The organism is Streptomyces sp. XY006 (assembly GCF_002237655.1).
In the GTDB taxonomy this organism is placed as follows: domain Bacteria; phylum Actinomycetota; class Actinomycetes; order Streptomycetales; family Streptomycetaceae; genus Streptomyces; species Streptomyces levis.
In genome coordinates, this window is the sequence record NZ_NOKT01000013.1 from 110786 (window position 1) to 168456 (window position 57671).

The following is a 57671-nucleotide window of genomic DNA, read 5'->3' on the forward strand; positions in this document are numbered from 1 at the left end:
CCACGCTCGCCGAGATCGCCCGCGAGGCCGGCGTGTCGGCCCCGACTGTTTCGAAGGTCCTCAACGGCCGGGCCGACGTCGCCCCCGCCACCCGGGCCCGCGTCGAGGACCTGCTGCGCGCCCACGGCTACCGGCGCCGCCGGGCCGAGGCGACCCGTTCGCCCCTGATCGACCTGGTCTTCCACGAGCTGGAGAGCGCCTGGGCGATGGAGGTCATCCGGGGTGTGGAGAACGTGGCCCGGGACGCGGGGCTGAGTGTGGTGCTCTCCGAGAGCGCGGGGCGGCTCACCCCCGGGCGGAGCTGGGCCGACCAGGTCGCGGCCCGCCGGCCGCACGGCGTGGTGCTCGTGCTGTCCGGGCTCGACGAGTCGCAGCGGGCGCTGCTCACCAGCCGTTCCATCCCGTTCGTGGTGATGGACCCGGCCGGCGACCCCGGCGCCGACGTGCCCTCGATCGGCGCGACCAACTGGCAGGGCGGGCTCGCGGCCACCCGGCACCTGGTCGAGCTGGGGCACCGCCGTATCGGCGCGATCAGCGGGCCGTCGCAGATGATGTGCAGCCGGGCCCGAGTGGACGGGTACCGGGCCGCGCTGGAGACCGCGGGGCTGCCGGTGGACACCTCGCTGATCGCGGACGGCGACTTCCACCACGAGGCCGGCTACCGGCGGGGCCTGGAACTGCTGCGCCGCCCGGACCGGCCCACCGCCGTCTTCGCCGGCAACGACCTCCAGGCGCTCGGGCTGTACGAGGCCGCGCGGGAGCTGGGGCTGCGCATCCCCGAGGACCTGAGCGTGGTCGGCTTCGACGATCTGCCGGTGGCCCCGCTGGTCGGGCCGCCGCTGACGACCGTGCGGCAGCCGCTGACGGAGATGGCCGAGGCGGCGGCGAAGCTGGTCCTCGACCTCGGCCGGGACCGGGACACCCCGGCGGCGACCCGGGTGGAACTGGCCACCAGCCTGGTGGTGCGCAGCAGCACGGCGCCGCCCGCGTGAGGCGCCGAAGCCAATCGGTTACACAGCCGAAACTTTCGAGCGCTCGCTGCGGGCCCCAACGCCCGTGCCCCCAGGTGCCCTTGAGGACACCGAGGTGAGTCCAGGCCCCGAAGTCTGAGAATTTCCGAAGAAAACGCGTCCTGATTCCCCTGCCCGTAATAATTCGGACTTATGTTCCTGTCTGTGACGGGAGACGACGCGAACGGGGACGAGGGCACGAGGACGGGCCGGCGGTCGATCGCTCTGCGGACCGCCGGCCTCACTCTGGCGGGACTGCTGGTGCTCGCCGCCGGTGCCGCGGGCTGGGCCTACTGGCACCTCAACGACAACATCACCAGTGTCGACATCGACAACGCGCTGGGCGACAACCGCCCGCCGAAGCCGGTGACCACGCCCTCGCCCGAGGCGGCGGCCCCGCCCGGCGAGGCGCTCAACATCCTGGTGCTGGGCTCGGACTCGCGCAGCGGCGAGGAGAACCGCAGGCTCGGCGGCGGCGACAGCGGCGGCGCCCGCTCCGACACGGCGATGGTCGTCCACCTCGACGCCGGGCGGACCAGCGCGACGGTGGTGAGCATCCCGCGCGACACCCTGGTCACCCGCCCGTCCTGCCCGCGCTCCGACGGCGGTGCGACGGCGGTCTCCCGGTACGCGATGTTCAACAGCGCCTACGCGGTCGGCGGCCCGGTCTGCGCGGTGAAGACGGTCGAGTCGATGACCGGCGTCCGCATGGACCACTACATCGAGATCGACTTCTCCGGCTTCGCGCGGCTCGTCGACGCGCTCGGCGGGGTCACCGTCACCACGGACGAGGACATAGCCGACGACGACAGCCATCTGCACCTGAAGGCCGGCACCCACCACCTGGACGGCACCCAGGCCCTGGGCCTGGCCCGCACCCGGCACGGCATCGGCGACGGCAGCGACCTCGGCCGCATCGGTCTGCAGCAGAAACTGGTCAAGGCCCTGCTGGACCGCATCGCCGCCCAGGATCTGCTCACCGACCCGGCCGAGCTGTACCGGGTCGCGGACGCGGTGACCGCCGGCCTCACCACCGACACCGGCCTGGACTCGCTGAGCGAGCTCACCCGCCTCGGCCAGAGCCTGCAGCACCTGTCGTCGAGCCGGGTCCGGACGGTGATGATGCCGGTGGTGCGGGCGCCGTCCGACCCGAACCGGGTGGTGGCCGACGAGCCCGAGGCCCGCGAGCTGTGGGAGTCGCTGCGCTGACCTGTGCTGACCTGCGCTGACCTGCGCGGACACGGCCCGGAGGAAATTTCTCGGAGAAATCCGGTGAGGGTGTCGATCCGGCGGTCCCCCGTTCGACGCAGGGGTGAGAGCGGGGAGAGGCCCCGCCCGACGCACCGAGGAGTCACCGTGCCGCGCTTTCTCACCCTGATCCGCATCGACGAGAAGAACGCCCCCGCCGAGGGCCCGAGCCCCGAGCTGCAGGAGCGGATGGGCAAACTCCTGGAGGAGATCACCAAGGCCGGGGTCATGCTCGACACCGCCGGGCTCACCCCGACCTCCGACGGCACCCGGGTGACCTGGGAGGGCGGACGGCTGTCCGTCACCGACGGGCCGTTCACCGAGACCAAGGAGGTCATCGGGGGCTGCTCGATCAGCCAGTGCAAGGACAAGGCCGAGGCCATCGAGTGGACCAAGCGGTTCCTGTCGCTGCACGAGGAGTACTGGACGATCACCGCGGAGGTCCGGCAGATCGCCGAGGGCTGACCGGCCCTGCTTGGCGGGGAGGTGCCCGGGGTGTCTGATGGTGGGTTGTGACACCGCAGCCCACCGCCGGGCCCGGCACCTCCCGGACCGCCCAGGCGATCGAGACCGTCTTCCGCATGGAGTCGCCCCGGGTCATCGCCGGCGTCACCCGGGTCGTCCGGGACGTCGGCATCGCCGAGGAGCTCGCGCAGGACGCTCCCCCACTACCGAACGTGTGGGGGTGCCCCCTGTCGCCGCCCTGGAGCAGTGGCCGCGCGACGGCGTGCCCGACAACCCCGGCGCCTGGCTCATGGCCACCGCCCGGCACCGCGCCGTCGACCTGGTCCGCCGCCGGGAGAACTACGCGCGCAAGCTCGCGGAGATCGGCCGCGACCTGTCGGCCACCCCGCCCCCGGTGGAGCCCGCCGACCCCGACGACATCGACGACGACCTGCTCCGCCTGGTCTTCACCGCCTGCCACCCGGTGCTGTCCACCGAGGCGCGCACCGCCCTCACCCTGCGTCTGCTGGGCGGCCTGACCACGGCCGAGATCGCCCGCGCCTTCCTCGTCCCGGAGGCGACGGTGGCGCAGCGCATCGTCCGCGCCAAACGCACCCTGGCGACGCGGAACATCGCCTTCGAGGTGCCCTACGGCCCCGACCGCGAGGCCCGTCTCGGCTCGGTCCTCGACGTCATCTACCTGATCTTCAACGAGGGGTACGCGGCCACGGCCGGCGACGACTGGCTCCGCCCGGGCCTGTGCGAGGACGCCCTGCGTCTGGCCCGGGTGCTCGGCGCGCTCATGCCGAAGGAGCCCGAGGTGCACGGCCTGGCCGCGCTCCTGGAGTTCCAGGCGTCCCGTACGGCGGCCCGGACGGGGCCCTCCGGCGAGCCGGTCCTCCTCAAGGACCAGAACCGCTCCCGCTGGAACCGCATGCTCATCGCCCGGGGCATCGACGCGCTGGGCCGGGCCGAGGCGGCCTCCACCGGCGGCCCGGGGCCGTACACCCTCCAGGCCGCCATCGCCGCCTGCCACGCGCTCGCCCACACCTACGCGGAGACGGACTGGTCCCGGATCGCCACCCTCTACGGACTGCTGGCCGCCCGCTCCCCGTCACCGGTCGTGGAGCTGAACCGCGCGGTGGCCGTCTCGATGGCCGCGGGCCCGGAGGCGGCCCTGCCCCTCGTCGACGCCCTGGCCGGCGATCCCGCCCTGCGCGACTACCACCTGCTGCCCAGCGTGCGCGGCGACCTGCTCGCCCGCCTCGGCCGTGCCGCCGAGGCCCGGGCGGAGTTCGAGCGGGCGGCGTCCCTGACCCGCAACGAACGGGAGCGGGAGCTGCTGCTGGGCCGGGCGGCCGAGCTGCCCTGAACGTCAGGCGGGGCGCCCGATCAGCATCGCCGGCGCTCCCGCGACCCGGGTGGGGAACACCGCCGCGGCGTCGGCCTTTGCGGCTTGGGCTCAGGCCGGGTGCCCGATCAGCATGGCCGGCGCTCCCGCGACCCGGGTGGGGAACACCGCCGCGGCGTCGGCCTTTGCGGCTTGGGCTCAGGCCGGGTGCCCGATCAGCATCGCCGGTGCTCCCGCGACCCGGGTCAGGAACACCGTCGCCGCGTGCGGTCCCTGCGGTTTGACCTTCCGGCGGAGCTCCTCCGGCTCGACCGCCGAGCCCCGCTTCTTCACCGTGAGTGTGCCGACCCCGCGCTCCCGCAACAGCGCCTTGAGCTTCTTGACGTTGAAGGGCAGATGGTCGGTGATCTCGTAGGCGGTGGCGTACGGAGTCGGCCGCAGGGCGTCGGCGGTGACGTACGCGATGGTCGCGTCGAGCAGGCCGCCGCCGACCTGGTCGGCGACCTCCGCGACCAGGTGCGCGCGGATGACGGCGCCGTCGGGCTCGTAGAGGTACCGGCCGGGCGGGCGGACGCCGGGGTCGGGCAGCCCGCGGGAGAGCAGCGTGCGCGGGCCCGGCAGCAGGGTGGCCCGGACGGCGCCCGGCTCGGTGCCGAACCACAGCACCGCCTCCTTCACATCGCCGCCGTCGGAGATCCACTCGGCCTCGGCCTGCTCGGGAACCGCCTCGTGCGGGATGCCCGGGGCGATCTTCAGCGCGGCGCGCGGGGCCCGCAGGGCGGCCGACACGGCCCAGGACAGCGGCGGCGAATACGCCTCGGGGTCGAAGATCCGGCCCCGGCCGCCACGCCGCGCGGGGTCCACGAAGACGGCGTCGAAGCCGCCCGTGTCCACCTCCGTGACGTCCGCCTCGCGCAGCTCGATCAGGTCCGCCAGCCCCAGCGCCTCGGCATTGGCCCGGGCCGCCGCGGCCGTCAGCGGGTCCCGGTCCACGGCCAGCACCCGGATCCCGGCCCGGGCCAGCGCGATCGCGTCACCGCCGATGCCGCAGCACAGGTCGGCCACCGAGGTCACGCCCCACTCGGCCATGCGCCCGGCCCGGTGGGCCGCCACGCTCGCCCGGGTCGACTGCTCCACCCCGTTCGGCGTGAAGAACATCCGCCCGGCGTCCTCGGCGCCGAACTTCACCGCCGCCCGCTGCCGCAGCCGTGCCTGCCCCAGTGCCGCCGACACCAGCTCGGCGGGGTGCTCGCGGCGCAGCCGGGTCGCGACGGCCAGCTCCCGCGCCGGGTCGGTGTCGCGCACCTCGTCGAGGAGGGCGCGGCCTTCGGGACTGAGGAGGAGGGCGAGGTCGTTCACCCGGTCATTGTCGGCCACGGACGTCCGGGGGGAGTCGTGTGGGCCAGTCGGTGGACGCGGGCCGGCGGGCCGCTGTGTCGGGGCGGGTTCGCCGGGGCGGGCTGCGAGGATCCGGCACCATGCGAGCAGTCGTACAAAATGACAAAAGCCGGGCCTCGGGCGGTGCACGGATCGGCCTGGCCGTGCTCGCCCTCGCCGCCATCGCCTCGGGCTGTGCGCAGGGCGGCGGCAGCGACCAGGTCACCCCGGCCGGCGGACAGCAGCCCCTCGACGCGCCGCCGGCCCGCGCGCTCGACTCCTACGCCTCCAAACTGCGCGCCGCGCACGCCGCCCGGGTCGCCGCCGCCCACCGCTGGGAGCTGAAGCGGGTCCCGCTGCCCGCGCCGCCGCCCCCCGAGCGCAAGCCCAGGATCAAGACCCGCAAGGGCTTCCAGGTGGCCGGACACCGGGCGTCGGACCTGCCGCCCGTCTTCACCCGGATCCCCACCCGCGACAAGGTCGTCTTCCTCACCATCGACGACGGCGCCGAGAAGGACCGCACATTCCTGCGGATGATGAGTGACCTGGACGTCCCCTACACCGCGTTCCTCAGCGGCTATCTGGTCAAGGACGACCCCCGCTACTTCAAGAAGATGCAGGCCAGGGGCGTGGTCCTGAACAACCACACCCTGTACCACCGGTACATGCCGGGCCTGTCCTACCGCGCGCAGAAGCGCGAGATCTGCGGCATGCAGCGATACATGCAGAAGCGCTTCGGCAAGCGCCCCACCCTCTTCCGCCCGCCCTACGGCAGCTACGACCGGGCGACCCTGCGCGCCGCCAAGGCCTGCGGCATCACCCACGTGCCGCTGTGGAACGAGGAGGTCTTCGTCGACCGCTGGGAGTACCGCGAGGCGGACCGCGCGCTGCGCCCGGGCGACATCGTCCTGACCCACTTCCGGGGCCCCGAGCAGTGGAAGGGCACGATGCCGGACATGATCCGCCGCTTCCTGAACAAGGTCACGGCCGAGGGATACGCGGTGGGGCGGCTGGAGGACTACCTGTGAGGCGGCCGGCCGCCGCCGCGCTCTGCGCGCTGCTGGCCCTGCTGGCCGGCTGCGCGCAGCCGGCCGGGGAGCGGCCGGGCACCTCCGACGGACGCGCCCGGGACCAGGCCCCCACGGCCCGCCGCCTGCCGCCCGTCGTCGACCACGTCCCCACCCGCGACCCGGTCGTCTTCCTCACCTACGACGACGGCGCCGAACGCGACCCCCGCTTCGTCGCCCTCGTCCGCGAACGGCGGCTGCCGGTCAGCATGTTCCTCACCGACAGCGTCGTGGGGCCCGGCTACGGCCACTTCGCGCGGCTGCGCGCGGTCGGCGCCTCCCTGCAGAACCACACCCTCGACCACCCGGCCCTGCGCGGCCTGCCCTACGCGGGCCAGCGCGCCGAGATCTGCGGGCAGCAGCACAAGCTCCACGCCCGCTTCGGCATCCGCCCCCGCCTCTTCCGCCCGCCCTACGGCACCTACGACACCACGACCCTGCGCGCCGCCGCCGACTGCGGCATCGCGGCGGTCGTGCTGTGGCGGGCGTCCCTGGGCGCCGAAGGCGAGCTGACCTACACCCGGGGCGCGCCCGGGCTGCGCGCCGGCGACATCGTCTCGGTGCCGTCGGGGGACGCGTCCGCGACCCTGACGGAGCGGACGGTGCGATTGCTGCGCGAGATCGAGGGGAAGGGCCTGCGGGTGGGGCGGCTGGAGGACCACCTGTAGGTCTGCGCGGGCCCCGCCGGGAGAAGTCGCCTGGCCGACGCGCCGTCGGCAATTAGCAGTCCGCTTGACCGAGTGCTAATCACGGTCATAGTCTCGGCTCTGGCACTCGACACAGGAGAGTGCCAACACAGCGACGGGCAGGTCCGGCACCCGCGACGACGGATCCACCTGGTCGCCACCTCAGACAGTTAACCCCGTGAGATCTCCGAAGGGGGAGGTCGGATCGTGACGACCACCAGCTCCAAGGTTGCCATCAAGCCGCTCGAGGACCGCATCGTGGTCCAGCCGCTCGACGCCGAGCAGACCACCGCCTCTGGCCTGGTCATCCCGGACACCGCCAAGGAGAAGCCCCAGGAGGGCGTCGTCCTGGCCGTGGGCCCGGGCCGCTTCGAGGACGGCAACCGTCTTCCGCTCGACGTCTCCGTCGGCGACGTCGTGCTCTACAGCAAGTACGGCGGCACCGAGGTGAAGTACAACGGCGAGGAGTACCTCGTCCTCTCGGCCCGCGACGTGCTCGCGATCATCGAGAAGTAGTTCACCCGAAGCACCTTGCTTTGAACTGCGCCCCTGGCCCCCGCGATCGCCAATAAGCCGGGCGCCCGGGGCGCAGTTGCCGTTATCCCAGATTCCGGAAGAGGGCTCACGCTCCCATGGCGAAGATCCTGAAGTTCGACGAGGACGCCCGTCGCGCCCTCGAGCGCGGCGTCAACAAGCTTGCCGACACGGTCAAGGTGACGATCGGCCCCAAGGGCCGCAACGTCGTCATCGACAAGAAGTTCGGCGCCCCCACCATCACCAACGACGGTGTCACGATCGCCCGCGAGGTCGAGATCGAGGACCCGTACGAGAACCTCGGTGCCCAGCTGGTCAAGGAGGTGGCGACCAAGACCAACGACATCGCGGGTGACGGTACGACCACCGCGACCGTGCTCGCCCAGGCGCTCGTGCGCGAGGGCCTGAAGAACGTCGCCGCGGGTGCCTCCCCGGCCGCCCTGAAGAAGGGCATCGACGCCGCCGTCAAGGCCGTCTCGGACGACCTGCTCGCCTCGGCCCGCCCGATCGACGAGAAGTCCGACATCGCCGCCGTCGCCGCGCTGTCCGCCCAGGACCAGCAGGTCGGCGAGCTCATCGCCGAGGCGATGGACAAGGTCGGCAAGGACGGTGTCATCACCGTCGAGGAGTCCAACACCTTCGGTCTGGAGCTGGACTTCACCGAGGGCATGGCCTTCGACAAGGGCTACCTGTCGCCGTACTTCGTGACGGACCAGGAGCGCATGGAAGCCGTCCTGGACGACCCCTACATCCTCATCACGCAGGGCAAGATCTCCGCCATCGCGGACCTCCTGCCGCTGCTGGAGAAGGTCATCCAGGCCAACGCCTCCAAGCCGCTGCTGATCATCGCCGAGGACGTCGAGGGCGAGGCCCTGTCGACCCTGGTCGTGAACAAGATCCGCGGCACCTTCAACGCCGTCGCCGTGAAGGCCCCCGGCTTCGGCGACCGCCGCAAGGCGATGCTGCAGGACATGGCCGTCCTCACCGGCGCCACGGTCGTCTCCGAGGAGGTCGGCCTCAAGCTCGACCAGGTCGGCCTGGACGTCCTCGGCTCCGCCCGCCGCGTCACCGTCACCAAGGACGACACCACCATCGTCGACGGCGCCGGCAGCAAGGACGACGTGCAGGGCCGCGTCGCCCAGATCAAGGCCGAGATCGAGACCACGGACTCCGACTGGGACCGCGAGAAGCTCCAGGAGCGCCTCGCGAAGCTGGCCGGCGGCGTGTGCGTCATCCGCGTGGGTGCCGCCACCGAGGTCGAGCTGAAGGAGCGCAAGCACCGTCTGGAGGACGCCATCTCCGCGACCCGCGCCGCGGTCGAGGAGGGCATCGTCTCCGGTGGTGGCTCCGCCCTGGTCCACGCCGTCAAGGTCCTCGAGGGCAACCTCGACAAGACCGGCGACGAGGCCACCGGTGTCTCCGTGGTCCGCAAGGCCGCCGTCGAGCCGCTGCGCTGGATCGCCGAGAACGCCGGCCTGGAGGGCTACGTCATCGTCTCCAAGGTGGCCGAGCTCGACAAGGGCAGCGGCTACAACGCCGCCACCGGCGAGTACGGCGACCTGATCAAGGCCGGCGTCATCGACCCGGTCAAGGTCACCCGCTCCGCCCTGGAGAACGCCGCCTCCATCGCCTCCCTCCTGCTCACGACCGAGACCCTGGTCGTCGAGAAGAAGGAAGAGGAGGAGCCGGCCGCCGCGGGCCACGGCCACGGCCACGCCCACTGAGGCGGAACGGCTGAGGCATGACGGCTGAGGGCTGCATGCCGATGGCTGATGCCTGAGGACTGATGTCCGAGGGCTGACGGCGTCGATCCGCCCGAGCCCGAGCCGAGCGAAGGCCCGGCACCCCGGAACAGGGGTGCCGGGCCTTCGCCGTGCCGCCCCTCCCGGACCGGGAACCGAGCCGGGGCCGGAAACGGTCTACCAGCACAGCAGCCGGATCATCAGGGGGCAGGAATGGACCAGGCGCTGTACGGGGAACAGTCCCGCAACCCGTTCGCGCGGACCGTGCGGCTCACCGAGGACGGACTCCGCAGGGGCGGCCGCATGACCCCGCTGGACGAACTGAACCTGGCCGCCATGGCGGAAGCGTTCCTGCGGGGCCGCTGGCTCGGCGGCGGTGGCACCGAACGCCCCCTCGGGGCGCTGCCGCAGGGCCCCGGCCTCGTCCCGGTCACCCGCGTGACCGGCACCATCACCCCCCTGAGGACCCGTCACACCGCCGACTTCGCCCGGGCCCTGGGCGAACTGGCGGTACGCAGGTGCGGGGGACCTGACCACGTGGCCGCTCTCGCCGCGCGGGCGCAGTCGGAGGGCGTACCGCTCTGGATCGCGCGCCGTCACGCACCCGGGCCCGCCGGACCGGTGACCGTCGCCGTGGACCGGCGCTCGGTACGCGTGGACGTCTGGGGCCCGCACGCCCCGGCCGTGCGGCTGCGTGCCCCGTACGGTTACCGCCCCGACAGTGCCGACCGGTCGGGCGCCCTGGTCCTGTACGTCGGCGACGTCTCCGCACGGCTCGAACTGCGCAAGAGGGCGCGCAAGTCCAAGAGCAAGGTCGAGATCAGCCTGCCCGACCGGGTCTGGACCCTGCGCCGCGAGAACGCGGAGAGCTCACGGCTCCTGCGGGACGACCGGCCGGTCGCCCTGCTGACCCGCCCCTCGCGGTGGCCCGGACCGCCGCCCGGCTCGGTGCTGCTGCCGCTGGCCGAGGTGCACCACGAGAGCCCCGACCCCCTGGACGCCGTCATGGCCCACGCGGTCGCCGTGTCCTTCGGTCTCGGCGACACCACGGGCCTGGCCAGGTTCCGCGCGGTCAGGCGCCGCCGGGAGACGGACGAGGAGCTCTGGGACCGCCCCTGGTTCAGCAACCTGGGCCGCGACCGCGACGACAACGAACCCGGCGGCGGCGACGGCTGGGGCAGCGACGGCGGTGACGGGGGCGACGGCGGGGGAGGCGGCGGTGACGGTGGTGGTGGCGGGGACGGCGGCGGAGGAGGCGGAGGCGACTAGCCCCCGCCCCGCCGAAGGCCCTCGCCCCGCCGAAGGCCCCCGCCCCCTGCGCGGGGGCTGGTCCGCCGCACTCGGCCGGCCCGCCGGAGTCGGCACCCCGTGCAGGTCAGAGCTCCGTCGGCTCCAGTGCTCCCAGCTGCTGCATCAGCCCCAGCCGGTCGTACTGCCACCACCCCTCGGCGATCTTGCCGTCCGGCGTGCACCGGTGGACGGTCGTGCCGGTCATGGTGACGTCCTGGCCGGTCGGCGGGATCCCGAGGAACTCGCCCGTGTGCCGCCCGTGGAAGGTCCACCGGGTGCACACCCGGTCGCCCTGCGCCATCTGGTCCTCGATCGTGAACGAGAAGTCGAACCCGCCGCGCCACACCTCCACCTCGCGGCGCACCGCGTCCAGTCCGATGACGTCCTGCACATTGCCGGGGTCGTGGTCGTGGTAGTCCTCGACGAACACGTCGTTGAACGCCGGCGCGTCACCCTGCCCGGGCGCGAGCTCGAAGAACCTGCGTGCGGTGGCCGCGTACAGCTGTTCGTCCCGCACCACGTCCAGGTCCGTGAAGGTCGGCTCCTCGTCACAGAGCGCCACCATCTCCTGGAAGATCCGGTCGGTCTCCGGGAGCCCCGAGTTCCGCATCGCGTCCTCGTACGACGGGAACTCCACGATCTCCACGATGTGCGAGGCGTCGGACCGGTCCTTCGCCACCACACTGTGCGTCGCGGTCCGTTTCCCACGGGTCTGCTCGACCCACCGGTCCATCAGCCGGTTCATCTCGTCGAGCCGGCTGGTCCTGCATTCGATGAGCTGTACGAAGGTCATACTCGCCCCACCTCCGGCCCCCCTGGGTCCGGCTGAACAGCACCATTGTCCCCATGCGGGCCGGGTGTCGCCTCCCGGCGCTTTGGCATCATGAGGGGATGGGGTGGTGGGGGAGACGGGGGGCGCGGTCGGTGGCCGCGGGGCGGGACATCGGCGTGGCCGTCACCGGCGACCACAACCACCTCGTCCTCACCCGGCAGGTGCGCTCGGCGTACTGGGAGCAGGTCCGCAGGATCGCCCCCGCCGAACTCGTCGGCCGCGAGCGGGAACTCGCCGAGCTGACCTCCTTCTGCACGGCCGACTCCGGCCCGTCGTACGCCTGGTGGCGCGCGGAGGCGTGGGCGGGCAAGACGGCGCTGCTGTCCTGGTTCGCGCTGCACCCGCCCCGGGGCGTGCGGATCGTGCCCTTCTTCGTCACGGCCCGCCTCGGCGCCCAGAACGACGTCGGGGCCTACGTCGACGTCGTACTGGAACAGCTCGCCGAACTGGCCGGTGAGGACCTGCCCGCGCATCTGACCGAGGCGACCCGCGAAGCCCATCTCCTGCACCTGTACGGCGCGGCCGCCCGTGCCTGCGCCGGACGCGGCGAGCGCCTGGTGCTGCTGCTCGACGGCCTGGACGAGGACCGCGGCGTCACCACCGGCGCCGAGGCCCACAGCATCGCCGGCCTGCTGCCCGCCTCACCGGAGTCCGGCCTGCGCGTCCTGGTGGCGGGCCGGCTGAACCCGCCGCTGCCGGGCGACGTACCGGACCGCCACCCCCTGCGCGACCCCGCGGTCCTCCGCACGCTCGCCCCCTCCCCGCACGCCCAGACGATCCGCGCCGAGGCCGAACGCGAGCTGAAACGCCTGATCGAGGCCGGCGGCCTGGAGTACGACCTGCTGGCCCTGGTGACAACGGCGAACGGCGGCCTGACGGCCGACGACCTGTCCACCCTGACCGGCGCGGTCACGTACCGCGTACGCGACGTGTTGCGCACCCGGGCGGGGCGGACGTTCGAGGTCAGGTCGAACGTCTACCTCCTCGGGCACGAGGAGCTGCACCAGCGGGCGCTGGACATGCTCGGCACCGCCGAACTCGACCGCCACCGGGAGCGGTTGCACGCCTGGGCGGACACCTGGCGGGACCGTGGCTGGCCGGACGGGACGCCGGACTACCTGCTGTCGGGCTACTTCGCGCTCCTGCGCGAGACAAGGGACCTGCGGCGCGCGGTCGGCTGGGCCGTGGACGCGGTACGCCACGACCGGATGCTCGATGTCACCGGCGGCGACGCGGCGGCCCTCGCCGAGATACGCAACGCCGAGGAGATGGTGACCGAGGCGGGCGTACCCGACCTGAGGGACCTGGTCCGGCTCTCGCTGAGGCGTGAGGAACTGGAGCACCGCAACGACACCGTCACCCGCACCTTCCCCTGGGCCTGGGCCATGCTCGGCCGGGTGCGCCGGGCGGAGGCGCTCGCCCGCAGCATCCCGAGCCTCGACTGGAGGGCCCTGGCGCTGGCGGACATCGCGGCCGTGCGGCTCGCCGCCGGTGAACGCGCGGAGGCCGTACGGCTGCTGGAGGAGGCGGAGCAGGCCGCCGAGCGCTACCCCTTCGACTTCGACGACGAGCGGGATCACGCCCTCGCCGAGGTGAGCCGCGGCTGGGCGGACGCCGGACTGTTCGACCGAGCCGAGCGCCTGGTCACGGCTGTCGCCGATGTCGACCTCCGGGTGGACCTGCTGGCCGATCTCGTCCGGGCCCTGGTGGCCGCGGGGGCCGCCGACCGGGCCGGGGAGCTGTGCCTCCGGCAGGAACACGACCATGTACGGAGTCTCGGTCTCGCGACGGCGGCAGCGGCTCTGACGGAGGCGGGCCACCTCGACCGGGCGCAGGGGCTGGCCCGGTCCGCCGACCCCGCGGCACGGCCCCTGGTGAGGGCGCGGATCGCCGGACCCCTGCGACGGGCCGGACGGGACGGCGAGGCCGAGACGCTCCTGGCGGCGGTGGACGCCGAGGCGGCGCCGTCACCTCTGCTCGCCGAGGTCGTCGAGGCGCTCGCCGAGGCCGGCGCGTTCGACCGGGCCGAGCGTGCCGCCCTGTTGTCCGGCGGCGCCGACGAGCGCGGATGGGCACTGCGACGGGTGGTACGGGCCTTGGCAGCGACCGGGGACCGGGCTCGCGCCGGAGCACTGGTCGCGCGCATCGAGCACCCGGCTGTGCGCTCGGGCGCGAGAGTGGCGGTCGTGGAGGGGCTGGCACAAGCGGGCGACCTGGTGAAGGCGGAGACCCTGGCCCGCGGTCTCGTCGACGAGGAGGCCCGTGACACGGCCGTGCGCTTGGTCGTCAACGCGCTCATCAAGGCGGGTGAGACCGATCGGGCGGAGCGGCTGGCGGGCAAGGACACGGAAACGGAGCCCGGCGATCCGGCGCTCTGCGCGGTGATCGAGGAACGGGCCCGAGCAGGTGAGCTGGACCGGGCGACTGAGATGGCGACATCGCTCGGCTCGACCGAGGGCCACGAAGCGCTCGTACGCGGTGCCGTGAGATCCGGTCGCGACTCCGGCCGGCTGGCCGAGCTGGTCGCGCGAACGGAGGCCGGGATCAGGCGTTCCATGAGGGGCGGGAGCCTCCACCCGGCACACACCGCGATCATCCTGGCCGAGGCTGGGTTCGGCGATGCCGCACGGGCGGTGCTGGACCAGGTGGGCGTGCCCACGGTGGAGGACCCCGACGCGGTCGGCCCCGGCGAGCAGGTCCATGCGGGACAGATGGCCCAGGCGCTGGCGTACGCCGGTCGCTTCGACGCCGCCGAGGAACTGGTCCGTGGACTGGGCCACCGCCCAGGCGGTGTCTTCGCGCTCACGCCGCTGATCGAGCGGCTGTGCGCGGCGGAGGAGTTCGACCGGGCCATCGCCTTCGTGGCGGGTCTGGACGAACGCCTGCGCGATCCGTCGCGCGCCGAGATCGTCGTGGCACTGGCCGACGCCGGGGCGGTGGAACGGGCCGTCTCACTCACCCGCGAGGTCACGGACCCCGGTTCCCGCGTGCGCTGCTGGGCCAGGATCGCGGTGGCTCTCGCCGCCGCGGGCGACCGGCGGGCGGCCGAGGACGCTCTGGCGCAGGCCGAGTCCCGTGACGAGCGGAAACTGCTGGAGCTCTGGGCGATCCCCGACCTCCTGCGCGCCTGGTTCACCCTCGGCAGGAGCGAGGCGGGTGACCACCTGCTGGCCCGGCTCGACGACGACGGCCCGCCCGGCTTCGGCGGGGCGGTCGTCCATGCGCTGGTGGAGGCCGGGGAGTACGAGCGCGCCCGTGAGCTGACCCTGCGCCCGGGCTGGGAGAGCAACCAGGCGGTTCTGGTGACCTACCTGGTGGAGGCCGGCGAACACGCCCGTGCCGACGAACTGGCTCGCGCTCTCGGGCTGACCGGCGTCCGGCCCGCGGACCGACCGCCCTTCGCCGTCGTCCGCGCCTGGGTGGCCCTCGCCCCCGTCGTCGAGCCCGCCCGCGGCCGGGCGCTGGTCGCCCAGGCGCTGAGGCACGAGACCCTCCAGGAAGTACTCCCGGCCATCGTCCGCGTGGAGCCCGACGCGGTGCCGCTGATCGTCGACGCGCTGGGGCAGCAGACGCTCCAGGACCGGCCTACTGCGGCCCGTACTTCCGTCCCGTCCTAGACGACACCGCCCCCAGCACCCCCCGCGGCACCAGCTTCGCCGCACCCATCAGGGCCTTGTAGCGCGGGTCCGGGATGGACAGGGTCTTGCCGCGGGCCAGGTCGTGCAGGGCCGCCGCCACCAGCTTGTCCGCGTCGAGCCACATCCAGCCGGGGATGTTGTCCGTGCCCATGCCGGCCCGCTCGTGGAACTCGGTGCGGACGAAGCCGGGGCACAGCGCCATCAGGCGCACGCCGCTGCCGGCCAGGTCGCGGGCCGCGCCCTGGGTGAACTGCACGACCCACGCCTTGGACGCGCCGTACGTGCCGCGCGGCACGAAGGCGGCCACCGACGCGACGTTCACGACGCCGCCGCGGCCCCGGTCCCGCATCGCCTCCGTCGCCGCCGACGTCAGCCGCAGCACCGCCTCGCAGTGCACCTTCAGCATCCGCAGCTCGTCGGCCATGGGGACGTCGAGAAAGCGTCCCTTGTTGCCGAAACCGGCGTTGTTGATCAGCAGGTCGACGGGGTTCCTGCGGTCGCCCAGGCGCTCGGCCACCGCCTCGATGCCCTTGTCCCCGGCGAGGTCGGCCGTCAGCACCTCCGCCTCGATGCCGTGCCGGTCGTGCAGCTCGGTCGCCTGTTCCCGCAGCCGCTTGGTGTCGCGTGCGACCAGCACCAGGTTGTGCCCGTCGGCCGCCAGTCGCCGCGCGAACGCGGCCCCGATGCCTGCCGTCGATCCCGTAATCAGAGCCGTTGTCATGGCAGAAGGGTAGTGACCTGGACTACCTGCATCCGCTTGCCCGCGGGCCCTTCGCCGGTGAAGGGTCGGTGGAGAAGGGCCCGGTGAGCGGCTGTCAGCCGCCGTGCTTGTCGGCGTACTCCCGCGCCGCCCGCAGCGACTCCGGGTGCAGTGCCTCGCCCGCCGCCAGCAGCCGCGGCAGCAGCGTCCGCTCGGTCGTCACCGCGCGGAACTGCAGGGCCACCGTCACATCGTGGCCGGGCCGGTGCACGACCTCGATCGCGTCGCCCGCCCGGATCTCGCCCGGCTCGACCACCCGCAGATACGCCCCGGGCGCGCCCCGCTGCGTGAACCGCTTCACCCAGCCCTTCTCACCCAGATGGCCCTGGAACGTGCGGCACGGGATGCGCCCGCAGGTGACCTCCAGCACCACCTCGGGCCCGATGCGCCAGCGCTCGCCGATCCGCGCGCCGGAGACGTCGAGGCCCGCCGTCGTGAGGTTCTCGCCGAACGCGCCGTCGGCCAGCGTCCGGCCCAGCTCGCGCTCCCACGCGTCCAGGTCCTCGCGCGCCATCGCGTACACGGCCTGGTCGTCGCCGCCGTGGTGCTGCAGCTTGCACACCGCGTCCCCGGCGAGCCCGCTCCCGCCGATGCCCTTGGGCCCCGGCGCGGCCACCCGCACCGGCCCCGTCACCGGCCGCTTGTCGATCCCCGTGACCCCCTCCGGGTTGTCCGTGTACGGCACAGCCTTCGCGCGGCCCAGATTCACAGACAGAAGCTTCATGCCCGCACGCTAGGGGACCCGCCCCCAAAGCGTCGACGCATTATTCGGAGGAGATCCAAAGCCTGGCTTATCGTCGCTTATCCTCGAAGAGTGATCGAAGCTCGTCATCTCCGCGTCCTGCGCGCCGTCGCGGCCACCGGCTCCTTCTCCGCCGCCGGGCGGGAACTGGGCTGCACCCAGCCGGCCGTCAGCCAGCAGATGAAGGCCCTGGAGACGTCCGTCGGCACCCCGCTGCTGATCCGCACCGGACGGGAGATGCGCCTGACCCAGGCCGGTGAGGCCCTGGTGCGGCACGCCGCCGGGATCCTCGCCGGGCTCACCGCCGCGGAGGAGGAGGTCGCCGCCATCGCGGGGCTGCGCGCGGGCCGCGTCCGGCTCGTCTCCTTCCCCAGCGGCAGCTCCACGCTCGTCCCCACCGCCCTCGCCGCCCTGCGCGAGGCCCACCCCGGCACACGCGTCTCCCTGGAGGAGGCCGAGCCCCCCGCCTCCGTCGGCCTGCTGCGCGAGGGCGACTGCGACGTGGCCCTCGCCTTCCGCTACGAGGGCGCGGCGGGCGCCGAGGAGTGGGACGACCTCGTCGTACGGCCGCTGCTGTCGGACCGGCTCGTCGCGCTCGTGCCGGAACGCCACCGGCTCGCGGACGCGGAGTCCGTCGCCATCGGGGAACTCGCCGAGGAACCGTGGATCGCGGGCTGCCCGCGCTGCCGTGGCCAACTGGTCGAGGTGTGCGCGACGGCCGGCTTCACCCCGCGCATCGACTTTGCCACCGACGACTACCCGGCCGTGGTCGGCCTGGTCGGCGCCGGCCTCGGCGTGGCCGTGCTGCCCCAGCTGGCCGTCGAGTCCGTCCGGCCCCGGGGCGTGCGCACCGTGACGCTGGAGCCGGCGGTGCGGCGGGAGATCGTCGCGCTGACGCTGCCCGACCTCGCGCAGGTCCCCGCGGTGGCGGCCACGCTCGACCAGCTGGCCCGGGCCGCCCGCCGCTAGCCCGGCCACGCGCACGCGCGCCAAAAACCAACGGCACGCATGCGCGTGCCTCTGAGCAGAAACGTTCCTTCAGTTGTTCGAGGCGGCGTGCCCGCCGGATGTCGACGCCGACACCAGCCGGTTGCGCGCCCGCCCCATCAGCTCTTCACGCTCGTCCTCGGTCAGCCCGCCCCACACGCCGTACGGCTCACGCACCGCCAGTGCGTGTGCGGCGCACTCGGCCCGCACCGGGCACCTCATGCAGACCTCTTTGGCCGAGTTCTCACGAGCACTCCGAGCCGCACCGCGTTCGCCCTCCGGATGGAAGAAGAGCGAGCTGTCCACTCCGCGACAGGCAGCCAGCAGTTGCCAGTCCCACAGGTCCGCGTTCGGTCCGGGAAGGCGGGAGAAATCTGCCATTACGTGACCCCTTGTAGCCGTTCTTGGCGGATCCGGTGTCCACGACCGTATAACTACGATCTAAGGAGATGAAAATATGACTCATTGCGAATCTAGCTCCAGACACCGCCAAAGCGGAAGAAATGGGTCTGAATGGGGCATAGGTTGTGATGAAAGTTCGGGGGTCTGGAGCGCATATCTGCACCGTGTCCGTGCCCTCACGTAGAGTGCCGAAGATGGCAGCCGGCCCCGTAACTCTTTCGAGTGACCGTCGTTGAGAGTGCGAGGCGGTTGAAGGAACAAGCGCTCGGGCAGGCGTCCGAGACGGTCGACCGCACAGGTGACGATTTCGTACCAGCCTGGAGGCTCAAGGTGACGCGCATCAGCTGCGGAGGGCGGCCATGACTTCCGTCCTCGTCTGCGACGACTCCCCGCTTGCCCGAGAGGCGCTCCGCCGCGCGGTCGCGACCGTGCCCGGCGTCGAGCGCGTGACGACGGCGGCCAACGGCGAGGAAGTCCTCCGCCGCTGGGGGGCCGACCGCTCGGACCTGATTCTGATGGACGTACGCATGCCCGGACTGGGCGGCGTCGAGACGGTCCGGCGGCTGCTGTCCGCCGACCCCGGTGCGCGCATCATCATGCTCACCGTCGCCGAGGACCTGGACGGCGTGGCCCTCGCGGTCGCGGCCGGGGCCCGCGGCTATCTGCACAAGGACGCCTCCCGCGCGGAGCTCCGCGCGACGGTGACGCAGGCCCTGGCCGACCCGACCTGGCGGCTCGCCCCGCGCCGGCTGCGCTCGGCCGAGATGGGCGCGGCGCCCACGCTCACGGCGCGTGAGATCCAGGTGCTCGAAGGCATGAGCCACGGCCGTTCGAACGCGGAGATCGGCCGGGAGCTCTTCCTCTCCGAGGACACGGTCAAGACGCACGCCCGGCGCCTGTTCAAGAAGCTGGGCGCCTCGGACCGGGCCCACGCCGTGGCGCTCGGCTTCCGGTGGGGTCTGGTGCGCTAGGGCCTGTCGTTTGGATCGGGCCGGCTGCGACACGCGGCCTCCGGCGCGGGCCGGAGAGCGGGGGCACACGGATGCCCCCGCGCGAGCCGCACCCGCGCGAGCGGGAGCCGGTGGCCGACGGCAGCGCCGGCGGGGGCCTCTTCCCCCGGCCCGGGCGACGCCGAGAGCCCGGGCGGGCGAGGACCCGCGTCCCCGGGATGATCCGAACGGCAGGTCCCGGCAGTGGCCCCGCGGGCCGCAGCGGTGGCGGTGGCTCCGCGGGCCGCGGCGGTGGCGGTGGCTCCGCGGGCCGCAGCGGTGGCGGTGAGGACGCGGAACGCCAGGTGGACGGGGGTGGACCGGGGGTCCGCCCGAGGCCCGCTGCTGGTTTCGCCGCGGATGCCGCATCCTTGAGGGTGTGGAGTTCCTCGGGGACGAGTCGGTCGAGCGGAAGGGGAGGGCGCAGGGGATGAGTTCCGGCGCACCTGCTCATAACGCTTCGGTGCACAACAACGGGCGCGGTGCCGCGGACCCGGCGGCCGCAGGGCACCATGGACCGATGCGTGACGACGAGGCGGTCCATGCCCAAGGGGCGATCGGCGCGCTCGTCCACCGCGCCGTCGACGGAGACGAGCAGGCCACGCACGACCTGCTCGCCCACGTCCACCCCCTGGCGCTGCGCTACTGCCGCACCCGGCTGTCCCGCCTCCCGGGCGACGCCCGGCACTTCGTGGAGGACCTCGCCCAGGAGGTCTGCGTGGCCGTGCTCCTCGCGCTGCCCCGCTACCGGGACACAGGGCGCCCCTTCGAGGCGTTCGTCTTCGCCATCGCCGCCCACAAGGTCGCCGACCTGCAGCGCGCGGCGATGCGCCACCCCGGCTCGACCGCGGTCCCGTCCGACGAGATGCCCGAGCGGCCCGACGACTCCCTGGGGCCGGAGGAGCGCGCCCTGCTCAGCAGCGACGCGGAATGGGCCAAGAAGCTGCTGGCCAACCTGCCGGAGAACCAGCGGGAGCTGTTGCTGCTGCGGATCGCGGTGGGGCTGACGGCCGAGGAGACCGGCCAGATGTTGGGAATGTCACCCGGCGCCGTCCGGGTTGCACAACACAGGGCGCTGAGCCGGCTGCGGGCACTGGCCGAGCAGTAGGCCTGCGGCGGCCCTTCGTTGAACAGGCGGTGCGCCGCTTCCGTACGAACATACGAAGCCCGGTGCGGTCCGGAACCGTGGAATGAGACAGCCCTGCTTCCCGTTAGCATGGACATCCGCACCGATCAAGGCCATTTGGGGAAGGTGTCATGACTGCCAACGTCGACGGAGTGCCCGGTAAATTCGCGACACTCGGGCTGACCTACGACGACGTGCTGCTGCTGCCGGGTGCATCGGAAGTGCTCCCCAACGCGGTCGACACCTCGTCCCGCATCTCCCGCAACGTCCGGGTGAACATCCCGCTGCTGTCCGCCGCCATGGACAAGGTCACCGAGTCGCGCATGGCGATCGCGATGGCCCGCCAGGGCGGCGTCGGCGTCCTGCACCGCAACCTGTCCATCGAGGACCAGGTCAACCAGGTCGACCTGGTGAAGCGGTCCGAGTCGGGCATGGTCACCGACCCGATCACGGTGCACCCGGACGCCACGCTCGGCGAGGCCGACGCGCTGTGCGCCAAGTTCCGCATCAGCGGCGTCCCCGTCACCGACGGCAACGGCAAGCTGCTCGGCATCGTCACCAACCGCGACATGGCCTTCGAGAGCGACCGCACCCGTCAGGTGCGCGAGGTCATGACCCCCATGCCCCTGGTGACCGGCAAGGTCGGCATCTCCGGCCCCGACGCCATGGAGCTGCTGCGCCGCCACAAGATCGAGAAGCTGCCGCTGGTCGACGAGGCGGGCATCCTCAAGGGCCTGATCACGGTCAAGGACTTCGTCAAGGCCGAGCAGTACCCCAACGCGGCCAAGGACGCGGAGGGCCGGCTGATCGTCGGCGCCGCCGTGGGCGCCAGCCCCGAGGCGCTGGAGCGCGCCCAGGCGCTGGCCGCCGCCGGTGTGGACTTCCTGGTCGTCGACACCTCGCACGGCCACAACAGCAACGCCCTCAGCTGGATGTCGAAGATCAAGTCGAGCGTGAACGTCGACGTGATCGGCGGCAACGTCGCCACGCGCGACGGCGCCCAGGCGCTGATCGACGCCGGTGTCGACGGCATCAAGGTCGGCGTCGGCCCCGGCTCCATCTGCACCACGCGTGTGGTCGCCGGCATCGGCGTCCCGCAGGTCACCGCCATCTACGAGGCCTCCCTGGCGGCCCGCCCGGCCGGTATCCCGCTGATCGGCGACGGCGGCCTGCAGTACTCCGGCGACATCGGCAAGGCCCTGGCCGCCGGTGCCGACACGGTGATGCTGGGCAGCCTCCTCGCGGGCTGTGAGGAGTCGCCGGGCGAGCTGCAGTTCATCAACGGCAAGCAGTTCAAGTCGTACCGCGGCATGGGCTCGCTCGGCGCGATGCAGTCCCGCGGCCAGGGCAGGTCGTACTCCAAGGACCGCTACTTCCAGGCCGAGGTCGCCTCCGACGACAAGCTCGTGCCCGAGGGCATCGAGGGCCAGGTGCCCTACCGCGGCCCGCTGGCCAACGTGCTGCACCAGCTCGTCGGCGGTCTGCGCCAGACCATGGGCTACGTGGGCGCGGCCACCATCGAGGAGATGGAGTCCAAGGGCCGCTTCGTCCGCATCACCTCGGCGGGCCTGAAGGAGAGCCACCCGCACGACATCCAGATGACGGTCGAGGCGCCGAACTACAGCCGCAAGTAGCGGCCAGGCCTCCCGAGGGCGGCTCCGGAGCATCCGGGGCCGCCCTCGGCGTGCCCGTCGGCGATACTGGAAGACGCTGAAACGCATCAGGGAAAGGCCACCAACGTGACTGAGATCGAGATCGGGCGCGGCAAGCGCGGCCGCCGGGCGTACGCCTTCGACGACATCGCCGTCGTCCCCAGCCGCCGTACGCGGGACCCGAAGGAGGTCTCGATCGCCTGGCAGATCGACGCCTACCGCTTCGAGCTGCCCTTCCTGGCCGCTCCCATGGACTCGGTCGTCTCCCCGGCCACCGCCATCCGCATCGGCGAGCTCGGCGGCCTCGGCGTCCTCAACCTCGAAGGCCTGTGGACGCGCTACGAGGACCCGCAGCCGCTGCTGGACGAGATCACCGGTCTGGACGCGGAGACCGCGACCCGGCGCCTCCAGGAGATCTACGCGGCCCCGATCAAGGAGGAGCTGATCGGGCAGCGCATCAAGGAGGTCCGCGACTCCGGCGTCGTCACCGCCGCCGCGCTCTCCCCGCAGCGCACCGCCCAGTTCTCCAAGGCGGTCGTGGACGCGGGTGTGGACATCTTCGTCATCCGCGGTACGACGGTCTCGGCGGAGCACGTCTCCGGCTCGCACGAGCCGCTGAACCTGAAGCAGTTCATCTACGAGCTCGACGTCCCGGTGATCGTCGGCGGCTGCGCCACGTACACGGCCGCCCTGCACCTGATGCGCACCGGCGCGGCCGGTGTGCTGGTCGGCTTCGGCGGCGGCGCCGCGCACACCACGCGCAACGTGCTCGGCATCCAGGTCCCGATGGCCACGGCCGTCGCCGACGTCGCCGCGGCCCGCCGCGACTACATGGACGAGTCGGGCGGCCGGTACGTGCACGTGATCGCGGACGGCGGTGTCGGCTGGTCCGGCGACCTGCCCAAGGCGATCGCCTGCGGCGCGGACGCGGTGATGATGGGCTCCCCGCTGGCCCGCGCGACCGACGGTCCGGGCAAGGGCCACCACTGGGGCATGGAGGCGGTGAACGAGGAGCTGCCGCGCGGCAAGAAGGTCGCCCTCGGCACGGTCGGCACGCTGGAGGAGATCCTCACCGGTCCGTCCCACACGCCCGACGGTTCGATGAACCTCTTCGGCGCCCTGCGCCGCGCCATGTCCACGACCGGCTACAGCGAGCTCAAGGAGTTCCAGCGGGTCGAGGTCACGGTGGCGGACTCGCAGCACCGGCGGTAACCCGCTCGCACGCAAAGGGGCCCGGCCACTCAGAGGAGTGACCGGGCCCTTTCGCATGCCCAAGTGGCTTTGCCGGGGCGCTTGTTGGCGCAGAGGGGCGCACGGTTGCCTTCGGGCCGTTCGGGTCGGTGAGGGGCGGTGGTGAGCCGCTAATGTCCGTGATCGGCGCCCCGGTTCCTCTGGGTGCCCCCTTCCAAGGACACGGTCCGGACCCCGCCCTCGGGGCCCGGCCCGACACCGACGAGCCGTTCACCGGGCCACTGGGCGGCGTCGTGGAAGGGGGCGCCCATGGGTCGCCACCGCAAGCCCACCCGCTGGGACCGACTCCGTCTTCGGATGGTGCAGTGCCGGAGGAGGTGGATCTTGCGGATTTTCGGATGGTGAGCGGCCGCCCCCAAAAGGACTAGGGGCGGACACTCCGTGATCCATCCAGGAGCCTGCCGCAGTGCCCCCTGCGGTGGGCTCCACCCTTTTCGGATGGTGAGCGGCCACCCCCACGAGAACTAGGGGCGGACACTCCGTGATCCATCCAGGAGCCTGCCGCAGTGGCCTCTGCGGTGGGCTCCGTCTGTTTTCGTAAGGTACCCGGGCCGGGTGCCGGGTGCCAGCAGTCGCCGGGCTCCCGCACCTCGCGCGCCCCCCTTCACAACCGGTGCGCCGCCCCCGTAGGGGTCGCCCCCCGGGTGTCCAGCAGGAGCTGTGCCTTCACCGACAGGCCCTGGAGGTCGTACGTGCGGTGCTGCTGGAGCAGGATCGTCAGGTCCGCGTCGGCCGCTGCCTCGTAGAGGGAGTCCGCGCGGGGGACGGGGCGGTCCAGGACGCTCCAGGCGGGGACGTGAGGGTCGTGGTAGCTGACCGAGGCGCCCAGTTCCATCAGACGCTGGGCGATCTCCTGGGCCGGGGTGGCCTGGAGGTCGGCGAGGTCCGGCTTGTAGGTGACGCCGAGGAGGAGCACGCGCGCGCCCCGGGCCGACTTGCCGTGCTCGTTGAGGAGCGTGGCGGCGCGCTGGACGACGTAGCCGGGCATGCGGCTGTTGACCTGCTGGGCCAGCTCCACCATGCGCAGGCCGCGGCCCGCCCGGCCGGTCAGGTCCTGGGGGACCGAGTGGCCGCCGACGCCCGGGCCCGGGCGGAAGGCCTGGAAGCCGAACGGCTTGGTCTCCGCGCAGCGGATGACGTCCCACAGGTCGACGCCGAGGTCGTGGCAGAGGACCGCCATCTCGTTGACGAGGGCGATGTTCACATGCCGGTAGTTCGTCTCCAGCAGCTGCACGGTCTCCGCTTCGCGGGGTCCACGCGCGCGTACCACCTTGTCCGTCAGCCTGCCGTAGAACGCGGCGGCCGACTCGGTGCAGGCCGGGGTGAGGCCGCCGATGACCTTCGGGGTGGTGGCGGGCGTGACCTCGCGGTTGCCGGGGTCGACGCGGCTGGGGGAGTACGCCAGGTGGAAGTCGCGGCCCGCGCGCAGGCCGGAGCCCTCTTCCAGCAGCGGGCGCAGGAAGTCCTCCGTGGTCCCCGGGTGCACCGCCGACTCCAGGATCACCGTGGTGTGCGGGCGCAGGTGCGCGGCCAGGGTGCGGGCGGCGCTCTCCAGCGGGCCGAGGTCGGGCGTGCCGTCCGCGCCCGGCGGTGTCGGCGCGCAGAGCACCGCCGTGCGGACCCGGCCCAGCTCGGCCGGGTCGGTGGCCGGCCGGAAGCCCCCCGAGAGCATCCGGCGCAGCTCGGCGGGGCTGAGCGAGCCGGCTTCGGGGCCGGTCCGGTAGCCCAGGGTGGGGATGCCGGCGGCGACGGCGGCCTGGGCCAGGGGCAGGCCGTACGGGCCGAGTCCGATGACGGCGAGATCTGCGGGCATGGCGTGGCCGTCCTTCCCGATAACCGAAGTGGGACAGGTGCGCAAGCCCTGTGGACAGGACGGGCGAGCGCAATGTCAGACTAGGAGTAAATATGACCGATATGCGGCATTGGCTGGCCGAGTTTCGGTGAGTGTTCCGTGACCGTTGTCCACAGGCTGGGGGTCCGTGGTGGCTGAAGTGGGGCAACACGGTCAGAATTTGGGCAGGGGATACGGACGGGGCTGCGCCCGACGGGTGCGGTCGGCGCGACCGATGAGCGGGAGGCAGCGGTGAGGACAGCGACACTCGGACCGGCGCAGCGCGCCGAGTCACTCGCATCGATGGCCGAGCGCGAGCTGGACGTGCTGGTCGTGGGCGCAGGCGTGGTCGGCGCGGGCACCGCTCTGGACGCGGTCACCAGAGGTCTGTCCACGGGCCTGGTCGAGGCGCGGGACTGGGCGTCCGGCACCTCCAGCCGGTCCAGCAAGCTGATCCACGGCGGCCTGCGCTATCTGGAGATGCTCGACTTCGCCCTGGTCAGGGAGGCCCTGAAGGAGCGCGGTCTGCTGCTGGAGCGGCTCGCCCCGCACCTGGTGAAGCCCGTGCCGTTCCTGTACCCGCTGCAGCACAAGGGCTGGGAGCGGCTGTACGCCGGATCGGGCGTCGCCCTGTACGACGCCATGTCCATGGCGCGCGGGCACGGCCGGGGCCTGCCCATGCACCGGCACCTGACGCGCGGTCACGCCCTGCGGGTGGCGCCCTGCTTGAGGAAGGACGCGCTGGTGGGGGCGTTGCAGTACTACGACGCCCAGATGGACGACGCCCGCTACGTCGCGACCCTGGTGCGCACGGCGGTCGCCTACGGCGCGAAGGCCGCCAACCGCGCGCGGGTGACGGGCTTCCTGCGCGAGGGCGAGCGGGTCGTCGGCGCCAAGGTGCAGGACGTCGAAGGCGGCGGCGAGTACGAGATCCACGCCAAGCAGGTCGTCAACGCCACCGGCGTGTGGACGGACGACACGCAGGCCATGGTCGGTGAGCGCGGCCAGTTCCACGTCCGGGCGTCCAAGGGCATCCACCTGGTCGTGCCGCGCGACCGGATCCACTCGACGACCGGGCTCATCCTGCGCACGGAGAAGTCCGTGCTGTTCGTCATCCCCTGGGGCCGGCACTGGATCGTCGGCACCACGGACACCGAGTGGGACCTCGACAAGGCCCACCCGGCGGCCTCCAGCGCGGACATCGACTACCTGCTCGAGCATGTGAACTCGGTCCTCGCGGTGCCCCTCACCAGGGACGACGTCCAGGGCGTCTACGCGGGCCTGCGGCCCCTGCTCGCGGGCGAGTCGGACGCCACCAGCAAGCTGTCCCGCGAGCACACGGTGGCGCATCCGGTGCCGGGCCTGGTCGTCGTGGCGGGCGGCAAGTACACGACGTACCGGGTCATGGCCAAGGACGCGGTGGACGCGGCGGTGCACGGCCTGGACATGCGGGTCGCCGAGTGCGTCACCGAGGAGGTGCCGCTGCTGGGCGCCGAGGGCTACCGGGCGATGTGGAACGCGCGGGCGCGGATCGCCGCCGGGACCGGCCTCCACGTGGTGCGCGTGGAGCACCTGCTGAACCGCTACGGGGCGATGACGGAGGAACTCCTCGAACTCATCGCCGAGGACCCGTCGCTCGGGGAGCCGCTGCCGGCGGCCGACGACTACCTGCGCGCCGAGATCGTCTACGCGGCCTCGCACGAGGGGGCGCGGCATCTGGACGACGTGCTGACGCGGCGCACGCGCATCTCGATCGAGACCTTCGACCGGGGCACGCGCAGCGCCCGGGACGCCGCCGAGCTGATGGCGCCGGTCCTCGGCTGGGACAAGGACCAGATCGAGCGCGAGGTGCAGCACTACGAGAAGCGGGTGGAGGCCGAGCGGGAGTCGCAGCGGCAGCCGGACGACCTGACGGCGGACGCGGCGCGGCTGGGGGCGCCGGACATCGTGCCGTTGTAGGCGGCCCGGCCCGCTGTGCGGCCCCTCCCCCCACGCGCACACACATCACCCGAACGAGTGTCGGGGGATGGGATCTCCGTTCGGGGCCCGGTCGTTTCACATGGTGCGGGGGCAGAACTCGGCCGCGAGCACCGCGGGTTCGAGACCGGGATCGGCTATCGCGTCCGTGTTCACGCGGAGGGTGAGGACACGCCGGCCGTCGACGGTGGCCGCGCTGCGCACATAGCTGCCGGATATGTGCCCGTTGTGTCCCCACACGGTCGTGCCGCACGGCAGCTTCTCGGGGAACAGCCCCATGCCGTACGCGCCGTGTGCGGCACGGGTGTCGAGCATCTCGCGCAGCCGGCGCGGGGGCAGCAGCCGGCCGCCGAGCAGGGCCGCGTAGAAGCGGTCCAGGTCGGCCAGTGTGGTCACCATCTCGCCCGCGGCTCCGGCCGCCCGCGGGTCGAGAGCGGTGACGTCGGTTCCGTCGGCGGCGTAGGAGCGGCCGTGCGGGGAGGGCAGCGAGGAGCGTGATCCGGGGAAGGAGGTGCCCGTCAGGCCCAGCGGGGTGATGATGCGGCGCTCGGTCTCGGCGGCGTACGAGTCGCCGGTGACCTGCTCGACGACCATGCCGAGCAGGACGTAGTTGGTGTTCGAGTAGGAGAAGCGGCCGCGTTCGGCCGGGGGGTGGGTGAGAGCTATGCGCACGGCCTGATCGGGTGTGACGGGCGTGGTGCCGTCGGTGGCCGCGGTGAAGTCGTACAGACCGCTGGTGTGGGTGAGCAGGGAGCGCAGGGTCAGCGCGCGGCCGTCGTTGCCGGCGCCCCGCACCAGACCGGGCAGGTGCCGCTCCACGGTGTCGGACAGCGACAGCCGGTCCTCGGCGGCCAGTTGCAGCACGACGGTGGCGATGAACGTCTTGGTGATGCTGCCGGCGCGGAAGTGGTCCGACCGGGCGATTCCCGGCCCGGCCTGGGCATAGCGGGTGGTGGTCCCCTCCCGGGCCAGCAGGGCCGCGGCGGGTGCCCGGCCCCGGGTCACGAGCAACGGCAGCACGGCGTCCGTGGGCGGCACGGACAGGGCCGAGGAATCGGCGGGCGGCAACCCCAGCAGGACCACGACCAGGGGCAGGGCCGGCAGCGTCCGGAAGGACGGCATACGGGCACCTCCCTGGTCGGGGCGTCGGGGCGTCGGGGCGTCGGGGTGTCGGGGTGTCGTGGTGTGGGGTGTCGGGACGTCGAGGCGTCGGGTGCGTGCGGGCGTCGGGGAGTCAGGGCGTTGCAGTATCGCGGAGAGGGGGAGCGTAGGGGAGTGGGAGTGTGAGGTGTCGGGCGTCGGGCCCGGGTGTGCCTCGGGCGTGGGCGCCGGGGGCCCATCATGCAGGGCGGGGCCGGGTCCGCCGCGGGCGGGTTCCGGCGGGGCGGACCCCCGGGTGCTTGGCCAGGGGCCCCCTGGGCACTTGGCACTTGTCGGGTGAGAGACAATGGAGGCTCTGTCAGGGCGGGTTGTATGAGGGGACGCATGTCGGAGGCGGAGCGGGCGGGCACATCTCGTCAGGACACTCGTCAGGACAACAAGGAGCGTCTCCTCGCGGGGCGTTACCGGCTGGGCAACGTGCTGGGCCGCGGAGGCATGGGCACCGTCTGGCGGGCCCAGGACGAAACCCTGGGGCGGACGGTCGCCGTCAAGGAGCTGCGGTTCCCGTCGAACATCGACGAGGACGAGAAGCGGCGGCTGATCACGCGGACGCTGCGCGAGGCCAAGGCGATCGCACGGATCCGCAACAACAGCGCCGTGACGGTGTACGACGTGGTCCAAGAGGACGACCGGCCCTGGATCGTCATGGAGCTCGTCGAGGGCAAGTCGCTCGCCGAGGTCATCCGGGAGGACGGCCTCCTCGAACCGAAGCGCGCGGCGGAGGTCGGGCTCGCCGTCCTGGACGTGCTGCGGTCCGCGCACCGCGAGGGCATCCTGCACCGCGACGTGAAGCCGTCCAACGTGCTGATCGCCGAGGACGGCCGGGTCGTGCTCACCGACTTCGGCATCGCGCAGGTCGAGGGCGACCCGTCCATCACCTCGACCGGCATGCTCGTCGGCGCGCCCTCCTACATCTCCCCGGAGCGGGCGCGCGGGCACAAGCCGGGCCCGGCGGCCGACCTGTGGTCGCTCGGCGGGCTGCTGTACGCGGCGGTGGAAGGCGCGCCGCCGTACGACAAGGGGTCGGCCATAGCGACGCTGACGGCCGTGATGACCGAGCCGCTGGAGGAGCCGAAGAACGCCGGTCCGCTGACGGACGTCATCCACGGGCTGCTCACCAAGGACCCCGCCCAGCGGCTCGACGACGCGGGCGCCCGGGCGATGCTGAACGCGGTCATCCACGCACCCGCCAAGGCCGACGCGGAGCCGCTGGACGCGACGAAGGTCGTGCCGTTGCCCGCGCAGCCGGACAGGGCGTCGGGCAAGGGGAGTTCGGGCGGCAAGCGGGGCGAGGAGGCCGGGGAGCGGCTGCGCGGCGCCCTGCGCTCGGTGCGCAAGGCCGCGACGGGAGCGGCGGCCGCCGGGGCCGCGTCCGGGACCGCCGAGTCCGCTTCCGGCCCGGACGGCCGGGCGGAGCGGTCCGCGGGCGCGGGTGCAGTCGCCGGATCGTCGTCGAGTCCGGTGCCGGGCCAGGCGTCGGCCGCCGAGCCCGCCGCCGGGACCGGTGAGAAGCAGACTGGGAAGCAGACGAAGACCGGCTCCGGAGGCCGGAGTTCGGGGTGGCCCGTGATGCCGCCGCCGGACCTGCCGCCGAGGCCGGCGCCCCGGGCGCCGCTCACCGACGTGGTGCCGCGGCGCACGCTGCTGATCATCGCGGTGGTCGTGGCGCTGGCCGTGATCGGCACGGTGCTCGCCATCGTGCTCAGCGGGGACGACGACAAGGGATCGCAGGGTGCCCGCGGCGCCGGCGGCAAGACCGTCGCCACCGCGCCGAGCAGCCCCGACACCAAGGGCGACGAGAGCGACGGCACGCGCACGGACGGCGCGCAGAGCCCCAAGCCCTCCGGCCCGGCCTCCAACAGCACACCCGGCAGCGGGTCCGGCGCCTCCGACGGCAGCGGCTCCTCCGAAGGGGACGGCACGGCGGCCGAGTCGACGCACCAGGGCGGCCAGGGGTACTCGATCGGCCTGCCGAAGGGCTGGAAGTACCAGTCCACGGGTGCGGCGGGGGACCGCTTCACCGGCCCCGACGGGCAGAAGCTGCTGATCGCCTGGACGTCCACGCCCAAGGGCGACCCGGTGGCGGACTGGGAGAGCCAGGAGCGCTACATGCAGCGCGCGCAGTACCAGAAGATCCGAATAGAGAAGGTGGACTACCGGGGCTGGAACACCGCCGACTGGGAGTTCACCTACACGGACGGGGGCACCAAGTACCGGACGATCGACCGCGGTTTCGTCGTCGACGACCGGCAGGGGTACGCCCTGATGTACACGGCGAAGGCAGCCGACTGGGACGGCGAGCTGCGCAAGGAGACCTGGCGGACGCTGACCAAGACCTTCGAACCCAAGTCCTGAGCATGAGGGCCCCCGGGTTTGGGGAGGCAGATCTGGTCATCCCCACATTGCGGGTTGCCTGCGGCACGTATCGTAAATGTTTGCGGACCGTGCGCAGCCGGAACGGACTGTGGGGCGAACGGATGTGACCGACCGGGCCGACGGGGGAGGCAACGTGGACGACTATGCGGGACGGGTTCTCGCCGACCGCTACCGCCTGCCGCTGCCGCCGTCCGACGAGTACGAACTCACCGAGACCCGGGCCTTCGACACCTACAGCGGACAGGAAGTCCTGGTCCGGCAGGTGCCGTTGCCCGAGGTGGTCGAGGCGGAGGTGCTCGACGCGGAGGGGCTGCCCGACGGTTTCACGGCCCGTGACGGAGGAGTGCGGCGGCCCGGGGCGCGCCAGGGCGTGCGGCGGCCCACGGATCCGGTGGTGCGGCGCGCGGTCGCCGCCGCGCAGGCTGCGGCGGCGATCCCCGACCATCCGCGGCTCGACCAGGTCTTCGACGTGTTCGCCGAGGGCGGTTCGCTGTGGATCGTCAGTGAGCTGGTGGCCGCGCGTCCGCTGGCGGCGCTGCTCGCCGAGAAGCCGCTGACGCCCTACCGGGCGGCCGAGGTGGCCTCCGACGTGCTCATGGCGCTGCGGGTGCTGCACGCCCACGGCTGGGTGCACCGGAACATCACCGCGCGGACGGTACTCGTCTGCGACGACGGCCGGGTGATGCTGACCGGCCTCGCGGTGGGCGCGGCGGAGGAAGCGCTGTGCGGCTACGACCCGGTGCCGCCCCCGCCGTTCGAAGAGTCCTCGCAGGGACAGGCGCTGGGGCAGGGGCCGGGACAGGGGCAGGGACCGCGGGCTGTGGGCCCCGGGGCCGGAGTGGTCAACGGCGTGGGCGGCCCCGGCGGCCCCGGTGGCGGCCCCGGCGGTCAGGGCCGTGCCGGTGGGCCGGTCGGCATCGGCGGCCCGGGCGATCCCGAGGCCGCGCGGCGGGCCGCCATAGAGGCGCGGGAGGCCAGGGGACTGCCCGCGGCCGGGGCGGACTCGACCGGCGCCGGCCCGGCCGTGCCGGCGCGGCGGAGCCCGGACGACACCGACCCGCGGGCGGCGCGCGCCGGGGCCATCGCGGCCTACCGGGCGGGTGCCAGGGCGGCCGCCCGGGTCCAGGAGGCCCAGCAGAACACCCGGGCGCTGCCCGGCGCCCGGCCCGCGCAGGACAGTGGGCCGGGGTCCCACACCAACGGCGCGGCGCACGCGCCCTACGTCCCCGGGCAGGGCACGGGGCCCGACGCCTCCCCGCCGGGACGGATAGCCGACCCCTACGGCGTGGCCGGCAAGCCCCGCACCACCGCCTGGCACGGCGCCACGCCCCGCGGCGGAGCCGGTGACGCAGGCGCCGGCGTCTCCTTGCCGCAGGGCCAGGAGCAGGCGGCCCTGCCCCCGGCCCAGGACCCTTCCCAGCCCACCCGGTGGGACGACCTGGTCGCCGACACCCCGGCGCCCCGGCGCGGTCCGGCCACGGCCCTGGCCGCCGAGCGGGCGCGGCAGGCACGCATGGCGGTCGTCGGGCCCGTCACGGAACGCTGGGCGCCGGAGCAGGCCGGACCCGTGCACGAGAACTGGCAGCTGGCCGCGCCCATCGGCCCCGCCACCGATCTGTGGGCGCTGGGCGCGCTGCTCTTCCGTGCCGTGCAGGGCCATGCGCCCTACCCGGAGGAGTCGACGGCCGAACTGGTGCAGATGGTGTGCGCGGAACCGCCCGCGTACGCCGAGGAGTGCGGGCCGCTGCGCCCGGTCGTGGAGTCGCTGCTGCGGCAGGACCCCACCGAGCGCCTCGACTTCGAGGAACTGCGCGGCTGGCTGCGCTCGCTGGTGCGCTCGGCGCCCGAGCCGGAGGCCGGGCTGCACGTGGTCGCGGCGCCCCCGGCCGACGCCAGCCGGCTGCCCGTCGTACGCCGCCGGGGCGAGCTCGTGCGCAGGCGGAAGGCCGGGCTGCCCGCGCATCACGGGCGGCACAAGCGGGCCAAGGAGTCCCGTTCGCCGCACCGCCTCGGCCGCACCCTGCTCGTGCTGGTGCTGCTCGCGATGGCCGCGGCGATCGCCTACGCCATGCTCTTCATGCCCAAGTCGGACACCGGCGCGGGGCAGGGCACGGACCGCACCGGTGCCGCCGGCGAGGCCGGGCAGGCGCCCGAGCCGGACGCCAGCAGCGAGCCGAGGCCCGACCAGACCTCACCGGCTCCGGACAAGAGCCCGTCCACGTCGGCCGGTTCCTCCGAGACGCAGACCACCGGACCCGACGTCGCCGACGGCTTCACGCTGCGCAAGGACGCGGCCGGTTTCCAGGTCGCCGTCGCCAAGGGCTGGGACCGGAGCTCGGGGGGCGGCAACGGCCGGGTCGTCTACGCGAAGGGCGACTTCGAGCTCATCGTCGTACCGGGCCGCGACAAGGCGTCGGAGTACGGCAGTGATCCGATGGCCTACCAGCGGGAGCGGGAGCGCGAGTTGCAGCCCTACCGCGACTCCAGCTGGGCCACCTCGACGGGGCTGAAGACGATCGAGGTGGGCGGACGGACCATGGCCGAGGGGCAGTTCACCTGGACCGGCGACGACGGGGGCGAGCTGTACGTGCGCAACCTCGCGATGCTGGTCGACGGGCGCTACCACGTGCTCCAGGTACGCGGACCGGAGTCCGAGCGGGACGAGGTGACGCGGCTGTACGAGCAGGCGGCGGCCACCTACCGGGTGACGGGGTGAAGGGCGGGCCTGCGCCCGTACGTCCCGGTTCCCCCTCTGGTCATCTCACGTCTCCGCAGGCGACAACCGTCACAGTGCGGTCACCGTGGCACCCCGCTTGTTCCCTGGGAAGGGGCGTGTCCTTACGCTGACCCTGTCAAGACCATTGCGGGGCAACGTGAATCAGATGCAGGGCCAGCTCGTCGCGGGCCGTTACCGGCTGGCCGACGCCATCGGCAGCGGCGGGATGGGCCGGGTGTGGCGTGCGCATGACGAGGTGTTGCACCGTTCCGTGGCCATCAAGGAGTTGACGGCCGCCCTCTACGTCTCCGAGAGCGAGCAGGCGATCCTGCTGGCCCGCACCCGGGCCGAGGCCAGGGCCGCCGCGCGGATCAACCACTCAGCGGTCGTCACCGTGCACGACGTGCTGGAGCACGACGGGCGTCCGTGGATCGTGATGGAGCTGGTCGAGGGCCGCTCCCTGGCGGACGCGGTCAAGGAGGAGGGGCGCGTCGAGCCGCGTGAGGCGGCGCGCATCGGGCTGTGGGTGCTGCGGGCCCTGCGCGCCGCGCACACCGCCGGTGTCCTGCACCGCGACATCAAACCGGGCAACGTCCTGCTCGGCCGCGACGGACGGGTGCTGCTCACCGACTTCGGCATCGCCCAGATCGAGGGTGACACGACCATCACCCGGACCGGGGAGGTCGTCGGCTCGGTCGACTACCTGGCACCCGAGCGGGTCCGCGGCCACGACCCGGGTCCGTCCTCCGACCTGTGGGCGCTCGGCGCGACGCTCTACACGGCCGTCGAGGGGCGCTCGCCGTTCCGTCGCACCACGCCGCTGACCACCATGCAGGCCGTGGTCGAGGAGGAGGCCGACGAGGCCCGGTACGCCGGTCCACTCGCGCCCGTCATCACCGCGCTGCTGCGCAAGGACCCCGCCACCCGGCCCGACCCGTCCGAGGCCGAGCAGATGCTCGCTGAGGCGGCTGAGGGACGGCGGCCGAACGGGGCACAGGCGTACGTGCCGACGCAGTACGGGGGGACGCAGCCGTACCGGGAGGGCACGGGCGGCACGGGCACGGCGGGCGCGGGAACGACCGGCACGGGCGCGGCCGGCGCGGGTGCGGGCCCGAATGGCACCGGCCTGCACGGAACCAGCGGGCACGGCCCCGGTCCGAACGGCCCCGGCGGGCACGGCCCCGGCCCGAACGGCCCGGGTCCGGCCGGCTCGGGTTCGTACACCCGTACGCCGCTGCCGCCGCAGGCCGGCACCCCGGGGACCGGAACGCCGACGTCCGGTGCCGGACAGCCGCACGCCGGGACGCAGCAGGGCGGGGGACACACCTACGGCGGGGCACAGCCCTACGGCGCGCCGCAGACGTACGGCACCGGACACCACCCCACCGCCGGACACCAGTCGAGCTCGGGACACCACCCCACCGCCGGACACCAGTCGAGCTCGGGACACCAGCCCGGCGCCGGACACCACCCCAGCCACGGACGCCAGCCAGGCCCGGGGCATCAACCCGGTGTGGGGCAGGTGTCGGGGGTGGGCCGGACCGTCGGGTCGGGGCGGCGGCGTCGGCTGCGTACCCTCGCCCTCGTCATCGCACTCGCGGCGATCATCGGCGGGGGCACGGCCGTCGTGCTGCAGCAGTGGGACGACTCCCGGCGCACGCCGGGGACCGCGTCCGGGTCCGTGGGCCCCGCGGCCGAGCCGGGGAGTTCGGTCCCGGAGGGCTGGACCCGCCGTGACGACCCCGCGGGTTTCAGCCTCTACCTGCCCAAGGGCTGGAAGCGCAAGCCCTTCGGCCCGCAGGGCGAGCTCCGGCAGATCGACTACACGCCGGACGGCGGACGGCAGTTCGTCAGGATCGCCGTCGACACCTCCCCGGACTTCTCCGACCCGTACGCCCACCAGCTCGACCTGGAGGAGCAGCTGAAGGGCCTGGCCGAGTACCGCCGGCTCACGCTGGAGCGCAACGTCTACCGCGACCGGAACGGCGCGCTGTGGGAGTACACCTGGACCGCGCGGGCGAAGGACACCCCGTTCCCCGGTCCGCGCCGGGCCATCGAGGAGACGTACGTGGCCCGCGACGGCACCGAGTACGTGCTCTACATGTCGGCCCCCGCGTCCGACTGGGCCAAGGCGCGCAAGCAGTTCACCGCGCTGTTGCAGGGGTGGCAGGAGAAGACCGCCTGAGACGCTCCGGCCGCTGACCCGGGGACGTCTGTTTCGGCCACCCGCGTTTCGCCGCCCCGGAGCGGTTCCGTCCGGTGGGGCATGATGGCCGCATGGGGACCGAGGGGCACAACATGCGTGTCATCGCGGGCCGTTACCGGCTCGGGGAGAGGCTCGGGCGCGGTGGCATGGGCGTGGTCTGGCGGGCGACGGACCAGTTGCTCGGCCGGGGCGTGGCCGTCAAGGAACTCCCCTACGACGAGACGCTCTCGGCGGCGGAGGCACGCCGGCAGCGGGACCGTACGCTGCGCGAGGCCCGGGCCGTGGCCCAGTTGAGCCACCCGCACATCATCGTCGTCCACGACGTCGTCGAGGACGGTGAACGCCCCTACATCGTGATGGAGTTGATCGAGGGCGGCTCGCTCGCCGACCGCATCGCGGGCCGGGGCCCGGTCGACGCCGCCGAGGCCGCGCGCATCGGCATCGCCCTGCTCGGCGCCCTGCGCGCCGCGCACGCGGCCGGGGTCCTGCACCGCGATCTCAAGCCCGAGAACGTGCTGCTGGAGGCGGGCACCGACCGGGTCGTCCTCACCGACTTCGGCATCGCCCAGGTGCAGGGCGCCCCCACGCTCACCGAGAACGGCTCCTTCGTCGGCTCGCCCGAGTACACCGCGCCCGAGCGGATGTCCGGGGCCAGGACCGGGCCCGAGTCCGACCTGTGGTCGCTGGGCGCGCTGTTGTGCGCGGCCCTCAGCGGGGAGTCGCCGTTCCACCGCGACTCGCTGGGCGGCGTCCTGCACGCGGTCGTCGTCGGCGACATCCAGCCACCCCCGCAGGCCGGGCCGCTCCTGCCCGTCGTCCAGGGCCTGCTGGAACGGGACCCGGACCGGCGGCTGGACGCGGACCGGGCGGAGCGGATGCTGCGGGCCTTCCGTGCGACGGGCCGGACGCCGCCGGCGCCACCGCCCGGGTACGCGGCACCGCCCGGGTACGCGCCACCGACCGGGTACGCGCCACCGACCGGGTACGCGCCGGCGGTACGGGACGCGCCGCGTGGGCAGCCGCAGGACGCCACGGGCGCGTCACCGTCCCTGCCGCCGGCGGGCCAGGACCGGCCGGGGCAGCGGGAGGAGCGGGAGTTGCCCTTCATGCGGCAGCCCACCCGGCGGGTGCTCGTGGCCGCGCTGCTGGTCGCCGCCGTGGCGGGCGCCGGGGTGTCCGCCGCGGCCCTGCTGCGGGACGAGAGCAACGGCGACGGCGTCACCCCGCCCACACGTCCGGCCCCTTCGTCCCCCGGCACGCCCACGGCCCGGCCCTCCTCCCCGAGCGCGCCCGCCCCCGTCCCCACGGTCACCGCGAGTCGGCCGGAGCATCGCGAAACGTCCTGAAGCGGGCATAAGGCGCGGCTGGAAGTCACGGGTCTGTGACCGGCTCGCGTCCGTGGTGGATACGGGGGTGCCCGGCGCGATAGGGATGAACCCATGAGCAGCGACGGGGGAGCCCGATCCGGGGCCGACGAGCCGACGAGTTTTGCATTGCAACCACCCCGGCCGCAGGCGCCGGTACCGGGGAACCCGTACGCGACGCCCACCCAGGTCGTGCCGCCCCGTGCGGAAGCCGCCGCGGCGGCGACGGCCGAGGAGCCCGGTGCCGGGCGTCTCATCGCGGGGCGTTACCGGTTGATCAGCAAGCTCGGGCATGGCGGCATGGGCACCGTGTGGCGGGCGCAGGACGAGATGGTGGACCGGGAGGTCGCCGTCAAGGAGCCCCGCGTCCCCGACCATCTTCCCGAACGCGAACGGGCCAATGCCTTCGAGCGGATGCGCCGTGAGGCCCGGGCCGCGGCCCGGCTCGACCACCCGGCGGTCGTCGACGTGCACGACGTGGCCGTCGTGGACGGGCAGCCGTGGATCGTGATGGAGCTGGTCCGGGGCCGTTCGCTCGGCGACGCCCTCCAGGAGGGCACCCTGTCCGCGCGCGAGGCGGCCCGGATCGGTCTGGAGGTGCTCGGCGCGCTGGAGGCCGCACACGCGGCGGGCATCCTGCACCGCGACGTGAAACCGGACAACGTGCTGCTCGGCCGGTACGACCGGGTCGTCCTCACCGACTTCGGCATCGCCCGCATCGAGGGCGAGACCAGTCTGACCGACACCGGCGGCTTCGTCGGCTCGCCCGAGTACATCGCGCCCGAGCGCGTGCTGGGCCAGCGGCCGGGTCCCGCCAGCGACCTGTGGTCCCTGGGCGTCGTGCTGTACGCGGCGACGGAGGGCGTCTCACCGTTCCGCCGCAGCAACACCCCGGCCACCCTGCAGTCCGTCCTCAACGCCACGCCCGCGCCGCCCGCCTCCGCTCAGGGTCCGCTCGCCGAGGCCATCAACGGCCTGCTGCACAAGGACCCGGCGCGCCGCCCGGACGCCGCGCGGGTACGGGCCCTGCTGGAGTCGGCCGCGCACCCGCCCGCCGCGCAGCCCACCCAGGCCGTGCGGGCCCCGGGTGAGGGCGGCGGGAGCAGACGCGTCCGGTTCGGCCGCGGGGCCTGGGCGGGCCGCGGCGCCTGGATCGGCCTCGGCGCGGCGGTCGTGGCGGCGGCCGTGACGGCGTACCTGGTGGTCGCCGACCCGTTCGCCGGGCCGCTGCCCGACGGCTGGCAGATCCGTCAGGAGAAGGAACTCGCCGCCGCGCTGGCGGTACCGGCCCACTACGAGCGGACCGTGCCGGACCCGGAGGCCAACCGCGGGCACCGGGTCACGTACACCGACCACAGCGGCAGCATCTGGATCGTCCTGTCCCTCGACAAGAAGGCGGAGGACACCGGCCGGGCCATCGCCGGTTCCGCGGCCGCCGAGATGTACGACGACGACACCGGGTTCAAGGAGAGCGGCAGTTACGACCTGGACATGCCGGAGGGCCCGGAGACCAACCCCAAGGTGACCACCTACCGGGGCAAGAAGGCGGCGGAGAACACCCTCACGTACGAGACCGACGACAGCCAGAACCCCCGCCCGCGCGAAGTGCGCATCTTCTACTTCCAGAAGCCCGGCGGCGACCTGTACAAGCTCACCGTCGGCTACCCCGGCGAGGGCGACTTCACCGACCGCGGGCGCGAGGTGGCGCGCACGGCGATCGAGAATCTGGACATCGAGGGGACCTGAACCGGCCGCGGCCCGCCTCGCTTCGACATACCCGCGCGTCGCGGGGTACTGATGGGGCATGAGCAACGACGGGGGCGGGACGGACGCCGCCCAGGGCCGGCTGGTCGGCGGGCGGTACCGGTTGGTGGAGCGCATCGGCTCCGGCGGATCCGGCACCGTCTGGCGGGCCCACGACGAGCTCGGGCAGCGCGAAGTCGCCGTCAGACAGCCGCGGTTGCCCGGCGCCCCGGAGGACGAGGGACACCGGCGGGCGGCCCACCGGCTCCACCGCGAGGCCCGTGCCGCCGCCCGGGTCGACCATCCCGTCGCCGTCACCATCCTCGACGTCGTCGTCGAGGCCGAGCGGCCGGAGGAACGCCCGGGACCGCAGGGCCCCGACGAGCTCGACGCGACCGAGATGCTGGACGGACTCCCTTGGATCGTCATGGAGTTGGTGCCCGGCGAGTCCCTGCGCGAGACGCTCCGGCGCGGCCCGGTCGAGCCGCGTGAAGCCGCCCGGATCGGTCTCGCCCTCCTCGGTGCCCTGCGCGCCGCGCACGCCGTGGGCATCGTGCACCGGGACGTGAAGCCGTCCAACGTGCTGCTCGGCCAGGACGGCCGGGTCGTCCTCACCGACTTCGGCATCACCTCCGCCCAGGGCGAGGAGCCGCCGCCGGCCGACGAGGAGCACACCGGCCCGCCTCCGGCCCGTGGGGAGCACACCGGCCCGCCCGCGTTCGTCGCCCCCGAGCGGCGGTCGGGCCGTATCGCCGGGCCCGCGTCCGACCTGTGGTCCCTGGGCGTGCTGCTGTACGCGGCCGTGGAGGGCTCGCCTCCGTCCCGGCGGGCCACCGTCCCCGAGGACCCGTCCGCCGCGCTCCTCGCCGCCGGGCTGCCCGAGCCGCGGCGGGCCGGACCGCTCGGACCGCTGATCGGACGCCTGCTGGCCCCGGACCCCGAACTGCGGCCGGACGCCGAGGAGGTCGCGAAGGAACTGGAGGCGGTGGCGGGACCGGCCGTGGAGGCGACCTCCTCGCAGAGCGCGACGGGGCACGCGGAACCGTTCCCTCAGGGGCAGACGCCCGCGCGGCGCACAGTGCGCACGGCGGTACGGCAGGAGCCCGGAGAAGCGATACCCCCAGGGCCACCCGCCCCCGCGCTCCCCGGCCGCCACACCGCACCCCCCGACCGCCACACCGCACCCGCCGGCCGCCACACCCTCCTCCGCCCCGGCCCCCTGGCCCTGCTCGGCGCGCTGCTCGCCGGTGGTGTGGGGGCGGCCACCCAGTTCGCCCACACCAGCAGCGCCGACACCGGCACCACGGCGACCGCCGAGACCACCGCGACCGCCGAGACCACCGAACACGCCACGGAAACCGCGCAAACCGCGGAAACCGCCGACCCCCCGCCCACCACGGACGCCTGGACCCCGCACCCCGCCCCGGACATGGCGGCCGTCCTCCACCTGCCGCGGCACTTCCGTCCCCTCCACCGCACCGGCGACGGCTCCGGCGACGGCGCCGGCGACCGCACCGGCGAGCCCCGCACGGTGCTCTACGGCGACGACCGGGGCGGCACGATCCAGGTCAGCCTCCGGTATTGGGACCGGGCCCCGGCCGCCCCGATGCGGCAGGCCCGGAGGACGGCCGAGGCCGGGGGAGAGGCGCACTACACCCGCACCACCGTCCAGGGCCACGCCTCCGTCCTCGCCGACACCACCTACCGCCGGGGCGAGCACCCCAGACGTGCCCTGCGGGTCCTGGTCCGCACCGGCGACGACCGCATGTACGAGCTGCGCGTCGACATGGCCGCGGGCACGTCCGAGGAGCCCGAGGGCACCGCCCTGTTCCGGGGCGCCCGGGACCGGCTCGGGATCGTAAAAGGCTGAACCGTCCCCGCGCCACCGCACAACGCCCTGATCAGGGCGTTCGTTGCCAGTGGTCACTGGCGTCGTGTGTGCAGTCGGTGAAGCCGTATTACCGACGGGTACCCAAAGCCTCCGCCGCGGCATACCCTGCGCCTCATGACGGACGCGCAGGCCGTGGAGAAGACGGCAGAGACCGGCACGGCACAGACCGGCACGAACCCCCTCGCCCCCGCCCCGGAGGGCGCCCGCACCGCCGCCGACGTGGTGACCCCCGAGCTGGTCGCCCAGCTCACCAAGGGCGTGGCCGGCTCCGGGCGGACGGCCAACCACACGCCGTTCACCGGTGAGAAGCTGGCCGACCTCCCCGAGGCGACGCCCGAGGACGTGGCCGAGGCCTTCCAACTGGCCCGGGCCGCCCAGTCCGTGTGGGAGCGGACGCCCGTGCGGCAGCGCGCCGCCGTCCTGCTCCGCTTCCACGACCTGCTGCTGGAGCGCCAGGCCGAGGTGCTCGACCTGATCCAGCTGGAGACCGGCAAGGCCCGGCTGCACGCCCACGAGGAGGTCCAGGCCGTCGCGGTCGCCGCCCGGCACTACGGCCGCAAGGCCCCGGCCTACCTCCGTCCCAAGCGGCACACCGGTGCCGTGCCGACCCTGACGAAGGTCGTCGAACTGCGCCACGCGCGCGGTGTCGTCGGCCAGATAGCCCCATGGAACTACCCCCTCGAACTCTCCGTCGGCGACGCGCTGCCGGCCTTCGCCGCGGGCAACGCGGTCGTCATGAAGCCCGACACGGAGACCTGCCTGACCGCACTGTGGGCCCGCGACCTGCTCATCGAGGCCGGCCTGCCCGCCGACGTCTTCCAGGTCGTCCTCGGCGAGGGCCCGGTCGTCGGCCCCGAGGTCGTCCGCCACGCCGACTACGTCTCCTTCACGGGCTCCACCCGCACCGGCCGCGAGGTCGCCCAGGGCGCCGCCGCCCGGCTGGTCGGCGTCTCCCTCGAACTCGGCGGCAAGAACGCCATGCTGGTCCTGGAGGACGCCGACATCGAGAAGGCCGCGGCCGGTGCCGTCCGCGCCTGCTTCTCCTCGGCCGGCCAGCTCTGCATCTCCATCGAGCGCCTCTTCGTCCACGAGTCGGTCGCGGACGCCTTCCTGGAGCGTTTCGCCGCCCGCACGAAGGCCATGCGCCTCGGCACGTCCCTGGCGTACGGCGCCGACATGGGCTCCCTGGTGGGTGAGCGTCAGCTGGAGACGGTCACGCGGCACGTCCAGGAGGCCGTCGCCAAGGGCGCGAAGGTCGTGGCCGGCGGTGTGGCCCGCCCCGACATCGGCCCCTACTTCTTCGAGCCGACGATCCTCGACGGAGTCGGCACGGACATGTCGGTCTGCGAGGAGGAGACGTTCGGCCCGGTCGTCTCCGTCTACCGCTTCACCGACGAGGACGAGGCGATCGAACGCGCCAACGCCACGGCGTACGGCCTCAACTCCTCGGTCTGGACCCGGAACGGCCGCCGCGGCCGGGAGGTCGCCGCCCGCCTGCGCACCGGCACGGTCAACATCAACGAGGGCTACGCGCCCGCCTACGGCAGCGTCCAGTCCCCCATGGGCGGCATGAAGGACTCGGGCCTCGGCCGCCGCCACGGCTCCGAGGGCATCCTCAAGTACACGGAGGCCCAGACGGTCGCCCACCAGCGGGTGCTGCCGATGGCCCCGTCCCTGGGCATGGACGACGAGCAGTACGCCCGGTTCATGAGCCGGAGCCTGCGCCTGATGAAGGCGTTCCGCTTCCGCTGACGCACGAGCGGCGCGGGCGACCGCGCCACTCGATCACCGACGCCCCGCACGCGAGACTCAACGAGGAGAACACGTGCCTCAGGACGCATACGACTACGACGTCATCGTGGTCGGCTCCGGCTTCGGCGGCTCCGTGACCGCCCTGCGCCTCACCGAGAAGGGTTACCGCGTGGGCGTCCTGGAGGCCGGCCGCCGCTTCACCCGCGAGACCCTCCCCAAGAACTCCTGGGACCTGAAGAACTACCTCTGGGCCCCCAAGCTCGGCATGTACGGCATCCAGCGCATCCACCTGCTGGGCAACGTCATGGTCCTGGCCGGCGCGGGCGTCGGCGGCGGCTCCCTGAACTACGCCAACACCCTCTACGTCCCGCCGAAGCCGTTCTTCGAGGACCCCCAGTGGCGTCACATCACCGACTGGCAGGACGAACTCGCGCCCTACTACGACCAGGCCCGCCGCATGCTGGGCGTCCGCACCAACCCGACCATGACCCCCTCCGACGTGCACCTGAAGGCCGCGGCGGAGCGGATGGGCTGCGGTGACACCTTCCACCTCGCCCCCGTCGGCGTGTTCTTCGGCGACGGCCGGGACGCCGACGGCTCGGTGGAGGCCAAGCCGGGCCAGGAGGTGCCCGACCCCTACTTCGGCGGGGCGGGCCCGTCCCGCAAGGCCTGCGCGGAGTGCGGCGAGTGCATGACCGGCTGCCGCCACGGCGCGAAGAACACCCTCAACGAGAACTACCTGCACCTGGCCGAGCGGGCGGGCGCGGTCGTCCACCCCCTGACCACGGTCGTCTCGGTCACCGACGACTCGCGCGGCGGCTACGCGGTCGCCACCCTGCCCACCGACCGCCGCAGGGCGAAGGGCCGCACCTACACGGCCCGCCGGGTCGTCCTCGCCGCCGGCACCTACGGCACGCAGACCCTCCTGCACCGGATGAAGGCCGGCGGTCAGTTGCCGCACCTCTCGGACAGGCTGGGTGAGCTGACCCGCACCAACTCCGAGGCCCTGGTCGGCGCCCAGACCGACGACCGGCGCTACCGCAAGGCCCACGGCGCGCCCAAGGCCGACTTCACCCGCGGCGTGGCCATCACGTCCTCGATCCACCCCGACGCGAACACCCACATCGAGCCGGTCCGCTACGGCAAGGGCTCCAACTCGATGGGCAGCCTGTCCATCCTCCAGGTCCCCTACGCCGGGCAGAACTCCGGCGCCGCACGGGTCCTGGGCTTCCTCGCGAACGCGGCCCGCCACCCCGTGCTCGTACTGCGCTCCCTGTCCAACCGCCGCTGGTCGGAGCGGACCATCATCGGCCTGGTGATGCAGTCGCTGGACAACTCCCTGACGACGTACCTGAAACCGTCGGGTGTCGGCCGCGGCCTGCTCACCGCGCGCCAGGGTCACGGCGCCCCCAACCCCAAGCAGATCAAGGCGGCCACGGAGGGCGCCTCGGCCCTCGCCGCCGAGATCAACGGCTTCGCCGGCTCCAACGTCGGCGAGCTGATGGGCACCCCGCTCACCGCCCACTTCCTGGGCGGCTGCCCGATCGGCGACTCGCCCGAGACCGGCGTGATCGACCCGTACCACCGCCTCTACGGCCACCCCGGCATCTCCGTCGTGGACGGCGCGGCGGTCTCCGCCAACCTGGGCGTGAACCCCTCCCTGACGATCACCGCCCAGGCCGAACGGGCCATGTCGTTCTGGCCCAACAAGGGCGAGCCCGACCCGCGCCCGCGGCAGGGCGCCGCCTACGAGCGGCTCAAGCCGGTCGAGCCGAAGTCCCCGGCGGTCCCGGCGGAGGCCTTCGGCGCACTGCGGCTGCCGTTCCTGGGGATGCCGGCCGTACCGCCGAAGAAGTAACCGCTGACCCCGTCCGGCTGCCGCCGCACCCTCGGCAACGGAAGAGGGACCTGCGCCCCCCTCCGAGCGCAGGTCCCTCTTCTGCTGTGGTGCGACGGCCCGCGGGCCGCTGTGGCTTACGCCTCGGCGCCGGCCTTGCGGCGACGGACGACGAAGATCGCGCCGGCACCGGCGACGACCGCGGCACCGCCGACCAGGCTGATCATCGGCAGGGCGGAGCTGGAGCCGGTCTCGGCGAGGCTGCCGGTGACCTCCGGCGTGTTGCCGCTGGGCTTCTCGTCGGTGACGGGCGCCTTGCCGCCTTCCTGCGGCTTGGTGCCGTCGGTGTCCGTGCCGGCGGAGACGATCTGGAACTTGTACGACACGTCACCGAAGCCGGTGCACTCGGCGTCGTTGTCGCCGTAGATCGTCGCGCCGAGCGAGAAGCCGGCACCGACCGGGGCGGACTTGCTGACGTTCAGGCGCAGCGGGATGTTGACCTCGTACTCGGGCTGCAGCTCGTCGGTGTAACCGACGTAACCGACCGCGTAGCCGTCCTCGTTGAGGTCGACCCAGATCTTGTCCTGGGGGTCCCAGGCCTGGAGCTGGACCTGCTTGCTGGAGAACAGCTCCTCGCCGTTCTTGTCGGGGGAGGCCCCGGCGAAGAAGTCGAGGTCGTTCAGCGTCGAGTCGGAGTTGTTCAGCACGTTCAGCGAGAACTTGTGCCAGCCGCTGCCCGCCGCGATCTTGCCGGGCAGGCCGGAGATGCTGACGTCGACCTTGGTGTCCTCACAGATCGAGGGCTCGGGGTCCGGGGACTCCGACTCCTCGGGCTCCGACGTCGAGGGCGACGGGGAGGACTCGGTCGCGGACGCGCTCGGCGAGCTCGACGTCTCGGGAGCGGACTCGCTCACGGACACGCTCGGCGACGGCGACGTCTCGGGCGTCGTCTCGGTCACCGACGGCGAGGGGGACGTCTCGGGAGCGGACTCGCTCACCGACGCGCTCGGCGTGGGCGTGGTTTCGTCGGTCGCGTACGCGGCCGGTGCCGCGAGCAGTGCCACCGGGGCTATGACCGCCGTGGCGGCCGCTGCTGCCATGGCGCGGCGAAGCTTCATGAAGACCTCGGAAAGTCCGGCGTACCGCGGGCTGCGGTACGAACGTTGGGGGAGGCCTCCGCGTGTGGGGCGCGGGAGTGGCCCTTGGTTCGGCAGGTTTGATCAGTGAAACCTGTGAATGGTTGTGCCGGAGTTCACAGAATTCTTATGTGGGCTGCGTCACACCAGGAATCTCCTTGTGAAGGCGCTGACCACCCGCTTAGATCTATGGCTCGTGTCTGAAAAGCCGTCCGACGATCAGCCGTCGGCCTCGGAACTCCCCGACGACGTCTGGGAACAGTTCACCCGTGACACCGAGCGGGACATCCGTGCCTCGGCCCCGAAGGAGCCGTCCGCCCGGGCGCGCATGGTGACCGAGCGCCTGCGCCGGCAGGAGGAACGGGGCGAGCTGCCGCCCGGCTGGCGCACCGGCCCCGACCCGCTGGGCGCGAACCGGCGCGCGGGGCGGCGCCGGAAGCTGTGGGCCGTGCTCGGGGTGCCGGTCGCCGCCGCCGTCGTGCTGGTGGCCCTGAAGCCCTCGCTGCTGCCCGGCGACCCCTTCGGCCCGGACGGGCCGGGGGACACCGCCGCCTCCCCGCTGCCCGCCGAGACGGCGGCACCGACCGCGCCGCCCGGCGGGTCGACGCCGCGGACCCCCACCCTGGACGAGCCGTTCGCCGGCTCCCCGGCCCTGCGCTGGGCCGACGGCGCGGCCGGCATCGTCCCACCCGAGGCCAAGGCCGTCGGCCCGGTCTCCAAGGAGCGCGTCGCCCAGGCGCTGGAGCTGACCAAGCGGCTGCTGGTGGGCGCCAACCTCGACCCGCGGACGGTGCGCGGCGCCCGCCCCGAGGCCGCGCTCGCGGTGCTGGACCCGCGGCAGCCGAAGCTGCTCGACGACTTCGACACCGCCCTGCGCTCCCCGAGCGAGCGCAACGACCCCCTGACGATGTTCAGCCGGTTCGACCCCGACGAGATACGGCCCGTCGGTGACGTGGTCAAGACGCGCGGGCGCATGACGTTCGAGCAGGGCGCGGGTGCGGGGGTCGTGGTGCACGCCGACTACACCTTCGTCTACCCGGTCACCCGCGCCGACGGCCGGCCCGAGGTCGCCCGCACCATCGTGCGACGGGTCATCGACGTCGAACTGCCCGACCCCACGCGCTACCGGGTCACCCCGGGCCGGCTCAGCGTCAAGAAGTACGACGAGGAGATCGGCAACTCCGCCTGCGACGTCCACGACGGCTATCTGCACCCGCGGTTCCCGAGCGACGACCCGGGCCGCGAGCCCACCGGCCCGGCGGTCGACCCCTACGACCGCAGCCGCGGGATCGACGACGGCGGCCCCTGCGGGACGGTGACCCGCACCTGACCGTGCGCGGAGGCCGCCGGAACGCGGCGACAGGCCGGAGCGGAGCGAAAGACCGGGACAGGGCGAAGGCCCGGGACAGAGCGAAGGGCCCCGCGGGGTGGAGCCGCGGGGCCCTCCTTCTCGTCAGCACCGACGTCAGGGCAGCGCCGGTGCCTGGAAGCGGCGCCGGGGGGTTGCGCCGCTGGTCCGTACCTCTGGCAATGGGGCAATGCGGATGCCTGCGAGGGGACTTGGGGCTGTGTACGCATCGTGCTGGATGGACGCGGCGCCCGCAACCGTTTGACCCAGCCTTGTGCATTTTTGCAATGTCCGCCGGTCGGCCCCGGGCGTCCCCGGAGCCGACCGTTCTCTTGGGTGACCGGGCTGCTGTCCCCTGCCGTCCGGTCACTTCCCTGGAGCGAGGTCCCACGACGCACGGCACGATCCGTACGTCTCATCGCCCCAGCGAGCCACGCGTGGTTCTCTCGGGCCCGCGCCTGGCTGGCACGGACACCGGGACCAACGAGGCCGCCCGGGGGCGGTCACGCGCCGTACGGGTGAGGAGGATGCGTACGTCTGTCCCGCGAACGCGGATTCCTCGGGCGGGTCAGATCCTGCCGCGGCACAGCTCCAGCAGCGTCATCGCGAGCGTCGTGCCCGGCTTGCCCAGGGCCTCCCGGTAGTGGCCGAGGACCTCCATCTCGCGTGAGAGGTTCACGCGCCGGCCGCCGGAGGAGATCCGCGCCTCCTGGATGACGGCGGAGACGGCCGCCCGTTCCTGGATCAGCCCGATGATCCGGTCGTCGAGCGCGTCGATCCGCTCGCGGGCGCCGGTGATCACGTCGGCGGCCTCGGCGGTGCGGGCACCGGTCACGTCGGTGGCGGTCATGAGGGGCTCCTCGTCGTCAAGGGGTGCCCCGGTCCGGCAAGGCCCCGACGACGGCAGGCGCCCCGGGCCTTGTCGGCCCGGGGCGCCTGGGAAGTCGCTTGTCAGTTGCTCAAGCAGCACGACCATGGCAGCCGGCGGGCCGGGTGCCATAGGTAAAGACGAACGTCGCGTACTGCTGCATGGGGCCCAGTATGCCCCCGGCCGGAGGGGCGTCCAAACGGGTTCGCATGGTGAGACGCGGGCTCCGCGGCCCGCCCGGGCGGCGGGCGGGACGCTCCGGGCGAGCACCTCGGTAGAATCGGGTGGCACAAGACCCCCGCCCCACCGCCGGAAGGCACCCCGTGTCATCAGCGTCTCCCGCTGCCAGCGCCGCCGACACCGTCCTGGTCGTCGACTTCGGCGCGCAGTACGCCCAGCTCATCGCCCGTCGCGTCCGCGAGGCGCGGGTCTACAGCGAGATCGTGCCGAGCACCATGCCGGTCCAGGAGATCCTCGCCAAGAACCCCGCGGCGATCATCCTCTCCGGCGGCCCCTCCTCGGTCTACGAGGAAGGCGCCCCCCGACTCGACCGCGCGCTCTTCGAGGCCGGTGTCCCCGTCTTCGGCATGTGCTACGGCTTCCAGCTGATGGCGCAGACCCTCGGCGGCACCGTCGACAACACCGGCGCCCGCGAGTACGGCCGCACGGACCTGCACGTGGCGAAGTCCTCCTCCACCCTCTTCGAGGGCACCCCGGCCGAACAGGCCGTCTGGATGTCCCACGGCGACGCCTGCTCCGCCGCCCCCGAGGGCTTCTCCGTCACGGCCTCCACGGACGTCGTGCCGGTCGCCGCCTTCGAGAACGACGAGAAGAAGCTCTACGGCGTCCAGTACCACCCCGAGGTGATGCACTCCACGCACGGGCAGCAGGTGCTGGAGCACTTCCTCTACCGGGGCGCGGGCCTGACCCCGTCCTGGACCACGGGCAACGTGATCGAGGAGCAGGTCGCCGCCATCCGCGAGCAGGTCGGCGACAAGCGCGCCATCTGCGGCCTGTCCGGCGGCGTGGACTCCGCGGTCGCCGCTGCCCTCGTGCAGAAGGCCATCGGCTCCCAGCTGACCTGCGTGTACGTCGACCACGGCCTGATGCGCAAGGGCGAGACCGAGCAGGTCGAGAAGGACTTCGTCGCCGCGACCGGCGTGCAGCTGAAGGTCGTGGACGCCGAGGAGCGGTTCCTCAAGGCGCTCGCCGGGGTCTCCGACCCCGAGGAGAAGCGGAAGATCATCGGCCGCGAGTTCATCCGGGTCTTCGAGCAGGCCCAGGCCGAGATCATCGCCGACGAGGGCCCGGCCGTGGAGTTCCTGGTCCAGGGCACGCTCTACCCGGACGTCGTCGAGTCCGGCGGCGGCACCGGCACCGCCAACATCAAGTCCCACCACAACGTGGGCGGCCTGCCCGAGGACCTCGAGTTCCAGCTGATCGAGCCGCTGCGCCAGCTGTTCAAGGACGAGGTCCGCATGGTCGGCCAGGAGCTCGGCCTGCCGGAGGAGATCGTCCAGCGCCAGCCGTTCCCCGGCCCGGGCCTGGGCATCCGCATCGTCGGCGAGGTCACCAAGGAGCGCCTGGACCTGCTGCGCGAGGCCGACGCCATCGCCCGCGAGGAGCTCACGGCGGCCGGCCTCGACCGGGACATCTGGCAGTGCCCGGTGGTCCTGCTCGCGGACGTCCGCAGCGTCGGCGTCCAGGGCGACGGCCGCACCTACGGTCACCCCATCGTGCTGCGCCCCGTCTCCTCCGAGGACGCCATGACGGCCGACTGGTCGCGCCTGCCGTACGACGTCCTCGCGAAGATCTCCACCCGCATCACCAACGAGGTGCGCGACGTCAACCGCGTCGTCCTCGACGTGACCTCGAAGCCGCCGGGCACCATCGAGTGGGAGTGACCCCCCGGGTCGCCGACAGGCCCTAGGTGCGCTTGATCGTGCGCAGGGGCGCACCGGGCGTCCAGACCTGGACGACGAGATAGGTGTCGTCCTCGACGTAGGTCCGCACGACCTCCGTCAGCTCGGTGCGGAAGAGGTGGAACGGCTCCGGCGGTTCCACCTCTTCGACGTATCCGGCCTTCGTCGCGACGTCGTCGACCTCGATCGCCCGGCCGCTGACGCGGACGTCGCCGCCGCCCATGCCCGTGCCCTCCCCGGGGTTCGCCTGGAGCGCGAAGCGCGGGTCGCGGCGCAGGTCCCGCGCCTTGAGCGAGTCCGGCATCATGCCGAGCCACAGCTCGCCGCCGAGGAACCGCACCTCCAGGCCGCTCGTGCGGGGCGAGCCGTCCTTGCGGAGAGTGGCGAGGATGTGGTGGGTGTAGGCGCCGAAGCGCTTCTCGACCGTGCCGGCCAGATCCGGTTCGGCGGTGGTGAATGCCGCCCAGTTCGCTGTCATACGGAGAGTGTGGCGCCGAATTCCGACATCTTCTGTCGGCTATTCGGGGGGCGCGGGAGCCCGGGGGCATACGGGTGGGTGCAGGGTGCTCACAGGGGCGCTCGACCCATCTTTACGGAACGGTTCTGTTTTCCCGGCCTCACCGGCGGTAACTTCCGCCCCGTACGAAAGCGACGCTGGAGGACCTATGCACGGGCCCACCCCGCCCCTGCCGCTGCCCACGGACCGGCTGCGGTTCGCGATGCCGCCGATGCACGAGTCGGTCGAGGACGAGCGCCGGCACCGCAAGGAGCGCCTCGCGGGCGCCCTCAGGATCTTCGGCCGACTCGGCTACGAGGACGGGGTATCCGGGCACATCACCGCCCGCGACCCGGAGTACAGCGACTGCTTCTGGGTCAACCCCTTCGGCCTGCCCTTCCGGCACGTCACGGTGAGCGATCTGGTGCTCGCCAACCAGGACGGCCAGGTCGTCGAGGGCCAGTACCACGTCAACCAGGCGGCCTTCACCGTGCACGCCCAGGTCCACGCCGCCCGCCCCGACGTGGTCGCCGTCGCCCACTGCCACTCGGTGCACGGCCGGGCGCTCGCGGCCCTCGGCGAACTGCTGGAACCGATCACCCAGGAGAGCTGCGCCTTCTACGAGGACCACGCCCTCTACGACACCTACACCGGTGTCGCCGTCGACGCCGAGGAGGGCCGGCGCATCGCGGGCGTGCTCGGCTCCCGCAAGGCGCTCGTGCTGCGCAACCACGGACTGCTGACCGTAGGCGACTCGGTGGACGCGGCGGCCTGGTGGTTCGTGTCGATGGAGCGGTCCTGCCAGGTGCAGCTGACCGCGCAGGCGGCCGGGCGGCCGGTCCGCATCGACCACCGGATGGCCGTGGCCACCCGCGAACAGCTCGGCGGCGACCTCGTGGCGTGGATCAACTACCAGCCGATGTGGCGGGACATCAGCCGCAGCGAGCCCGACCTGCTGGACTAGGGCCTGTCGCGGCCCGCGCTCAGAAGCCGCGCAGCACCGCCGCCTTGGTCCGCGCGAACTCCTCGTCCGTCAGGACGCCGTCGCGGTGCAGCCGCCCCAACTCGCGCAGGCGGCGCAGCAGGACGTCGTGGTGGTCGGAGCCGGCCGACGGCAGCGGGCGGCTGTGCGCGGGGTGCGCGTCGAGCGCGTCGGCCGCGGCCGGCGGGTCGCCGGCGGTGGCGGGGCGGGTGGACGGATGCGGCAGCCGGGCGGTGACCGCCGTCGCGACCAGCGCCGTCAGCAGGTCGCGACGGGCGCTGCCCCACAGGTCCAGGGCGTACGGGTCCTTCTCCGGCGGCAGCTTCGAGAACACCGTCTCGCGGGTCACGAAGCGCAGGAAGCCGTCCTCGTGGCCGGTGTGGGGCAGCCACTCCACGCGCACCAGCTCGCCGAGGCCGATGATCCGCGGGCCGGTGGCCCGTTTGACCCGCTCGGAGGTGTCGGACCAGTCGATCCGCACGTGGGTGCCGTCGAAGGAGACCGTGCCGTCCGAGGAGCGCACCGAGACCGGGACCGGCGGGCCCGGCAGCAGATAGGCCCGCGCCGGTTCCTTCGGTATCCGGTCCAGCAGCAGCGCGCGGCGGATCTCCTCGGCGAGGTACTCGGCGACCCCCGTCCGGTCGGCGTCCACCGTCAGCCGGTACGGATCGGCCGCGTCCGGCAGCCGCCCGCCGGTCGCCTGGAGGAGCGGGTCGGCGCCCTCGCGCAGCCGCAACCGGAGCCGTCCGCGCTTGCGTTCGGGCTCCAGGACGACACCCGCGACGGCCTCCAGCGGGACGGCGATCTCACCGTACGTCTGCCGGAACAGCGGCACGGAGCGGTGCAGACCGGGGGTGATCCGGACCGTGCCGCCGTCGAAGGCCCAGGTCCCGTCACGCTGGCTGATCTCGGCCATAGGGGAATTCTCGCAGCCGGGTCAACACGGCACGCCGAAGTTCACCCGTGTTGACCAGACGGGGCGGACGTGGACCGGGTGGTATAGGGCACAATTCGTCGTCGTCGCACGGGAGTTGCACAGCGGTGTTTCCGGGGTCCGGAAGACCGGCGGTGGTTGGGTCGCGGGAAGGCGGGCGTCGGGCGTGGCGGTGCGCGAGACGGGGCAGGGCGGCGGGGACGCGGCCGGGTACGCGAGGGGGTACGCGGGCGCGTACACCAGCGGCAACGCGGGTGCACGGGACGGTGCGTCCGCGGGCGGGTACCGGGGCGGGTATCCGGGTGGATACACAGCGGGCCACACCGGTGGCCACGCCGGAGCGCACGAGGGCGCGTCCGGGGGCGCCCATGGGGGCGGGTGCGCCTGCGGGGACTGTCCGCACGGGGCCCGGGAGGGGCATCGGCGGGCCGTCGCCGCGTTCCTGCGCAGGCGTGACGAGTTCGCGGCCGGGCACGGGCTGCCGGCCGCGGTCGCCCACTCCGCCTCGGCCTCCCGCCAGTGGGTCTCGGAGGAACTGGCGCAGTCCGCGGAACTCGTTGCCGAACGGGGCCGGGCGGAGGGCCAGGCCTGGCTGGCCGGCCTGTGGCGCCGCACCGCGGGCGCGGTCTGGGCGGGCGTCGTCCTGCTGCTGCTCGGGCAGGCCCTCACGGCGGTGGGCGCGGGCTGGACGGCCGCGCGTACGGCCGGACTGGCCGCGGCACTGGTGGTCGCCGGCGCGCTGACCGCGGCGTCGTGGTTCCACCGGGCCAAGGGCGGTGCGCTGGCGCCCCTGATCGGTGAGGACAACCGGCTGTCGACGTCCCGTACGGTCGCCGCGGTGTGGGTGCTCTTCGTGGCCTACTCGGTGCTCGTGCTGGCCGGGCGGCTCGCGGCCGCCTCCCGGCACGAGGAGCGGGACGCGCTGATCTCCGGGCTGGAACTCGCCCGGGGCGCCGGTGTCGTGACCGTGCTGGCCGTGGTGTGCGGGATCGCCGTGCTCGTGCGGCGGGTCGTCGGGCTGCGGGTGCTGGGGCAACGGCTGCAGAAGGTGCGCGCCGACCGGCCCCGCGCGGCCGACCTGCTGACCGACGACGCCGGGCGGGGCACGTTCGCGGACATCCAGTACGTCGTGATCGGCGGGGTCGCCCTGGTCTTCGCGGCGGTACGGCTGGCCAGGCGGCCGGACCAGCTGCCGGATCTGCCGTGGGGACTGGCGGTGGTGGTGCTGGTGTCGGCGGCGACGTATCTGGCCGGGAAGTACGCGGAGGGCGGGCGCCCCGTGATCCTCTCCGTGGTCCGGGCCCGGGAGGCGGGGGACCTGGACGCGCCGATCCGGACCGGCGACGACATCGAGATCCGGGGCGCCGGGTTCGTCCCGCCCGGGGCGCAGGGCGCGGACCGGCTCGCGCGGATGGTCGTGCGGGTCGGGGCGGTGCACGTCCATGTGCCGCTGGTGCCGGTGCCCGGGGGGTTCCGGAACCCGACGGACACGCTGCTGACCGTGCCGGTACCGGCGGATGTGGAGCCGGGCCGGGTGGAGGTCCAGGTCGTCACGGCGGCCGGGGTGGAGACGAACCGGTACGCGGTGGACGTGACGGACTAGGGCGATGTCCCGCGCCGCCTCCGGATCGGGCGGCACCCTGTTCCTCCGGGCAGGGCGGGACCCCGCTTCTCCGGCGTCGCGCAGCGCCCCGGCCTCGGTGGAACGCTCCGTGCGTCAGAAAAGCCGGGCGCGCAGGATTGAGCCGGGGCTGTTTGTCGTACGTATGGTCTGTTGAGGGGGTCTCGGCACCGGCGGGCGAGAGGCGGCTACGCAACGATGACGCACAGCATGAGAACGGACACGCACACCCCCCAGCCCGACGGCAGGGGCGACTGGCGGGACGCCGGCGTCCGCTACGCCCTGCTCCCTCTGCGCATCTTCCTCGGCGTCACCTTCATCTACGCCGGCCTGGACAAACTCACCGACAGCGCCTTCATGAAGGAGGCCGGTTCCGGGTCGATCGGCGACATGATGCGCGCCGTCCGGGACTCCTCCGCCATCCCGGCCCTGGTCGACCTCTCCCTGAAGAATCCCGTCGGCTTCGGCTACGCCATCGCCTTCGGCGAACTGGCCGTCGGCATCGGCACCCTCCTCGGCCTCCTGGCCCGTCTGGCGGCGCTCGGCGGCGCGCTCATCTCCCTGAGCCTGTGGCTCACCGTGAGCTGGGCGTCCGACCCGTACTACTACGGCAACGACCTCGCCTACCTCATGGCCTGGATCCCGCTCGTCCTGGCGGGCGCGCCCCTGCTGTCCGTGGACGCCGCCTTGCGGGCACGGCGACGGCAGCGGAGGGATGACTGGTAGCTGTTCCGCCGTCCTGCCGTCCTGCCGTCCTGCCGTCCTGCCGTCACGTCGTCATGTCCGGGCCCGGGGCGTCGGTGGTGGTGGCCGGGATCGACCGGCGGCGCCGGCGTACCCGGCTCGTCACCAGCGCCACCGCGCCCGCCAGGCAGAGGCCGCCCGTGACGAGGGGGATCGCCACGAACCACGGGGTCTCCCAGGCACCGTCGGCGTCACCGGCGTACAGGACGCCGGTCAGCAGGAGGACGGCGCCGGCGATCAGCTTTCCGGGCTGGAGCTCATGACGCAGCACGGGTCACCTCCGCCTGTCCCACGCCTACGTTCAGGTCGAGATCGACCGTGCCGGACTTCTTGACGCCCCGGGCGGGGGAGAGGGTCAACTCCTTGTGCTGGCCGGGTTTCACGTCCACGTCCTTCTTGTCGTCGCCCGGCAGCTGGAGGTCGCCCACCCCCACGTCGACGCTCAGCCGCACGGTCACGTCCTCCGGCACGAGCACCCTCACCCGGCCCACCCCGACATCGGCCCGGGTGGTCACGGTCCGGTCCGCGGTCAGGTCCAGCCGGGTCAGGTCCAGCGTGCCGACGCCGGTGCCCAGGTCGTACCGCTCCCGTACGTCCGCGGCCGTCGCGGGCTGCCAGGTCGTGCGGTTCCACTGCGTGCCGATGTCCTCGGGCACGGCCGCCGAGGCGGTGAGCAGGCCGGCCGTGATGATCGCCAGGAGGATCGAGCCCGCCCCGGTCCGGCCGAGGAAGGCGCTGACCGCGATGCCCAGCCCGAAGACGGCGAGGGCGCAGGCCAGGCCCGTCTGCAGGCTGGCGCCGAGCGGATGCGTGTCCCAGGTCCGGCTCGTGCCGAGGGCGCCCGCCAGCAGGGCCAGCAGGAAGACCCAGCCGCCGATCCAGCGGTGGTCGCGCGGCTTGGGCGGCCGGGCGTGCGGGGCGGGTATGTCCGCGCGGGAGCGCGGACGGGTGCCGAGGCCGATGTTGACGGCCGCCGCCACGTCGAGGTCGCGGGTGTCGCGCGGGCCCCACAGATAGCCCGTGCCCCCGATGTGCGTGCCGTCCTTGACGATGGGGTCGCGCCACCACGAGGGGGAGGTGGCCAGGACCGGCGGTGCCTGCGGCTCCGGCGGGGCGTCGGCGACCGCCTGGGCGGCCAGCGGGTCGGGGCCGGGGGCGCCGCGCTGCCGGGACCAGTACCCGGCGCCCGCGAGGAGGAGGGAGAGGACCACGGCGAAGGTCAGCACCCCGCCGTTCCTCAGCATCGTCAGGAACACCCCGCAGCCGACCAGCGCGAACAGCACGGCCGCCAGGGCCTGGCCGTCGACGCGGCCGGTGAACAGCTTGCGCACCTCGTTCTCGTCCTCGTCGTCGTACGGGACGAAGAGCCAGGCGAAGCCGTAGAAGATGAGGCCGATGCCGCCGGTCGCGGAGAGCACCGCGAGCGTGATGCGGAAGATGACCGGATCCATGTCGCACTGCCGCCCGAGCCCGGCGCAGACACCCGCCAGCATCTTGTGGGGGCGATCGCGGCGGAACCCGTCGGGCGGCCCGGGCGGGACGGCCTCCACGGCCGGGCCGGCCGGGCCGGAGCGGGGCCCCGGGCCCGTCGCGGCGTGCTCGTGATCGGTCATGGGTCCATGGTGACGGGCGCGGCGCCGCTGCGGCAGTCGGAACGACCCTGGCCGGACCCTGATATCGGCCCCGAGGGGTGGCCCGGGAAGCGTTCGAGCACCGGTACGCGGAGATCAGGGGAGTCTCCGGGGCCGACCCTGATGCCCGGGCCCTGCGCACGTGTGACCATCAATGGCATGTCGGAAGCCGCAGCAGCGCCAGTCGCCGAGCCGCGGCCGCCGCGCAAGCTCTACCGCAGCAGCGACGGACGCTGGCTGGGGGGCGTGGCGCGGGGGCTCGCCGGGCACCTCGGGCTGCCCGTGATCTGGGTACGGCTCGTCTTCATCGGCCTGTTCATGGCCGACGGCCTCGGCGCGCTGCTCTACGCCGCGTTCTGGTTCTTCGTCCCGCTCGGCGTCGGCGGGGTCGACGCGCAGAAGCCGCCCTCGCTGGTCACCACGGAGACCTCGCCCGACGGCCGGCGCAAGCTCGTCACGCGCCGGCCCGACAAGGGCCAGATCGTGGCCCTGCTGCTCATGGTCGTGGTGGCCATGGTCTTCGTGGGCAACGTGAACCTCGGCGGCGGGGCCCGGGCCTACCTCTGGCCGATGGTCCTCGTCGGCGCGGGCGTCGCCCTGGTCTGGCGGCAGGCGGACAACGCCCGCCGGGCCCGCTGGGCCGAGGTCGGCCGCCGCCGGCGTACGGTCACGCTGCTGCGCTCGGTGGGCGGCGTGCTGCTCGTGACGGCCGGCGTCTCCGGCATCTTCGTCCTGCAGGGCTCCGCAGCCCACCTCGGCTCCGTCCTGCAGGCGGCCCTCGCGGTCCTCGTGGGGATAACGCTGCTGGCGGGCCCGTATCTCGTCCGCATGACCCAGGACCTCTCCGAGGAGCGGCTGATGCGCATCCGCGCCCAGGAGCGCGCGGAGGTCGCCGCCCATGTGCACGACTCGGTGCTGCACACACTCACCCTGATCCAGCGCAACGCGGAGAACGCGGGCGAGGTGCGCCGTCTCGCCCGCGCCCAGGAGCGCGACCTGCGCACCTGGCTGTACAAGCCCGAGGGCACGGGCAAGGACGAGGCCGACGAGCCCACGACCCTCGCCGACGCGGTGCGGCGCAACGCGGCCGAGGTGGAGGACAAGCACGGCGTCCCCCTGGAGGTCGTGGTGGTCGGGGACTGCCCGCTCGACGAGAAGATCGCCGCACAGATGCAGGCCGCGCGCGAAGCGATGGTGAACGCCGCCAAGTACGGTGGCGAAGGAGGAGCCGTACAGGTCTACGCCGAGGTCGAGGGAGAGACGGTCTTCGTGTCCGTCCGGGACCGCGGGCCCGGCTTCGACCTCGACTCGATACCCGCCGACCGGATGGGTGTCAGAGAATCGATCATCGGCCGCATGGAGCGCAACGGCGGTACGGCGCGGCTGCGCGCGGTGCCGGACGGCGGCACGGAGGTCGAGCTGGAGATGGAGAGGGCGGAGAAGACGTCATGAGCGACCCGACCGAGGCGAACGGCACGGCAGCGGCGGCGGAGGCGGCCGGGTCCGCGGAGCCGGGCGGGCGTCGCGTGCGCGTGGTGCTCGTCGACGACCACCGCATGTTCCGTACGGGGGTCCAGGCCGAGATCGGCCAGACCGAGCAGACCGGCGTGGAGGTCGTCGGCGAGGCGGCCGACGTCGACCAGGCGGTCACGGTCATCACCGCGACCCGGCCCGAGGTGGTCCTGCTCGACGTGCACCTGCCGGGCGGTGGCGGGGTGGAAGTGCTGCGCCGCTGTGCCCCGTTGATGGGGGACGTCGAGCAGCCGGTGCGGTTCCTGGCGCTGTCCGTGTCGGACGCCGCGGAGGACGTGATCGGCGTGATCCGCGGCGGGGCCCGGGGCTACGTCACCAAGACGATCACCGGCACGGACCTGGTGGACTCCATCTTCCGTGTCCAGGAGGGCGACGCGGTCTTCTCGCCGCGGCTGGCCGGATTCGTCCTGGACGCCTTCGCCTCCACGGACGCGCCGCCGGTCGACGAGGACCTGGACCGCCTCACCCAGCGCG

General features: G+C 73.2%; 43 protein-coding genes and 1 pseudogene (2 of these 44 running past the window's edge). 31 read left to right on the plus strand and 13 right to left on the minus strand.

The features are described from left to right. The 4 genes and pseudogenes from CHR28_RS17045 to CHR28_RS17060 form a co-directional block, all read left to right on the plus strand. A protein-coding gene (locus CHR28_RS17045) for a LacI family DNA-binding transcriptional regulator (RefSeq protein ID WP_094054484.1) crosses the window boundary here: on the plus strand, positions 1-992 show its 3' portion. The gene continues 67 nt to the left of window position 1, outside the view; only the last 992 of its 1059 coding nucleotides appear in the window; its start codon lies beyond the left edge, outside the window; the stop codon is at positions 990-992. A gap of 171 nt (positions 993-1163) precedes the next feature. Further along, positions 1164-2219, plus strand: a complete 1056-nt coding sequence (locus CHR28_RS17050) for an LCP family protein (RefSeq protein WP_094054485.1) — start codon at positions 1164-1166, stop codon at positions 2217-2219. Between the two features lie 147 nt (positions 2220-2366). Beyond that, positions 2367-2723, plus strand: a complete 357-nt coding sequence (locus CHR28_RS17055; protein ID WP_094054486.1) for a YciI family protein — start codon at positions 2367-2369, stop codon at positions 2721-2723. A 47-nt stretch (positions 2724-2770) separates the two neighbouring features. Continuing rightward, positions 2771-4074 (plus strand): annotated as a pseudogene (locus CHR28_RS17060) (RNA polymerase sigma factor). 177 nt (positions 4075-4251) lie between these two features. On the opposite strand, the gene CHR28_RS17065 reads toward CHR28_RS17060, so the two are convergent. Continuing rightward, on the minus strand, positions 4252-5412 hold the full coding sequence (locus tag CHR28_RS17065) for a THUMP-like domain-containing protein (protein WP_094054564.1): 1161 nt from the start codon (positions 5410-5412) through the stop codon (positions 4252-4254). A 119-nt stretch (positions 5413-5531) separates the two neighbouring features. Between CHR28_RS17065 and CHR28_RS17070 the strand changes: the two genes are divergently transcribed. The 5 genes from CHR28_RS17070 to CHR28_RS37805 all read left to right on the plus strand — a co-directional run bounded on the left by CHR28_RS17070 (position 5532) and on the right by CHR28_RS37805 (position 10728). Continuing rightward, positions 5532-6458 carry a polysaccharide deacetylase family protein gene (locus CHR28_RS17070; RefSeq protein WP_094054487.1) on the plus strand — a complete coding sequence of 309 codons (927 nt, stop codon included), beginning with the start codon at positions 5532-5534 and terminating at the stop codon, positions 6456-6458. Then, positions 6455-7165: a polysaccharide deacetylase family protein gene (locus tag CHR28_RS17075; protein WP_094054488.1), complete on the plus strand. Its 711-nt coding sequence runs from the start codon at positions 6455-6457 to the stop codon at positions 7163-7165. Before CHR28_RS17070 ends, CHR28_RS17075 begins: the two co-directional genes overlap by 4 nt. Before the next feature lie 225 nt (positions 7166-7390). Further along, positions 7391-7699 carry a co-chaperone GroES gene (gene groES / locus CHR28_RS17080; RefSeq protein WP_053135717.1) on the plus strand — a complete coding sequence of 103 codons (309 nt, stop codon included), beginning with the start codon at positions 7391-7393 and terminating at the stop codon, positions 7697-7699. A 116-nt stretch (positions 7700-7815) separates the two neighbouring features. Then, on the plus strand, positions 7816-9441 hold the full coding sequence (groL, locus tag CHR28_RS17085; protein ID WP_094054489.1) for a chaperonin GroEL: 1626 nt from the start codon (positions 7816-7818) through the stop codon (positions 9439-9441). Between the two features lie 231 nt (positions 9442-9672). Continuing rightward, entirely contained in the window at positions 9673-10728 is a 1056-nt protein-coding gene (locus CHR28_RS37805) for a hypothetical protein (RefSeq protein WP_094054490.1), read from the plus strand. A 106-nt stretch (positions 10729-10834) separates the two neighbouring features. On the opposite strand, the gene CHR28_RS17095 is transcribed toward CHR28_RS37805, so the two are convergent. Then, positions 10835-11542 carry an ester cyclase gene (locus tag CHR28_RS17095; RefSeq protein WP_094054491.1) on the minus strand — a complete coding sequence of 236 codons (708 nt, stop codon included), beginning with the start codon at positions 11540-11542 and terminating at the stop codon, positions 10835-10837. 131 nt (positions 11543-11673) lie between these two features. Here CHR28_RS17095 and CHR28_RS17100 point away from each other — a divergent pair, with 131 nt between their 5' ends. After that, positions 11674-15198 carry a hypothetical protein gene (locus CHR28_RS17100; protein ID WP_094054492.1) on the plus strand — a complete coding sequence of 1175 codons (3525 nt, stop codon included), beginning with the start codon at positions 11674-11676 and terminating at the stop codon, positions 15196-15198. Here CHR28_RS17100 and CHR28_RS17105 read toward each other — a convergent pair. Beyond that, on the minus strand, positions 15167-15940 hold the full coding sequence (locus CHR28_RS17105; RefSeq protein ID WP_094054493.1) for an SDR family NAD(P)-dependent oxidoreductase: 774 nt from the start codon (positions 15938-15940) through the stop codon (positions 15167-15169). The two genes, CHR28_RS17100 and CHR28_RS17105, sit on opposite strands and share 32 nt — an antisense overlap. 94 nt (positions 15941-16034) lie before the next feature. Continuing rightward, on the minus strand, positions 16035-16703 hold the full coding sequence (locus tag CHR28_RS17110) for an MOSC domain-containing protein (protein WP_094054494.1): 669 nt from the start codon (positions 16701-16703) through the stop codon (positions 16035-16037). Between the two features lie 90 nt (positions 16704-16793). Between CHR28_RS17110 and CHR28_RS17115 the strand changes: the two genes are divergently transcribed. Next, positions 16794-17690 carry a LysR family transcriptional regulator gene (locus tag CHR28_RS17115; RefSeq protein ID WP_094054495.1) on the plus strand — a complete coding sequence of 299 codons (897 nt, stop codon included), beginning with the start codon at positions 16794-16796 and terminating at the stop codon, positions 17688-17690. Positions 17691-17759: 69 nt separating this feature from the next. Here CHR28_RS17115 and CHR28_RS17120 read toward each other — a convergent pair whose 3' ends face one another. Then, positions 17760-18089 carry a WhiB family transcriptional regulator gene (locus CHR28_RS17120; protein WP_031119978.1) on the minus strand — a complete coding sequence of 110 codons (330 nt, stop codon included), beginning with the start codon at positions 18087-18089 and terminating at the stop codon, positions 17760-17762. Positions 18090-18469: 380 nt separating this feature from the next. On the opposite strand from CHR28_RS17120, the gene CHR28_RS17125 reads away from it, so the two are divergent. The 4 genes from CHR28_RS17125 to CHR28_RS17140 all read left to right on the plus strand — a co-directional run bounded on the left by CHR28_RS17125 (position 18470) and on the right by CHR28_RS17140 (position 23089). Further along, positions 18470-19081: a response regulator transcription factor gene (locus tag CHR28_RS17125; RefSeq protein ID WP_003948568.1), complete on the plus strand. Its 612-nt coding sequence runs from the start codon at positions 18470-18472 to the stop codon at positions 19079-19081. Positions 19082-19619: 538 nt separating this feature from the next. After that, positions 19620-20207, plus strand: coding sequence for a sigma-70 family RNA polymerase sigma factor (locus CHR28_RS17130; protein ID WP_030233658.1), 588 nt, complete (start codon positions 19620-19622; stop codon positions 20205-20207). A gap of 149 nt (positions 20208-20356) precedes the next feature. Continuing rightward, positions 20357-21859, plus strand: a complete 1503-nt coding sequence (guaB, locus tag CHR28_RS17135; RefSeq protein WP_094054496.1) for an IMP dehydrogenase — start codon at positions 20357-20359, stop codon at positions 21857-21859. 105 nt (positions 21860-21964) lie between these two features. Further along, positions 21965-23089 carry a GuaB3 family IMP dehydrogenase-related protein gene (locus CHR28_RS17140; RefSeq protein ID WP_094054497.1) on the plus strand — a complete coding sequence of 375 codons (1125 nt, stop codon included), beginning with the start codon at positions 21965-21967 and terminating at the stop codon, positions 23087-23089. Between the two features lie 643 nt (positions 23090-23732). On the opposite strand, the gene CHR28_RS17145 is transcribed toward CHR28_RS17140, so the two are convergent. Then, entirely contained in the window at positions 23733-24941 is a 1209-nt protein-coding gene (locus CHR28_RS17145; RefSeq protein WP_094054498.1) for a nucleotide sugar dehydrogenase, read from the minus strand. Between the two features lie 270 nt (positions 24942-25211). Here CHR28_RS17145 and CHR28_RS17150 point away from each other — a divergent pair, with 270 nt between their 5' ends. Then, a complete protein-coding gene (locus tag CHR28_RS17150; protein ID WP_094054499.1) occupies positions 25212-26918 on the plus strand; it encodes a glycerol-3-phosphate dehydrogenase/oxidase in 1707 nt (568 codons plus the stop codon). Between the two features lie 96 nt (positions 26919-27014). On the opposite strand, the gene CHR28_RS17155 is transcribed toward CHR28_RS17150, so the two are convergent. Further along, positions 27015-28058, minus strand: coding sequence for a serine hydrolase domain-containing protein (locus tag CHR28_RS17155; RefSeq protein ID WP_094054500.1), 1044 nt, complete (start codon positions 28056-28058; stop codon positions 27015-27017). Positions 28059-28421: 363 nt separating this feature from the next. Between CHR28_RS17155 and CHR28_RS17160 the strand changes: the two genes are divergently transcribed. The 8 genes from CHR28_RS17160 to CHR28_RS17195 all read left to right on the plus strand — a co-directional run bounded on the left by CHR28_RS17160 (position 28422) and on the right by CHR28_RS17195 (position 44003). Further along, positions 28422-30452, plus strand: a complete 2031-nt coding sequence (locus CHR28_RS17160) for a serine/threonine-protein kinase (protein WP_094054501.1) — start codon at positions 28422-28424, stop codon at positions 30450-30452. A gap of 154 nt (positions 30453-30606) precedes the next feature. Beyond that, complete coding sequence (locus CHR28_RS17165; RefSeq protein ID WP_094054565.1) at positions 30607-33189, plus strand: protein kinase; 2583 nt, start codon at positions 30607-30609, stop codon at positions 33187-33189. 166 nt (positions 33190-33355) lie between these two features. Beyond that, positions 33356-35374, plus strand: a complete 2019-nt coding sequence (locus CHR28_RS17170) for a serine/threonine-protein kinase (protein ID WP_094054502.1) — start codon at positions 33356-33358, stop codon at positions 35372-35374. 92 nt (positions 35375-35466) lie between these two features. Then, positions 35467-36741 (plus strand): serine/threonine-protein kinase, encoded by a 1275-nt coding sequence (locus CHR28_RS17175; protein ID WP_094054503.1) that lies wholly within the window; start codon positions 35467-35469, stop codon positions 36739-36741. Positions 36742-36834: 93 nt separating this feature from the next. After that, complete coding sequence (locus tag CHR28_RS17180) at positions 36835-38505, plus strand: serine/threonine-protein kinase (protein WP_094054504.1); 1671 nt, start codon at positions 36835-36837, stop codon at positions 38503-38505. A gap of 58 nt (positions 38506-38563) precedes the next feature. Continuing rightward, the gene (locus CHR28_RS17185; protein WP_094054505.1) at positions 38564-40372 is read left to right on the plus strand and encodes a serine/threonine-protein kinase; all 1809 of its coding nucleotides are present in this window, start codon (positions 38564-38566) and stop codon (positions 40370-40372) included. A 135-nt stretch (positions 40373-40507) separates the two neighbouring features. After that, a complete protein-coding gene (locus CHR28_RS17190) occupies positions 40508-42145 on the plus strand; it encodes a succinic semialdehyde dehydrogenase (RefSeq protein ID WP_094054506.1) in 1638 nt (545 codons plus the stop codon). 73 nt (positions 42146-42218) lie between these two features. Then, positions 42219-44003 carry a GMC family oxidoreductase N-terminal domain-containing protein gene (locus CHR28_RS17195; protein WP_094054507.1) on the plus strand — a complete coding sequence of 595 codons (1785 nt, stop codon included), beginning with the start codon at positions 42219-42221 and terminating at the stop codon, positions 44001-44003. A 116-nt stretch (positions 44004-44119) separates the two neighbouring features. Here the strand turns inward: CHR28_RS17195 and CHR28_RS17200 are convergent, their stop codons facing one another. After that, complete coding sequence (locus tag CHR28_RS17200; RefSeq protein WP_179272471.1) at positions 44120-45100, minus strand: LAETG motif-containing sortase-dependent surface protein; 981 nt, start codon at positions 45098-45100, stop codon at positions 44120-44122. 214 nt (positions 45101-45314) lie between these two features. Here CHR28_RS17200 and CHR28_RS17205 point away from each other — a divergent pair, with 214 nt between their 5' ends. After that, positions 45315-46448 (plus strand): hypothetical protein, encoded by a 1134-nt coding sequence (locus CHR28_RS17205; RefSeq protein ID WP_094054508.1) that lies wholly within the window; start codon positions 45315-45317, stop codon positions 46446-46448. Between the two features lie 586 nt (positions 46449-47034). Here the strand turns inward: CHR28_RS17205 and CHR28_RS17210 are convergent. Next, the gene (locus tag CHR28_RS17210) at positions 47035-47316 is read right to left on the minus strand and encodes a chorismate mutase (protein ID WP_094054509.1); all 282 of its coding nucleotides are present in this window, start codon (positions 47314-47316) and stop codon (positions 47035-47037) included. Between the two features lie 341 nt (positions 47317-47657). Here CHR28_RS17210 and guaA point away from each other — a divergent pair, with 341 nt between their 5' ends. After that, positions 47658-49238: a glutamine-hydrolyzing GMP synthase gene (gene guaA / locus CHR28_RS17215; protein ID WP_094054510.1), complete on the plus strand. Its 1581-nt coding sequence runs from the start codon at positions 47658-47660 to the stop codon at positions 49236-49238. Positions 49239-49260: 22 nt separating this feature from the next. Here the strand turns inward: guaA and CHR28_RS17220 are convergent, their stop codons facing one another. Next, positions 49261-49734 carry a pyridoxamine 5'-phosphate oxidase family protein gene (locus tag CHR28_RS17220; RefSeq protein ID WP_094054511.1) on the minus strand — a complete coding sequence of 158 codons (474 nt, stop codon included), beginning with the start codon at positions 49732-49734 and terminating at the stop codon, positions 49261-49263. A 187-nt stretch (positions 49735-49921) separates the two neighbouring features. Here CHR28_RS17220 and CHR28_RS17225 point away from each other — a divergent pair, with 187 nt between their 5' ends. Continuing rightward, on the plus strand, positions 49922-50716 hold the full coding sequence (locus CHR28_RS17225; protein ID WP_094054512.1) for a class II aldolase/adducin family protein: 795 nt from the start codon (positions 49922-49924) through the stop codon (positions 50714-50716). 19 nt (positions 50717-50735) lie between these two features. Here the strand turns inward: CHR28_RS17225 and CHR28_RS17230 are convergent, their stop codons facing one another. Then, positions 50736-51650, minus strand: coding sequence for a DUF4429 domain-containing protein (locus tag CHR28_RS17230; protein WP_094054513.1), 915 nt, complete (start codon positions 51648-51650; stop codon positions 50736-50738). 184 nt (positions 51651-51834) lie between these two features. Between CHR28_RS17230 and CHR28_RS17235 the strand changes: the two genes are divergently transcribed. Both CHR28_RS17235 and CHR28_RS17240 read left to right on the plus strand, forming a co-directional pair. Next, positions 51835-53271: a hypothetical protein gene (locus CHR28_RS17235; RefSeq protein ID WP_256984278.1), complete on the plus strand. Its 1437-nt coding sequence runs from the start codon at positions 51835-51837 to the stop codon at positions 53269-53271. A gap of 216 nt (positions 53272-53487) precedes the next feature. Beyond that, entirely contained in the window at positions 53488-54015 is a 528-nt protein-coding gene (locus tag CHR28_RS17240; RefSeq protein WP_094054514.1) for a DoxX family membrane protein, read from the plus strand. Between the two features lie 43 nt (positions 54016-54058). Here CHR28_RS17240 and CHR28_RS17245 read toward each other — a convergent pair whose 3' ends face one another. Further along, positions 54059-54304, minus strand: coding sequence for a hypothetical protein (locus CHR28_RS17245; protein ID WP_094054515.1), 246 nt, complete (start codon positions 54302-54304; stop codon positions 54059-54061). Then, entirely contained in the window at positions 54291-55646 is a 1356-nt protein-coding gene (locus CHR28_RS17250) for a PspC domain-containing protein (RefSeq protein WP_094054516.1), read from the minus strand. Before CHR28_RS17250 ends, CHR28_RS17245 begins: the two co-directional genes overlap by 14 nt. Positions 55647-55823: 177 nt before the next feature. Here CHR28_RS17250 and CHR28_RS17255 point away from each other — a divergent pair, with 177 nt between their 5' ends. Next, positions 55824-57116, plus strand: coding sequence for an ATP-binding protein (locus tag CHR28_RS17255; protein WP_094054517.1), 1293 nt, complete (start codon positions 55824-55826; stop codon positions 57114-57116). Continuing rightward, positions 57113-57671, plus strand: the 5' portion of a protein-coding gene (locus tag CHR28_RS17260) for a LuxR C-terminal-related transcriptional regulator (RefSeq protein ID WP_094054518.1). It continues 173 nt past the right edge of the window; 559 of the gene's 732 nt are visible here — the first part of the coding sequence; its start codon is at positions 57113-57115; the stop codon falls past the right edge of the window. Before CHR28_RS17255 ends, CHR28_RS17260 begins: the two co-directional genes overlap by 4 nt.

What these genes read in the sequence shown, in the direction of transcription:
- CHR28_RS17050 (WP_094054485.1), top strand. Translation starts at nt 1,164, where the DNA reads ATGTTCCTGTCTGTGACGGGAGACGACGCGAACGGGGACGAGGGCACG.
- CHR28_RS17070 (WP_094054487.1), top strand. Translation starts at nt 5,532, where the DNA reads ATGCGAGCAGTCGTACAAAATGACAAAAGCCGGGCCTCGGGCGGTGCA.
- groL (WP_094054489.1), top strand. Translation starts at nt 7,816, where the DNA reads ATGGCGAAGATCCTGAAGTTCGACGAGGACGCCCGTCGCGCCCTCGAG.
- CHR28_RS37805 (WP_094054490.1), top strand. Translation starts at nt 9,673, where the DNA reads ATGGACCAGGCGCTGTACGGGGAACAGTCCCGCAACCCGTTCGCGCGG.
- CHR28_RS17095 (WP_094054491.1), bottom strand. Translation starts at nt 11,542, where the DNA reads ATGACCTTCGTACAGCTCATCGAATGCAGGACCAGCCGGCTCGACGAG.
- CHR28_RS17105 (WP_094054493.1), bottom strand. Translation starts at nt 15,940, where the DNA reads ATGACAACGGCTCTGATTACGGGATCGACGGCAGGCATCGGGGCCGCG.
- CHR28_RS17110 (WP_094054494.1), bottom strand. Translation starts at nt 16,703, where the DNA reads ATGAAGCTTCTGTCTGTGAATCTGGGCCGCGCGAAGGCTGTGCCGTAC.
- CHR28_RS17120 (WP_031119978.1), bottom strand. Translation starts at nt 18,089, where the DNA reads ATGGCAGATTTCTCCCGCCTTCCCGGACCGAACGCGGACCTGTGGGAC.
- CHR28_RS17125 (WP_003948568.1), top strand. Translation starts at nt 18,470, where the DNA reads ATGACTTCCGTCCTCGTCTGCGACGACTCCCCGCTTGCCCGAGAGGCG.
- CHR28_RS17130 (WP_030233658.1), top strand. Translation starts at nt 19,620, where the DNA reads ATGCGTGACGACGAGGCGGTCCATGCCCAAGGGGCGATCGGCGCGCTC.
- guaB (WP_094054496.1), top strand. Translation starts at nt 20,357, where the DNA reads ATGACTGCCAACGTCGACGGAGTGCCCGGTAAATTCGCGACACTCGGG.
- CHR28_RS17145 (WP_094054498.1), bottom strand. Translation starts at nt 24,941, where the DNA reads ATGCCCGCAGATCTCGCCGTCATCGGACTCGGCCCGTACGGCCTGCCC.
- CHR28_RS17155 (WP_094054500.1), bottom strand. Translation starts at nt 28,058, where the DNA reads ATGCCGTCCTTCCGGACGCTGCCGGCCCTGCCCCTGGTCGTGGTCCTG.
- CHR28_RS17160 (WP_094054501.1), top strand. Translation starts at nt 28,422, where the DNA reads ATGTCGGAGGCGGAGCGGGCGGGCACATCTCGTCAGGACACTCGTCAG.
- CHR28_RS17170 (WP_094054502.1), top strand. Translation starts at nt 33,356, where the DNA reads ATGCAGGGCCAGCTCGTCGCGGGCCGTTACCGGCTGGCCGACGCCATC.
- CHR28_RS17175 (WP_094054503.1), top strand. Translation starts at nt 35,467, where the DNA reads ATGGGGACCGAGGGGCACAACATGCGTGTCATCGCGGGCCGTTACCGG.
- CHR28_RS17180 (WP_094054504.1), top strand. Translation starts at nt 36,835, where the DNA reads ATGAGCAGCGACGGGGGAGCCCGATCCGGGGCCGACGAGCCGACGAGT.
- CHR28_RS17185 (WP_094054505.1), top strand. Translation starts at nt 38,564, where the DNA reads ATGAGCAACGACGGGGGCGGGACGGACGCCGCCCAGGGCCGGCTGGTC.
- CHR28_RS17190 (WP_094054506.1), top strand. Translation starts at nt 40,508, where the DNA reads ATGACGGACGCGCAGGCCGTGGAGAAGACGGCAGAGACCGGCACGGCA.
- CHR28_RS17200 (WP_179272471.1), bottom strand. Translation starts at nt 45,100, where the DNA reads ATGAAGCTTCGCCGCGCCATGGCAGCAGCGGCCGCCACGGCGGTCATA.
- CHR28_RS17210 (WP_094054509.1), bottom strand. Translation starts at nt 47,316, where the DNA reads ATGACCGCCACCGACGTGACCGGTGCCCGCACCGCCGAGGCCGCCGAC.
- CHR28_RS17220 (WP_094054511.1), bottom strand. Translation starts at nt 49,734, where the DNA reads ATGACAGCGAACTGGGCGGCATTCACCACCGCCGAACCGGATCTGGCC.
- CHR28_RS17225 (WP_094054512.1), top strand. Translation starts at nt 49,922, where the DNA reads ATGCACGGGCCCACCCCGCCCCTGCCGCTGCCCACGGACCGGCTGCGG.
- CHR28_RS17230 (WP_094054513.1), bottom strand. Translation starts at nt 51,650, where the DNA reads ATGGCCGAGATCAGCCAGCGTGACGGGACCTGGGCCTTCGACGGCGGC.
- CHR28_RS17240 (WP_094054514.1), top strand. Translation starts at nt 53,488, where the DNA reads ATGACGCACAGCATGAGAACGGACACGCACACCCCCCAGCCCGACGGC.
- CHR28_RS17250 (WP_094054516.1), bottom strand. Translation starts at nt 55,646, where the DNA reads ATGACCGATCACGAGCACGCCGCGACGGGCCCGGGGCCCCGCTCCGGC.
- CHR28_RS17255 (WP_094054517.1), top strand. Translation starts at nt 55,824, where the DNA reads ATGTCGGAAGCCGCAGCAGCGCCAGTCGCCGAGCCGCGGCCGCCGCGC.